Here is a 55,879-nt window from a genome sequence, read left to right as displayed (position 1 = left end):
CCTACTGCCTACTGCCTTGTTTCAGGCCTTCGCCACCTTTGCACCTGCGCCAAGCGCCATGCTGCGCAGCACGTAGTAGACGGCGCCCGCGATCGCTACGCCGAAGAACCAGCCATAGACGCCCCACCAGGACGGCAGCCAATTTGTGAAGTTGGGCAGGATCGAGGAGAAGATGGCGCCGATGCCGGCGGCGATGAAGGCGTTGACATGCCAGCCGCTCTGGAAACGGAACTCGCCGTCCTCGCGGTAGAGTGCCTCGACATCGATCTCGCTTTTGCGGATCAGATAGTAGTCGACCATCATCACGCCGAAGATCGGTCCCATCGTCGCGCCGATGATGTTGACGAAGGAAGCGGCGCTGCCTTCCCAAGGCGCGAAGGGATAAAGCACAAGCGCAATCAAAGCCGCGATGTAGCCGCCCTTCTTGAAGTCGATCTGGCGCGGGAAGACGTTGGAGAAGTCGAAGGCCGGCGAGACGAAATTGGCCACGACGTTGATGCCCAGCGTCGCCACCGCGAAGGTCAGCGCGGCAAGCGCGGCGAGGAACCAGCTGTCGAACTTGGCCGAGATCTGGTCGGGATGCAGAAGCACCTCGTGGTAGACGTCATAGGCCGCGATCGTGGTGACGCCGGCCACCAGCGAGAACAGGATGAGGTTGACCGGCAGTCCCCAGATGTTGCCCTTGCGCAAAGCCGCATTGTCCGGCGCGTAGCGGGCGAAGTCGCAGAAGTTGAGGTAGAGCGCCGAGAAATAGGTGACCCAGATCGCCGCCACCGCGAACAGGGCGGTCCAGGATCCAGGCTCGCCCGGAACGCCGGCGTCCTTGGTCTTGTCCAACAGCACATCCATCGGGATGTCGCTGGTGAAGGCGAAAGTGCCCGACTTCACGCAAAGATAGATGGCCAGGATCAGCATCATGATCCAGACAGCGGGGCCGGCCCAATCCTGGAAGCGGCGCACGGTTTCCATGCCCTTCTGGATGATCAGCAGCTGCAGCGCCCAGATGATGACGAAGCAGATAACCTCCAGGGTCGAATGTCCGAGAAGATGCGAGCTCTTGTTGAACTCGTCGAACCATTGCAGGCGCGTCAGCAGCGCGACGATCGCGCCTGATGCGGCGGCCGTCTGGGCGCCGTACCAGAAGCAGGCTACGACGGCGCGCACCAGAGCCGGGACGTTGGCGCCCCAGATGCCGAAGGAGGCGCGAGCAAGCACGGGGTAGGGCACGCCGGTCTTCACGCCGGCATAGCCGACCAGGTTCATCAGGCCGTAGATGATCAGCGAGCCGATGCCGATGGCGATGATGAAGTTGACAAAGCCGCCGCAGAACAGAAACAGGCTAGCCGCCAGATAGTAGCCCCAGAGGCTATGGACGTCCGAGGTCCAGACATTGAAGATCGAAAACGGTCCCCAGTTCCTGACCGTTGCGGGAGCCAGATCCTCGTTGTAGAGGTCGGGCGATGCGCCTTGAATGGTCATTGCGAGTATTCCCCTTTTTCCAAAACGCGCCCTCACGCGTTTGACCGGGAAGGTCAAGCCTGACCCTGGGGAACCGGCAAGCAACCCATTTGCCGGCTTTCGCCTTAAAGATATTCAACGAGAATCGCCGTTATCGGATGGCTCCCGGCCTGCAGCAAGCCCGAGTCGCCCGCTGTTTTCCGCGGGCCGGTGCGGCCTGATGGTTCCAGATTTTTTCCACCGGCAATCAAATTTGTTTGGAACCGATCAGCGAGACGTGCGTTTAGTGAGGTTCGACCGCTCTGCGGCCGACCGGGAGGATAATCATGGATCGCTTGCATTTCTTTACCCCAGTGCGAATTGCGCGCGGGCAGGGATACCCTGTGGAGGAAGTCGATAGCGTCTCCGAGGCGATGGTGTTCCTGCGGAAATGGCCCACGGGACGGCGCGGCCCGGTTTACCAATGCGCGCTGAATTGCTGCGCGGCGGCTATGTCGGGCAAGATGTCGGCGGAGGAAGCGCGGAAAGCCTTTGTCGGCTTTGCCCGCATCACCCGGCTCCTCGACGACGACATGGCGCTGCCGCTGGGCGGCGCGTCGATGGACAATGTCTACGCCTTGAGGCGGTAAGATCTCCAGCGGCTCCTGACGCCGTGCGAGCGTCGGCCCTATGGCCGACGGAGGCGATGCAATGTTTCGTGCTTGCACGATTGGCTATTTCTCCCGCATGGCCCGCCGGAAATTCTGCGTGATCGGCTCGGCGAGATAGGAAAGCATGGTTCGTGCGCCTGTCCGGATCATCGCCTCGCTCGACATGCCGGGCAAAAGCTTGCGGCCGTCGAGCTTGGCGAGCTCGCTCTTGTCGATCAACACGGTCGCCGCGAAATACGGCGCGCCGCTGTGCTCGTCCACCATGCGGTCCGCAGACACGACCCCGACGACGCCCTCGAGTGGTGGCAGGTTGTAACGGGCGAAGGCCGGGAAGCTCACATGCGCGGCTTGCCCGGGGGCGATCGTTTCGACATCCTCCGGTTTGACCAAGACCTCGACCACAAGCTGTTGCCCGAGTGGCACGACCGTCATCAATGTCTCACCGGGTTTTACGACACCGCCTGCCGTATGGACCTTCAGGTCCATGACGATGCCGTCGACCGGCGCGACGATGTCTGTACGCGTGAGCACATCCCTGGCTGAGCGTGCCTGCTGTCTGAGATCTAAAAGCTCCGCGTCGACCTTGCTAAGCTCGTCGACAGCCTCGTTCAGGCGCGCCGTGTTGAGGTTCAAAATCTGCATGTCGATCTCAGCCACGCTGCTTTTGGCGCGAGCAATCCCCGCGACATGGGTCGCGCGGTCTCCCTCAATCTCGCGCTGCTGCCGTTTGAGCGACAGGTTTCGTTCGCGGGTGGTCAACCCCTTCGCGAGAAGACTATCGAGATCCTTGGTTTCACCCTCGATTGCTTCGATCTGCTTGTCTTCGGTGACGATCAGTTCTTCAAGCCCCGTTATTTCCACCGTGGCCTGGCGGCGGCGCTGACCGAGGATTTCGCGCTCGTCGTCCAAATTTCGACGCTTGGCCGCGAAGACATCGCGTTGGGCGGCCACCGCGTCCCTTGCGGCGTTGGCTGAGTTTGCGAGCAATGCCGCATCGAATTCGATCTCGGCCTTGCCGTCACGCTCGGCCCTGAGGCGCGCGGCAAGCGCCTCACGCATCGCAATCCGGTTTTGGATCAGGTCAAGCTGCGCCGCCGCCTGGGTTTTGTCGAGTCGGATCAGAACCTTGCCCGGCTTGACGATATCGCCGTTGGCGACATTCAACTCCGCGATGATGCCGCCCTCGAGGTGCTGGATGAGCTTGCGGTCGCCGGCGACCTTGACAACGCCCGGCGCCACTGCAGCACTGTCCAGCGGCGCGAGCGCGGCCCATCCCCCGCCAACACCGAAGAACACCAACATGATTGCAAACCCGGTGAGCGTTACGCCCGCCAGACGTAGCGGCACCGGGTCCAGTCGTGAGGCTGGCGGGAGGGGCAGCGGGACGACCTTCATGGCTGTTCCTGCTCTGACGGTTGCGCGACGGCTGCACCGCCGTCGCGGATGGTCTCGGAAACAAGGTTGAACTTAGGCGAAAGTTTTCGTGCAGCGTATCGGCGGGCCGGATTGCGGACGCTACCTTGGTTCGCCACTACGGCAGGGAGCGGGTTCGCATCATGGGCGCTATCTTGGTTCGCCGCTACGGCAGGAAGTGGATTCGCCTCGCGGACCCTCCGGGCGAGTTCGCTGAACACGGCGTCGCGTGGCCCGAACAGATCCTGTGCGCCGTGGTTAAGCACCAGAACCTTGTCGACCTTGTCCAAAATGCTTGGCCGGTGCGAGATCAAGATCAAGGTCGCGCCAGCCGCCTTGAGCCCCCCGATGACCGTAGCCAGTGCTTGCTCGCCCTCGTGGTCGAGATTGGAGTTGGGCTCGTCAAGGATAAGAAACGCCGGGTCGCCATAGAGCGCCCGCGCCAACCCAATGCGCTGGCGTTGCCCGCCAGACAGCGCCGCGCCGCCCTCACCGATCTCGGTGGCGTAGCCTTTCGGCAGTCCCTTGATCAGGTCGTGGACGCCGGCCAATTGCGCGGCCTTGACCACGTTGTTGAAGGCCGCCGGGCTGAGCGGCGCGAAGCGGCAGATGTTCTCGGAAACGGTGCCGGCGAAGAGTTCGATATCCTGCGGCAGGTAGCCGACATGTCGGCCTCGATCCTCGGCCGCCCATTCGGCAACGCTCATGCCATCGAGCAATGCGCGGCCGCTGGTCGGACGCCAAGCCCCGGCCAACACGCGCGCCAGACTCGTCTTGCCGGCTGCGCTCGGGCCGATCAACGCCATGGCTTCACCGGGTTTCAGCCGGAAGCTGATTCCCCGCAGGATCGGTTCGCCACCCTGCCTGGCGAGCATAATGTTCTCGGCCTCAAACTTTCCCTTTGGGCGCGGCAACGGCAGTGCTGGTGTAGCCTCCGCCCGCTGACCGGCCACTGCGACGAGACGCTTGTAAGCGTTCCGTGCCCCGATCGTCGCCTTCCAGGTGCCGATCGCCTGTTCAACTGGGGCCAATGCGCGACCCATCAGGATCGAGGCGGAAATCATGATGCCGGGCGACGCCTCGTTTTTGAGCACCAGATATGCGCCGAGGCCGAGAACGGCCATCTGCAGAGCCAGTCGAAAAGCACGCGCGAGGGCCGAGATGGTGCTGGATCGGTTGCTGGCGAGAGATTGTTCTCTATTTGCCTCGTCTTGCTGGGCCTTCCAGCTCTCGAGCAGGGGGGGCAGCATGCCCATGGCCTGGACGACCTCGGCGTTGCGGATCGTCTGTTCGGCCTGCATGTAGGCCCGCATCTGGGCGATTGCGGCTTCCGCCATTGGCTTGCGGGTCAGATATTCGGTCAGCAACGCCAGCGCAAACAGCACGATCCCGCCGCAGGTTGCCAGCCAGCCCAACAACGGATGCATGAGGAAGATAGCGCCCAAGAAAATTGGTGCCCAAGGTGCATCGAGAATGGGGTAGATGCTCGGGCTGGTGAAGAAATTCCGCACCTGGTCGAGGTCACGCAGCGCACGGGCGTTGATCTGGCCCGGCGCCGAGGCGGCGTATTCAACCGATGCGCTCAGAAGTACCGGAGCTAATCGGGCGTTCAACCATGTCCCGACGGTGGACAAGAGGCGTGCGCGAACCACCTCTAGCCCTGCCATCGTGGTGATCGCCGCCGCCGCCATCAGCGACAGCGTCACCAATGTCTCCAAGCTGTGGCTGCCCAGCACCCGGTGATAGACCTGGAGCATATAGAACGCGCCAGTCAGCATCAGAATGTTGATGCCTGCGCTGAACCAGATGAGCGGTCTTATGGCGCGCCTGGCTTCTTTCATCACCGCCTGCAGGGCAGAGGGGCGTGGGGATTTCATCATGCTCTTATCTGCCCGTGTGCTGGTTGACGCTGCGAATTTTGCCGGTTTCGCGCGGGGCGCGAGATTATCTCGACAGGGAGAAGGGAGGCGGTGTGAACCGCCTCCCTTTGGTCAGGTGTCAGGCGATGACGTCAACCGCCAGGTGCTGGATGCCCGTCGCGTCGCCGTCGGCGTCCTGGATGTTGACCGCGAAGTCGAGGCTGGCGCCGATCTGTCCGGAAGTCGTCTGGATGAAGCCAATGTCCGTGATCTTGAGAACGTCGTTATCCGTGGCTCCCCAAGATTGCGAGCCGGTCACCGGGCTGTTACCCTCCACGGCGACAGTATTGGGGTCGTCGGTCGCCTTCGTCAGGTTGATACCAGATCCCGTCAACCCATTGCTGGACTGCATGATCTGCATACCCTGAATCGAGAAGTTCTCACCGGCAGCGGCGTTGTTGTAATCACCCTTCTCGATGATCACGAGACCGTCATTGTTGTCGAGCGAGAACTCGGTGCTGTAGGGGGACGGCACTGTGTTTCCCTTGAAGAAGTCCTGGTTCTCCACGACGATCGACCGTGTCGTGTGGACGTCGTCGGCGGTAGATGCCGTGCCTTTGGCGTCGATCAGGTCGAGAACCACGATGAGGTTCTCGGTGTTCCCGATGCCGTCGAACTTGATGGCGATGGCGTCCACCTTGTCAGTCGGCACGAGCTTCTCGGTACCGCCACCGGGAGCACCCGGGTTCACATCGCCCAAAATGTTCTGGTTGAAGAACCGGAGCGTGAGCAGTTCGCCCTTCTGGATCGTGTCGCCGGCCACACCGTTGGTCGACTGCGTGGCTGAAACCCAGTCCTCGAAATTGCTGGTGACGAACTGTCCGGCGTTGAAGGTGGTATCGCCGGCAATTGGCGAACCGTCACCAGTCGCGTTAAACCCGAAGGGGCTGCCGCTGGGATTCGAGTTCGCCGTGTACTGCACGTAGAACCCGTCACTATCGGCCGGGTTCGGGCCGGTATCGGCGTGATCCAACTCCGTCACCACGATTTGGGGGTGGCCGGTGTTGCCGAGAGGTGCTTTCGTCAACAGCTCCGAAGAGTGGAAGACGTTGAAGCTGAATCCGTCGATCACGTCATTCAACGCAATGGAGTACGTGCCCGCAACCTTGTCGAAGGTCAACGTGCCACCCGCCGTCGCGTCCTGCACGCCGGCAGTGATCGGGTCCTTGTCGTAATGGAACGAGAAGGAGAACTGTGCGCTGGTGGCGCTCTCCGAAACGAGTGCCGTCTGTACGTTGGTTATGCCCGAGTTTTGCGCATTGTCGACCGTACCGGTCAGCACCAGCTGCTGGACCCCCGCTACGTTGGGGTTAGCATCGCCGAAGTCGGAATGGGTGGCGTCATAAACCGCGCGACCGTCGGCGCCGATGCTGTATTTGAAGTCCCCGGTAGCCGGAGCGGCAGGGGGGCTCAGTACGTTGTTCAGTGTCTCGTGCTGGATACCACCGGTGCCGGGGTCGCCGTCAAACGGCTTCACGATCGTCGGAGCATCGTCCGCGAAGACGAGGTTCTGGCCGATGTTGAGGACGGCCGAGGCGCTATCACCGTCCTTGTCGGTGATGGTCGCCGTCAGCTTGATCAGGTTGTCCGCGTCCAGAGTCTCGGTGTCGTTCGGACCGTTGTTGGGGTCATGGATGACCGACCGGATCTGGTTCAGCGTGACTTGACCGGAGGCATCCACGCTCACCGTGAACACCAGATCGCCACCCGTCGCGGTCTTGCCTTCGACGACACTTCCGTTGAGCGACAGATTGACTGCCTGTCCGCTGAGTGTGTCGATCAGCCCAGACGCACCCGCGGCCACGCTCAGCGCATAGATGATGCCGGCTGAACCATCCTTGCCACCGTCCGAGGTGAACTGGGTTGCGAAGCCCTTGGTTTGGTCGCCGGCCAGGTTTGACTCGTCCACGGTTACGATCACGTTGTCGAGCGGCGCGCTGATGCTTGGCGCGTCGTCCTTGAACAGAAGGTTGTCGCCGATATTCGCGGTGTCCGAGGCGGTATCGCCGTCGCCGTCGACGATCGTCGCCGTCAAGGTCACGAGGTTGGCTGCCGAAAGGCCGGTCGACTGGTCCGGCCCGCTCTCAGGATCATGCCTGACGGCCAGCAGTTGAGTGAGCGTGACGTCACCGGTGGCATTTACTTCAACCGTAAATGCCAGCGCGTTGGTCTTCGCCGTGCGGCCCTCGATGACGCCGCCGTTGTTGAACAGGTCGATAGCCTCGTCCAGTTGGGTGGCGATCAGGCCGGAGGCGCCGCCCGGCGTGCCGAGAGCGTAGGTGATGCCGGCTGCGCCGAGACCATCGGTGCCGGGGTCGGAGGTGAACGCACCTGCGAAGTTTTTGGTTTGGCTGCTGGTGGGGGTGTCGGTATCGTCGGTGGTGAGTGTGGGCTCTGTACCGTTGGCTGTGATTGTCGGGCCGTCATCGTCGACGTTGATGCCGCCACCGACGGACTCATCCGTGTGTGACAACGCGCGGACTTTCAGGATGTCGCTGAAGTCCACCCTGTCATCCGGGTTGAGGTTGTCCGGATGGGCGATTGGCGCGAAGGTGACCATCTGCACCGTGCCCAACGTATTGTCACCGTTGGGGATGATGTAGAAAGCGGCGACGATGTCACCGCTGGTATCAGTCGCCAACACGGATTTTCCGTCCGCCGACGTGGTGAGGAAGATGTCCTCGCCGCCCACGGTGTTCAACCCAGAGTCTGCGTGTGTTAGAGGGGCGAAGATCAGGCTGTCCACGACCTCGTTCGCTCCCACCGTCACCTGCACGAGGTCGGCCTGACTTGCCGCCTCGGCGGAGTCAGCGAACGCCAACTGCCCTGCGGTCAAGCCGAGGCCGTTGAGATAGGTGACAAAGGCGGGGTCGAGGTCAGCGCTGACCAGCAAACCGCCCGAGACGCTTACCGCGACATCATCGCCATCGGGGTCGCCGGTGGCGGTGTTTTGGATACCGGCCGTCTGGTCGTTAACCAACTCGCCTACGATATTAATGGTAGCCATAATGTTCATCCTTTCTTGGATGGTTGACTGGTTCTACACCTCGTGTTCGCGTAGCCGCGGTTATCCGCGGCGTTAGAGTGGCGCGGAGGTCATTGGTCGCGGCGTCGTGGCCCTGAAGCCCGACGTCTGGGCGAGCGTCAGCGTGCCACGGATGTGGGGGGTGATTGTCATTACGCCTCCGTTCAATGCGGCAGGCGCGAAGTCAGCCCCAACGCTGGCAACCGGCCGCACGGGCGCGCATCCGTCGGCCAGAGCCGGCGCTGTGCGCCATCGTTAAAACGAAACTGGAGTTCTGGATTGACTTAGGGGTAGAGGGGGTTGGGAGGAGCCGCCGCAGCCCTCCGCTCCTTGCCCCGTCAGGCAATTCTGGGCGGATGCGTCCTACGCGCATCGGTGACCCACCAACGGCGGGCACCAAGGATCGAAAATGAGGGCATACTCAACCCCGCCCCTCGTCAACAGGCATGACTGCCTGTACGCCTCCCGCTCACAAAAATGAGCACAAAAACTTTACGCTTATTTGTGGAAATTACAAATCGGACTATTGCCTTTTTATTAGAAGTGTGACTTCCGAAAAAGGTCCCTCACGTGAGGGACTTTTGTCCCGGCCTTGCGAACTATTTGAAATCAAAAGAAAATAAGACAAATCGTGCTAAAGGGTTTGACTATGAGATCCGCGGCAGCAATGAAGTAGGCCTATGAGAAAGACAATCGCCGTGGCACCAATGATGGACTGGACGGACCGGCATTGCCGGTTCTTCCACCGCCAGTTGACGCGCCGCGCGCTGCTCTACACCGAGATGGTGGTGGGGGACGCGGTCATCCATGGCGCGCGCGAGCGACTGCTCGGTTTCGACGCTGTAGAACACCCGGTGGCATTGCAGCTTGGCGGATCGGATCCGGCAAAACTTGCCGAGGCGGCGCGGATCGGCGAAGCCTTCGGCTATGACGAGATCAACCTCAATGTCGGCTGCCCGTCAGACCGTGTCCAGTCCGGGACGTTCGGCGCCTGCCTGATGAAGACGCCCGCCTTGGTCGCCGAATGCGTCGCTGCCATGAAAGCGTCGGTGAAAATCCCGGTCACGGTCAAATGCCGTATCGGCGTCGACGACCAGGATCCGGAGCCCGCCCTCGACACGCTCGCCGACAGCGTGCTCGCCGCCGGCGCCGACGCGCTCTGGGTGCACGCCCGCAAGGCCTGGCTGGAGGGGCTGAGCCCCAAGGAGAACCGCGACATCCCGCCACTCGACTATCCGCGGGTCTACCGGTTGAAGGCGAGGAAGCCGGACGAGTTCATCGGCATCAACGGCGGCATTCAATCGCTTGGCGAGGCATCGATGCATCTTTCCCACGTCGACGGCGCGATGCTTGGCCGCGCCGCCTATCATACGCCGGGTATCCTTACCGGCGTCGATGCTGCCTTTTATGGCGAGGCGGCTGCCGCCTTCGACTATCCGGCGCTGATCGACGCCATGGCCGGCTATGCCGCGCGCCACATCGAGCGTGGCGGGCGGCTCGGCCACATCACCCGCCATATGGTCGGGCTGTTCCACGGCTTGCCCGGCGCGCGACGTTTCCGGCAGATCCTTTCCACCGACGCGAACAAAGCCGGCGCCGGCCCGGAGGTGCTGAAAACCGCGTTCGCGGCGATTGATTTCACGGCGGCGGAAGCCGAGGCAGCCTGATTTTCGGTTAAAGCACTTTGCGCTTTAACCTTTTTTCTTATGCATATCGTGGTTCCCAGAACCGCCACGCATTTCTGGGCGACATGCATCAATCCCGCAGGATCATGCGGTCGCCGCGGACGTCGAAACCCGACAACGAGCCGATGAAGTTCATGCCGAGCAGGCTCTGGTCAAGCATGCCGGGCGCGGCGACCATCACCTGCATGTCCTTGCGCACGATGCCGCCGATCGCCACCTCGTCGGTCCTGACCGTCGCAGCATGCGCCATGCCGTTGGCGGTGGAGACGTCGACGCTGTAGCTCAGCGCCGCCGGGTTGAAACCCGCGGCCTGGGCATCTTCCGACGTCAGCACCGTGCTGGTCGCGCCGGTGTCGACCACGGCCCGCACCGGGGTGCCGTTGACCAGGATGCGGGCCTCGAAATGGCCGTTGCCGGCCTTGTCGAGCGTGACGGTCGGACGTCCGCTCTCCACGCCGAGCGCCAGCGGGCTGCCGGGCACGAGGCCGGCCGTCACGCGGCTCGCGACGTCCTGCAGCTCGTAGCGATATTGATAGCCGGCGATCAGCACGAGGATCAGCGCGGCCCAGACGCCGATATTGCGTGCCATGTCGCCCAGCGGCCGGCCCGAGCGGAGCAGGCTCGCGCCGATCACCATGACCAGAACGCCGACCCAGATCAGCCGGCCGAAGTCATTGTTGTTCATGCCGAAAGTGTGGCCGGCCGAATTGTTGAGCATGAGCAGCACGAGCCCGACGCCGATCACCGCCATGACGATCCAGAACAGCCGGCTCATCCGTTTCTTCTCACAAAAGGCCGCGTTCGCGCGCTATGCGGGCACGCCGGGTCTCGCGGCGTGGGCGCCGCTCGACCGTTTCGAGCCGCGCCGGCAGTTCGGCCATCACCGCTCGGCGCGTTTCGGGGGTCATCGTGAGCCAGCCGGAAATCTCGTCGCGCGTGCGGCCGCAGCCGAAGCAGAACCCGGTTTTCATATCGATCGAACAGACCAGGATGCAGGGGGATTCGATGGCGGTCATGCTGTTCTCTTGGCTTTATTCCACATGGTGCAACCGCCGGAGCAATGCAAGCCCTCCGCGATGCGTCGCAAGGCGACGCGTTCGCGGCATCGTCAGGCGGTTGTCCCGGCGGGAGAAGGCGGCTATGCCGCTTGCGATTTTCGCAACGAACCGCGACCGACATAAATGCCTGCTCAGCCTTTCGACGATTTCCGAAGCCTCTTGGCGGCCCTGCCGCCGGCCGATGACGCGGCGGGCGGCCGCGTCCGGGCACTGTTCGCCAAAACGGACAAGCCGAAAGGATCGCTGGGACGAATCGAGGACATCGCGGCCTGGATTGCCACCTGGAGCGGGCGCGCACCGCCGGCGATCAATCGGCCGCTGATGGCGATCTTCGCCGGCAATCACGGTGCCGTCAGGCATGGCATTTCGCCGCGGCGCGTTGCCGCGACCGCCGATGAAGTCGAGCTCTGCGCCGCCGGCGGGGCCGCGATCAACCAGGTCTGCATCGCCAACGATCTCGGCCTGAAAGTCTTCGATCTGGCCTTGGATATCCCCACGGGCGACATCACCGAGGAAGCCGCGCTCGATGAGCGCGGCTGCGCCGCGACCATGGCCTTCGGCATGGAGGCGGTCGCCGGCGGCGCCGATCTTCTGTGCCTTGGCGATCTCGGGGTCGGCAATTCGACCATTGCGGCTGCCCTTTGCGCCGCGCTGTTCGGCGGCAAGGGAACGGATTGGGTTGGGCCGGGGTCCGGCGCCGATGCGGCGACGGTGGCGCGAAAAGTCGAGGTTGTCGATCGGGCGCTGGCGTTTCATGGTTCCGGCCTCAGCGATCCTCTCGAGGCTCTGTGCAGGGTCGGCGGGCGCGAATTCGCGGCGATCTGCGGCGCCATTCTGGCGGCGCGCATGGAAAAGATCCCCGTCCTGCTCGACGGGTTCGTGGCGACCGCGGCGGCCGCGGTGTTACATGCGGCCAATCCAGGCTCGCTCGACCATTGCCTGCTTGCCAGCCTGTCGCCGGAGCCCGGCCACGCCAAGGCGGCCGAGCGGCTCGGACTGCGGCCGCTGCTCGATTTCGGCATCAGCCATGGCGAAGGCGTAGGCGCCGCTCTCGCCGCCGGTATCATCAAGGCCGCGGCGTTGACGAGTTCCGGCATGGCGGCGGCTGTCCGCCGTTAAAGGCTCCAAAAGCGCTCTAGCGGCGTCCACGCGTCGCCGCGACAGCCTTGGTCGGCAGGGCCGGCAGTTCCTCCATAACCCGGCTCAGCGGGAAGATGGCGATCGCCTCGGTGCCTTCACGCAGCTTGGAATGAAGCTCGAACTCGCCGCCATGCATGGCGAGCAACCCCTGCACGATCGGCAGGCCGAGGCCGGTTCCCTGTTCGGCGCTCTTGATGGCGATCGAGCCTTGGCCGAAAGCGGAAAGCACGACCGGGATTTCCTCGTCCGGTATGCCCGGGCCGTTGTCCTTGACCGAAATGTACTGGCCGCCGCCGGCGGTCCAGCCGACGCGCACGCGCACTTCGCCGCCGGACGGCGTGAACTTGATCGAATTGGACAGAAGGTTCAGCGTGATCTGCCGGACAGCGCGCTCGTCGGCGAAGAGGCGCGGCAAGGTCTCCTCGAACTCCTGGATGATGCGGATGTCCTTGTTGCGGGCGCGCAACTCCATCATGTGGCAGCAGTCCTCGACGATGGTCACCAGCACGACCGGCTCCTCGTTGAGCTGATAGCGGCCGGCCTCGATGCGCGACAGGTCGAGGATCTCGTTGATCAGGTCGAGCAGGTGCTGGCCGGACTCATGCACGTCATGGGCATAGTCGCGATAGGTCGGATTGTTCATCGGACCCAGCACTTCATTGGCCATCACTTCGGAGAAACCAAGGATGGCGTTGAGCGGCGTCCTGAGCTCGTGGCTCATGGAGGCGAGAAAACGCGATTTCGCCATGTTGGCGTCCTCGGCGCGGCGCCTTGCCTCGTCCGACATCGATTTTGCCGTCTCCACTTCGGCAATCAGCGCGTCCTTCTCCGAGCGGAAGGACAGCACCATCAACGACGCCTGGTTGAGGTGGCGCGCGACGTAGCCGAAGAAGGGAAGTGCTGCGATGAGCAACGCCGCCATCGTGGCTTCGATCGGCGTCCACAGGTGCATGATGGTGTAGACGTAAACGGCAACGGGAATGGCGAAGGTCGCGAACAGGGCGCCGCCAAGCGAGGAGGCCAAGACCGCCGTCATCGCCATGGCGACCAGGATCACCATGGCCTTGGCGACATGGAACTGGTCGACCTGGCATGTGTTGCAACCGATCCAGGCGAACCACGCCCAGCCAAGGCCGCACAGGAAATGGCCGATCAGGAAGTCGCGGCGCGTCTGCGCCGGGTCGAGCTCGGCCGCCTCGGTCCGCTCCACGCGACGCGCCATGAAGGCGACGATCGTGTAGCAAAGCAGCGTCGACAAGGCCCAGATGGTGATCTGGCTGTCCAGGCCCGCCAGCCGGCCGATGGCCGCTACCGCAAGCACCAGAAGGGGGATAGCGACCGCGCTGACCACCATGGTGCGCGCATGCAGCTTCAGCAGTTCACGGTCGAAGTCGAGGCTGCCAGCCTGCTGCGAAAGGCGGTCGCGCGTCTTGCGCACCGCGCGCGCCACATCGCTGTTGCGGTGCGGTTTACGGCGGTCCACAATAAATTTATCCGCTGTGTTCGAGCGTTGCAAAGGCATACAGACTTCAATTTCTGCGCGCAGCGACTGTAAGTTCGTTAAGCTACGTTCGAATGATTAAGAGACTGTTTGCCATATGAGCCGTTTCGGGGCGCGGGGATCGCGCCGACGCTATGCGGCGAGCCCACCGCGCAGCCTCTGGCGCAAGCTGCTGGACTATGGGTTGGCCTTCCTCTTGCTCGGGTTGCTCATGCTGGTGGCGGCGCGGCTCGATCGCTTCGAGACACGCACGGAGCACGGCACGGCAATCGTCAATGACGGCGATTCGATCACGCTCGGGAGCGAACGCATCCGCATGCGCGGCATCGATGCTCCGGAATACCAGCAGAGCTGCCAGAAGGCCGGCGCCGACTATCCCTGCGGCAAGCTGGCGCGGCAGTCGCTGGTGCGGCTGATCGCCGGCAGGCCGGTTTCCTGCAGCGGCTGGCAGCGCGATCGCTACGGCCGGCTGCTCGGCGATTGCAGGGCGGGCGACACCGATCTAAACCGGTCCCAGGTGCAGGCCGGATGGGCGGTTGCCTTCGGCGACTTCGAAACCGAGGAAGCGGTGGCGAGAGCGGCCAAGGCCGGCATCTGGGCAGGAACTTTCGAGGAGCCGCGGCAATGGCGCGACAGCCATCATGACGCGCCGGTCGAGAGAAGGCACGGCATGCTGGCCTCATTCGGCGATGCGTTGCGCGAATTTGTTCGCTTCTGGTGATGGGTGGACCCGCGCCCTATGATCCGGTGGAGAAGCTGGAGGATGGAATGAAGCTGTTCGACGGTGGCCGCGCGCCCAATCCGCGGCGCGTGCGTGTCTTCCTTGCCGAGAAGGGACTGACGGTGCCGCTGGTGCCCGTCGACATGGGCGCGCTGGAACATCGCGGCGCAGAGGTGGCGCAGCGCAATCCGCTGCGCCGCCTGCCGGTGCTCGAGCTCGACGACGGCACCATCATCACCGAATCGATCGCCATCTGCCGCTATTTCGAGGAGTTGCATCCCGAGCCGGCGTTGTTCGGCACGGGCGCGCTCGGCAAGGCAAAGGTCGAGATGTGGCAAAGGCGCATGGAACTGAACCTGATGGCCAGCGTCGCCGCCGCGTTCCGGCACATCCATCCGGCGATGAAGGAATGGGAAGTGCCGCAAATTCCGGAATGGGGAGAGGCCAACAAGCCGAAGGCGATCGAATTCCTGCATCTCCTCGACCGCGAACTGGCGGAGCGCGAGTTCGCCGCCGGCGATGCCTATTCGGTCGCCGACATCACCGGCATGATCGCCATCGATTTCATGAAGCCGGCCCGCATCAAGGTGCCGGAGGAATGCACGAACGTGCTACGCTGGTACGCGGCGTTGACAAGCCGGCCGAGCGCGACGGCCTGAGCGACGGAAATTGGATCATCCGCCCGATATGAGACGAGCGCTGGAGCGCCTTACCGAAAGGGTGCGGGCCTGCCATATCTGCATTGATGAGCCCCGCGGTCGGCCTTTGCCGCATGAGCCGCGGCCGGTGCTGCAGCCGTCCTCGACGGCGCGAATCCTGCTGGCCGGCCAGGCGCCAGGCACCAAGGTGCATCTGTCGGGCATGCCGTTCACCGACGCTTCGGGAGACAGGCTGAGAAACTGGCTCGGTGTCACCTCGCAGGAATTCTACGACACCGAAAAATTCGCCATCGTGCCCATGGGCTTTTGCTTTCCGGGCCAGGATGCCAAGGGTGGCGACCTGCCGCCGCGCCGCGAATGCGCGCCGGCCTGGCGCTCGCAGCTGATGGCGCTGATGCCCCAGATCGATCTGGTGCTCACAATCGGCGGTTATGCGCAGGCATGGCATATGGGCACGACACGGCTGCCGTCGCTGACCGAGACGGTCAGGAACTGGCGCGCCATATGGGATGGACCGTCCATGCCGAAAGTGCTGCCGCTGCCGCATCCGTCATGGCGAAACACCGGCTGGCTGAAGAAGAATCCCTGGTTTGAAATGGATTTGCTGCCCTTCCTGAGGTCGGAAATCCGCTATCGCATTGATTAGGTATCCTGCAAGATATCACTCGCTTTTCCTGCCTTTGGCAGAATTTCTTTCTTGTTAACGGGGCCGATAAAGGGGATTATGGGGAAACTATTCCCCTGGAGCTTCCCATGGATCGCCTCGACAGAAAAATTCTCCGCCTCCTGCAGGAGGACGCGACGCTCGCGGTCGCCGATGTCGCCAAAAAAGTCGGCCTGTCGACCACGCCGTGCTGGCGGCGCATCCAGAAGCTCGAGGAGGAGGGAGTCATCAAGCGGCGCGTCGCCATCCTCGACCATGAGAAGGTCAATGTGCGCGTCACCGTCTTCGTGTCGATCCGCACCAATTCGCACAGCCATGAATGGCTGCGGCGCTTCTCCGAGGTCATCCAGGAGTTCCCGGAAGTGGTCGAATTCTACCGCATGAGCGGCGACGTCGATTACCTGCTGCGCGTGGTGGTGCCCGACATCGCCGCCTACGATGCCTTCTACAAGCGGCTGATCGCGAAGATCGAGATCCGTGACGTCTCGTCGTCCTTCGCCATGGAGCAGATCAAGTACACGACGGAAATTCCGCTCGATTACATGGTGCTGGACAAGGAATCGGGCGCGAACGCGGCGTGACACTGGTTGCGCCGATCGGCCTTAATTCTTCTTTTTGTTCAGGAAATTCCAGGGCGAGTTGACCGGCAGGGTGACTGCGTCCGGCACGCTGTCGACGCTCGCCACCTCGGCCTTTCGCACAGTGTAGCCGGACTGGACGATCGAGACGCCGTCGAGGATGAAGAGCTGGCTTTTCTCCATGCCGGGCCGCAGCACGCCGGTGACGGCGACCGGTTCATAAGCCTCTTTCATCTTGTAGGGATGCGCCGGCATCACCAGCACGATCTGGTTCGGCGGCGGCGTCGGCATGTGGCTGCAGGCGCCGGTCCACGGCACCAGCAGGAACTGGTAGACGAGGTCGCCATCGCGGTCGACCGGCAATGCATAGCCGGCTAATTGTATCGTCTTGTCCTTGAGATCGAGCGACAAGGTCTCGCCGTGGTCGGGCAGTTTTGCCGCGATCATCGGCAGGTTCGCGTCCTCGGCGACGGCCTGCGTTGCCGGGCGCAGGTCCTTCCAGAAGATATGCGTGGTTTCCGCCGAGGCATCGGCTTCGATGGCTGCGAACAGCAGTATGGAGGCTAGCGCCGCGCATGATTTGAACCGCTTGTTCATGATCCCTCCATCCTCCGCCAGCTGATTTCCGGAATCGAGTAAAAGCGTCGTGACCGGCCAGGGCTCAACGGCTGAGCCGCATCACATGCCGGCGCGTGCCGGCGGTTCCGATCTCGTGGAAGCCCCGCGCGGCGAACATGCCGCGAAAACCCATGAAACGATAGCTGGGTGCCGCCTCGTCGACGGGATAGGCCTCTATGACACGCGCGCCCTTGCCGAAGGCATGATCTATCGCTGCATCGAGCAGGGCGGAGGCCAGCCCGCCGCCGCGCAAAGCCCTTGGCACATAGAAGCAGACGATCGACCATATGCCGGTCTCGCTATCGTCCTGCTGCCTTGACAGTTTCCGGTAGGTCTCGCGCGGCGCGACCGAGCACCAGCCGACCGGCTTGCCATCCAGCTCGGCGACGATGCCCACGGGAGTGCCGGCATCGATGAGCCCCATCATCATGCGCTTCTTCTCGTCGTTCTTGATGTGCTCACGGCTGGAGTGGCGCCAGGCCATGCACCAGCAATATTTCGGCGCGCCGGGCTGCTCGAACAGATTTTCGAAACGGCGGCGCGTTTCTTGCGTCACCTCGGTAAAGCAGATGCCGGCAAGGTCAGGTCTTTGCGGCTGCGAGCCTTGCGAGCTGTTTGGCATCCGTCAGTTCCTTCACCGCATCCTTGCCGATCCAGCGCGCCGCCTTGTCCGACGATGCCGCCAGTTTTTCCGCCAGCGCAAGGGCAGGGGCGTGCAGTTTCATCGACCGTTTGCCGATCTGCCGTAACGCCCAGTTGACCGCCTTGCGGACGAAATTGCGCGGATCCTCGGCATGTTTCTCGATCAGCGGCAGATAGGCAAGGAAGGTCGCGTCCGGCTCTTTCTTCAGATGCACCGCGCTCCAGGCCAGCATGGCAAAGGCGGTGCGGCGGACGAATTCGCGGTCGTCTTCGGCGAATTCGTCGATCAGATCGCGCCAGAACGGCGTTTCGGCAAACAGGTCGGCGACGGTGTCGACGATCTCCCAGCTGTCGAAGTCCGCAGCCCAGCGCCGGCACTGAGCGACGACGAGCTTCTTCGGCTCGCCGGTAAAAGCCGCCATCAGCCGCGCTTCGCGAATGCCGCTGTCCCAGAGCTGCAGCGCTCGCTCGTGGTTCTTCTTCAGCTTGCGCGCCAGCGGCCGCAAGTCGGAATTGCCGATGCCGAGCGCGCTGGCCGTGTTGATGCCGAAGCGCGCCATGCCGTACAAGTTCGCCTCGGTGCCGATCGCGCGCAGGTGCGCGACGATGTCGTCGGCGCTCCAGCTTGGATCGGGGAGACGCATCGCCGCCTATTTTTCCAGGCGGGCAAGAAGCGAGGACGTGTCCCAGCGCTTGCCGCCCATGTCCTGCACATCCTTGTAGAACTGGTCGACAAGCGCCGTCACCGGCAGCTTGGCGCCGTTGCGGTTGGCTTCCGCCAGGCAGATGCCGAGATCCTTGCGCATCCAGTCGACGGCGAAGCCGAAATCATATTTGCCGGCATTCATCGTCTTGTGGCGGTTCTCCATCTGCCAGGAGCCGGCTGCCCCCTTCGAGATCACCTCGACCACCTTTTCGATGTCGAGGCCAGCCTTCTTGCCGAAATGAATGCCTTCGGCCAGGCCCTGGACGAGGCCTGCGATGCAGATCTGGTTGATCATCTTTGTGAGTTGGCCGGCGCCGGCCGGCCCCATCAGCCCGACCATGCGGGCGTAAGCGTCGATGACGGGCCTCGCTCTTTCGAAAGCGGCCTCATCGCCGCCGACCATGACGGTCAGCACGCCGTTCTCGGCGCCGGCCTGGCCCCCGGACACCGGCGCGTCGAGAAAGGAGAAGCCCGCTTTGCGCGCGGCGTCGTCCAGCTCGCGTGCGACCTCGGCCGACGCGGTGGTGTTGTCGATGAAGACGGAACCCTTCTTCATCGCCGCGAAAGCGCCGCTCGGGCCGGTGGTCACCGAACGCAGATCGTCGTCATTGCCGACGCAGGAGAAGACGAAATCCTTGCCCTCGGCAGCCTCTGCCGGCGTCAGCGCCAGTTTGCCGCCATGCTGGGTCACCCATTGCTCGGCCTTTGCCTTGGTGCGGTTATAGACGGTGACGTCGTGGCCGCCCTTGTTCCTGAGGTGCCCCGCCATCGGGTAGCCCATGACGCCAAGACCGAGAAATGCAACCGATGCCATAGACCTGCCTTCCAACAAAACACGGTTTCCAGTGGCCGAAGGTCTAGGCCATGCGAAAAATTCGTCAAGGCGCGCGGCGCCGTATCGACTGGTGCAGGCCTGAACGATCTGATCTAGCGATGCAGGTGGATGGTGATGCGGCGCTCGATCCATTCGACGCCGTGGCGCAGGATCTCGACCATCACCAGGTAGACGATCGCCACCCAGATATAGGCCTGGATGTCGAAGGATTTCGCGTAGGCGAGCTTGGCGTTGCCCATCAGGTCGTAGACGGTGATGATGGCGACGATCGCCGAGGCTTTGATCATCAGGATGAGCTCGTTGCCGTAGGGCCTGAGCGCGACGATGATCGCCTGAGGCAGCACCACCTTGCGCAGGGTCTGCAGTTTGTGCAGGCCGAGCGAGGCGGCGCCTTCCCATTGGCCGCGCGGCACGCTTTCGATGGCGCCGCGCAGGATTTCGGCCTGATAGGCGGCGGTGTTGAGCGAAAAGGCAAAGACGCCGCAGTAGAAGGCTTCGCGGAAGAACCACCACAACCCGACCGTCTCCAGCTCGGGCCGGAACGAGCCGATGCCGTAATAGACCAGATAGGTCTGCACCAGCAGCGGCGTGCCGCGGAAGAAATAGACGTAGCAATAGGCAAGCCCGGACAGGATCGGGTTCGTCGACATGCGGCCATAGGCTACCGGAAGCGACAGGATGGCGCCAAGGACCATCGAGATCGCCACCAGCGACAGGGTGGTTCCCAGGCCTTGAAGATAGGCCGGCGCGTATCTGGCGAAGAACTCGGGATTCCAGGCATAGACCAGGTAGGCCACGATGCCGGCGCCGAACAGAATCCAGATGCCGACCAGCGCGTAGCCGAGGATGCGGGCCCGCGGCCAGCCGCGCGCTTGCGGCGGCGGCTTGTCTATGGCGATCGCCTGGCTGATGCTCATCGCGCTTGCCTCCGCCCGAGATAGCGCAGGATGTAGCTCGTGGCGATCGACGACAGGACGGCCAAGGCCAGGAAGATCAGCGCCGCGACGCTGTAGAACAGGAAGGAATGCTTGGTGACGCGCGCCGCGACACCGGACTGGCGCAAGGTCTCGGCGAGATTGACCACCGAGACCAGCGAGGTGTCCTTGAGCAGGCTCAGCCAGCAATTCTCGAGACCCGGAAAGGCGATGCGTATCAGCTGCGGCAGGATCACCAGCCGCATCGTCTGCCATTTCGACAGGCCGATGGCGTAGCCGCCCTCGTATTGGCCTTTCGGAATGGCGCGGAACGCGGAGAGGAAGACCTCGCTGGCGTAGGAGGAGAAGATCAGCGACAGCACGATCATGCCGGCGACGAAGCTGTTGACGTCGATGGTGGCATTCGGATTGAACAGCCGCACCACATACTGCAACAGAAGCGGCATGCCGAAAAAGAACAGGAACAGCGTCACCAGTTCCGGCAGGCCGCGAAAGACCGTGGTGTAGATGTTGCCGGCGAGCCTGAGCGACGGCTCTTCATGCTGCTTGGCGAAGGCGACGAAAAAGCCGATCACCAGGCCGATCGGCAATGTGGCGAGCGCCAATGCAATGGTGACCAGAACGCCAGACGCAATGTCGTCACTCCAGCCGTCCGGTCCCCAGCTGAGAAGTGTCCAAATGCTTTGGGCCGGCATTGACGGGTCGTGTCTCCGTGGCGATCCCGGGAGAAGAGAAGGGCGGCGAGGGGTGCCTCACCGCCCTGGCTAACGTATCAGGATTCGGCGCCGTAGACGTCGAACTTGAAGTACTTGTCGTTGATTTCCTTGTACTTTCCGTTCTTGCGGATGGCGTCGATCGCGGCGTTCAGCTTGTTGACCAGATCGGTCTCGCCCTTGCGCACGGCGATGCCGGCGCCCGGTCCGAAGATTTCGACCGGCTGCGGCGAGGGCTGGCCGAGGATCTTGCAGCAGGCGCCGTCCGGCGAATCCAGCCATTGCTGCAGCACGACGATGTCGTCCTCGATGGCGTCGAGACGGCCATTGGCGAGGTCTGCCTGTTCCTCGGGGCTGCTCGGATAACCCTTGATCGTGCTGTCCGTGTAGGTCTTCGAGGCATAGTTGTAGTGCGTGGTCGTGGTGGCGACGCCGATGGTCTTGCCGGCGAGGTCTGCCTTGGTCACGCCTTTGAGCGGCGAATCCTTCGGCACGGCGATGGCCGAGGGGGTGTTGTAGTATTTGTGGGTGAAGTCGACTTTTTCCTGGCGCTCGGGCGTGATCGACATCGAGGCGACGATGGCGTCGAACTTGCCGGCCTGGAGCGCCGGGATGATGCCGTCCCAGTCCTGCGCGACGAATGTGCACTTCACCTTCATCTCGTCGCAGAGAGCCTTGGCGATATCGATGTCGAAGCCGACCAGCTGGCCGTCCGATGTCAGGTTGTTGAAGGGCGGGTACGCGCCTTCGGTGCCGATCCTCAGGGTCTTTTCCTGAGCCTGGGCGACGCCAAGTGTCAGCAGCGCGGCCGAAGCGGCAAGCGCGATACGCAGTGCAATACGCATGATAATCCTCTCATATTGTCATGGCCGCTGTCCCGTGCGGCTCTTGTGGGCGTAGCTTCTTTACCGCCCGCTGAGGCGGATACTCCCACTCTTTCCAAGAAAAAAGCAACTGCAAATCAACGGCAAACGACAATCGGGATGTGCCGCTGCGTTACTTGGTTTCAGCAACGAGACCTGTGCTGCGCTCGATAAAGTCGGCTATCGATTTGCTGTCGTCGAGATCGAAAACCGGCAGGTCTTCGCCTTCGACTGTAAAGTCTGCGGCGACCGCGACGATATTGGGGTCATTGGCCGAAAGCGGCGTCCGGTCCTTGGCTTCGAGCCGCCTTGCCTCGATCTTCTTGTGCGCTTCGCGCTTGTAGCCTTCGACCAGCACGATGTCCGAGGGCGACAGCCGCGCCAGGATATCGTCCAGCGTCGGTTCATCCTCGTTCCGCAATTCGTGCATCAGCGCCCAGCGCCGGCCGGAAACGATGGCAACCTCGGTGGCGCCAGCCTGCCGATGGCGGAAGCTGTCGGCGCCCGGCTTGTCGATGTCGAAGTCATGGTGGGCGTGCTTCACGGTCGAAACCGTCCAGCCGCGCGCAACCAGCTCGGTGACGAGCTTTTCCGTCAGGGTCGTCTTGCCGGAGTTCTTCCAGCCGGTGATGCCGAATACGCGTCTCATGGCCTGAGGATTTGCAACAGACGCTCCGCCGCCGCAAGGTCGTCCGGCGTATTGACGTTGAAGAACGGGTCGATCTTTTGGTCGCCGGCCGCGATCATGGGGAACTCGACCTCGACATGGCCCTGGCGCTCCATGAAGGCCGAAACCCGCCGGTTGTCCTCGTCGACCAGGAAACGACGCAAGGCATCGCGCAGGCCGAGCGGCCAGAGCGCGAAGGTCGGATGCCATCTGCCGTCCGAGCTGGCGACGGCGATCGCGCTTGGACGGTCGCGGGTGGCGGCCGCGAGGCGCTCGACGAGGTCGTCGGGGAAGAACGGCGTGTCGCCGGCGGCGCTCATCAGCCAAAGACAGCCTGTTTGCTTTTCCGCCCATTCGAGGGCGGCGAGGATGCCCGCCAGCGGCCCGGCATGGCCCGGCACCGTGTCTTCGATCACCGGCAGGTCCATGCCGGCAAACCGCGCCGGATCGCCGTTCGCGTTGAGCCCCAGGGTCGCGACCTGCGGCCTCAATCGCGCTGCGACATGATCGATCAGCCTGGCTTTGCCCAATGAAAGCAGCGGCTTGTCGCCGCCGCCCATCCGGCGCGCCTGGCCTCCCGCCAGAATGATCCCCGCAACATTTCGGTCCATCGGCCTATATGCCGTCCGGCGCCATGTCGGGTCCAGCGCTTTCGGCGGCAGGTTGCTGCCTGCCGACGACGCGCTCGCGGTAGAGCGCATAGAGGCCTGAGCCGATGATGATGGCGGCGCCGGCGATCATGGGAAGGTCGGGGACGTCGCCGAAAATGACGAGGCCGAGCAGGATCGACCAGAGCAGGGCGGTGTAGCGGAAAGGCGCGATGAAGGAGATGTCACCCGAGCGCATCGCCATGATGATGAACTGATAGCCGATGAGCACCAGCACTGCCGCGAGCGCCAGAAGCGCGGTCGACCGGCCGCTCATCGGCGTCCAACCACCCATCGGCGACAAGAGCAGCGCGCCCAGCGCGGTCATGGCGAGCGCGGTCGCCGTCGACACCAGAAGCGTCGGGATCGATTCCGGAATGCGCTTGGTGGAGAGGTCGCGCACCGCGCAGCAGGCGACACTGGCCAGTGCAACCAGCGAATAGACGCTGAACCCTTCGAACCCCGGCCGTACGATGATCAGCACGCCGACAAAGCCGGCGGCGATCGCGGTCCAGCGCCGCCAGCCGACGCCTTCGCCGAACACCAAGGCCGCGCCCATGGTCACCGCCAGCGGCAGCGCCTGCATGACGGCCGAGACATTGCCGATCGGCAGATGCGCAAGCGCGACCAGGAACGACACCGTGGCGCCGGCCTCGCCGGCGACACGCATGGCCACCATCGGCTGCAGCATCGCGGCCGGATTGGCAAGCGCGCCGCGCCGCCAGGCGAGCAGGCCGACGAAGAGGGTCGCAAAGACGCCGCGCACCAGCATGACCTGCGCCATGTTCATCGACTCGGAGGAGAATTTGGTGATCGCGTCGTTCAAGGTGAAGCCGACCATGGCCACGATCATGAACAGCGCGCCGCGCAGATTTGGCGAGAGGGGCAAAGGCGTTTCCGGATTCTATTTGGATCGAACCTGTAGCAGGCCGGCGGAAACAGCAACGCCTAAAGAAATGGGCCACGAATTTCTGCGCGGCCCGTGAGATCGATTTGCCGAAATCCCGAAGACCTACTTCGGCGTCAGCACTTCGGTGCCGTTGCCGTTCTGACCGGCGATGGTCCATAGTCCATGCAGGGAGCCGTCCTTCTCGATCTTGTAGACGACGAGACCGACTTCCTTGCCCATCGCGTAGCCGGCGGAAAACGCATTGTCGTTACGCATGCAGATGCCGTCCGAGGTCGAGCCGCCGGTTTCCCAGTGGATCGTGCAGGTCGTGTCGCTGGTCAGCGTGATGGTTGCCTCGCCGCCATATTTCGAGCCGTCGAAATTAGTGCCGGCGACCGTGTAGGTACCGCCGATCGACTGAGCCGCGGCCGGCATGGAGGCAACCCCAAGCATTGCAAGTGAAAGCATGAATGTGCGCATGTGCACTCCCCCTAGAGCGAAATCGCGCTTGAAGGCTAGGCCCGAAAAGGCCGGTGGTAAATCGGCCGGAAGGCCGTGTAGATGGTTTATTTCGAGTGTGGCCCGGACGCCTCGTGCAGGCTCGCGGCGATGGCGCCGACCAGCGGGTCGTATTTCGCCTTGAGCGCCGCGGGATACTCGATGAAGACGGTATGGATGACGTCCTCCTGGCCGAACACGGACCGCTGATAGAAGATCTTGTCGCCCTTCGTGCCCGACAGAACCGCCCAGTTCTTGCCGGCCTTGCCGTAGGTGACTTTTTCTCCTGGCTCGGGGCTGGCTTTTTCGTTCTCGACGAGGGTCTTGGGCGTGTCATCGAGTACATTGTAGCCGCCGTAGCAAGCCACGCTGGCGCCGTCGGCGCTTTGCCATTCCAGGCCATCGCCGTTTTCCGGCTCAGGCATGCGCTTGTTGAAAATCTGGTCCGGGAACGTGCACACGGTGCCGAACCGCGCGTTGACATAAGTAAACGGCTTGGCCAGTGCCGTTGTCGTCAAGTTCGTCAACAAGAACAGAAGCGCGCAAAACAAGCTGATGCGACGAAGATGCTGCATGATGCCCCCTGGTCGATGACCAAGGACGATCCTGCACCAAATCGTGAAAAAAATCAGCCGCCGGTGACGCTCATATGCCGCGATACCGAAGGACGGCTGGTGCGGCGGTCGATGATGAAATCATGGCCCTTGGGCTTGCGGCCGATGGCCTCGTCGATGGCCGCCTCGAGCAGCTCATTGCCCTCGGAGGCGCGCAACGGCGCCCTAAGGTCGGCGGCGTCCTCCTGGCCGAGGCACATATACAGGGTGCCCGTGCAGGTCAGCCGCACGCGGTTGCAGCTCTCGCAGAAATTATGCGTCATCGGCGTGATGAAGCCGAGCCGGCCGCCGGTCTCCGAGACATGGACATAGCGGGCAGGGCCGCCGGTCTTGTAAGGAATGTCGGAGAGCGTGAACTGGCGCTCCAGCGAGGCGCGCAGCAGCGACAACGGCAGATACTGGTCGGTTCGGTCGGCCTCGATCTCGCCCATCGGCATGGTCTCGATGAGAGTGAGGTCCATGCCGCGGCCATGCGCCCAGCGCATCAGCTCGGGAATCTCGGCGTCGTTGAAATCGCGTAGCGCGACCGCATTGAGCTTGATCTTCAACCCTGCCTTCTGCGCGGCGTCGATGCCTTCCATGACCTTGCCGAGATTGCCCCAGCGCGTGATCTGGTGGAACTTTTCGGCATCCAGCGTGTCAAGCGAGACGTTAATGCGCTTGACACCGCAATCGGCGAGTTCGGCGGCAAAGCGCGAAAGCTGCGAGCCGTTGGTGGTCAGCGTCAATTCGTCCAGCGCACCGCTGTCCAGATGCCGCGAAAGCTGACGCACCAGATGCATGATGTTCTTGCGCACCAGCGGCTCCCCGCCGGTCAGCCGCAGCTTCTTCACGCCTTTCTCGATGAAAACGGTGCAGAGCCGGTCGAGCTCTTCCAAGGACAGCAGATCCTTCTTCGGCAGGAAGGTCATGTCCTCGGCCATGCAATAGGTGCAGCGGAAATCGCAGCGGTCGGTGACCGATACGCGCAGATAGCTGATCGTGCGACCGAAGGGGTCGATCATGTCCATTGCAAGCGTTTCCCGTGGCCTGAGCGGCGCCGTTATATACGGCTATGTGATACGATCGGGCGCCGCATTCAAGATAGAAGGTCTTGATCTTTGGTAACATTCCCCGACCGACATCGCGTGTCGGCTGGCCTCAAGTGGCTTTCCGGATCGCGCGAAGCGGCGTAGGGAAGGGCGCAAGCAGAGCATGATGCCGAAAGTGTGAAGCGGTTTTTTCGGAAGACATCATGCTCTTCTCTTTGACTTGGAGACGGATTCAGATTTCAGGTCGATTCGACCTGAAATCATCCGTCTTTCGACCTGAAATCATCCGTCTCTAGACAGGACCAGTCATGACCGCGCCAAAGGAACTCAGGGTCTCGAAGGACCGCAAGCTCTTGACTGTGACCTTTCCCGGCCACCACCCCTTCGAATTGCCGGCGGAGTTCCTGCGTGTGGTTTCGCCGTCGGCGGAAGTGCAAGGCCATTCGCCGGAGCAGCGGGTGACGGTCCCCGGCAAGCGCAATGTCGCGATCCTCAAGATCGAGCCGGTCGGCAATTATGCGGTGCGCATCACTTTCGACGATTTCCACGACACCGGCATCTTCACCTGGAACTATCTGCATACGCTCGGCCATGAAAAGGAAGAGCGTTGGAACGCCTATCTTGCCGAGTTGGCCGAGAAGGGGCTGAGCCGGGACCGTTAGCCTGGCGCCTGGCAGTCCGATATCGGCAGCCGGCTGTCGTCAAGGCGTCATGCACATAGGGTAGCGCCGGCAAAAGGTCAGGAGGGGAAGAAGATGTCGCGCATCACATCCGTCGAACAGCTCGAGGCGCTTTACGGGCTGCCGGGCGAGGCTTCGGTCGTCAAGGAACTCGACCATGTGATTCCTGAATATGCCGCCTTCATCGAGGCCTCGCCCTTCGTGGCGCTGGCGACCAGCGGACCCGAGGGACTCGACTGCTCGCCGCGCGGCGATCTCGCCGGCTTCGTGCGCATCGTCGACGACAAGACGCTGATGATGCCCGATAGGCGCGGCAACAACCGCGCTGATTCGCTGAAGAACATCATTCGCGATCCGCGCGTCGGGCTGCTCTTCCTGGTGCCGGGCTCGGGCACCACGCTGCGCGTCAACGGCCGTGCTCATATCACGACCGATACCGGACTTTGCGCGTCCTTCACGGTGGACGGCAAGCCGGCCCGCTCAGTCACCGTCGTCGATGTCGACACGGTCTACTTCCAGTGTGCCCGCGCCATCGTGCGCTCGGACCTCTGGAACCCGGCCAGGCATGTCGACCCGAAGTCTTTGCCAACGCCCGGCCAGATCCTCGAGGTCACCAGCCGCAAGAACATCGACGGCCAGAAGTACGACCAGGAATGGCCGGAAAGAGCAAAGAAGACGATGTGGTGACAGGTGCGCCGATAGTTCGGTGAGGCCGGCCTGCAAATGGCGGGTTCCTGCGCTTCGGGTGCGCACGTAACTTGAGTACGCTCCGCTCCGGTTCTCGGAGCCCACCCAGTTTGGTCGCTTCGCGCCCGTCTCCGACTCGGCCTGACCGAAATCTCAGCGCACCTGAGCCAAGTCTTGGCAAACCTATGCTCAGGCTTCCTTCAGCACGTCGGCGATCTTGCGCATCTGCTCGCCGATCATGTCGCACTGTTCCGGCGTCGACTGGCTCATCGCCTTCTCGATCAGCGCCATATGGACCTTCAGCGCCTCCATCAGCAGGGCCTCGCCCGCCTCGGTGAGGTTCAGCCGCAGGACGCGCTTGTCCTTCTCGTCGCCCTCGCGCCGCACCAGTCCGCGCGTCTCAAGCTGCGGCAACAGCATGGTGACATTGGAGCGCCCGACCAAGAGTTTTCGGGCAAGATCGTGCTGCGACATGCCGGGGTGGCGGTAGAGGTTCATCAGCACGTCGAGCTGCGCCGGCTTGAGGTCGAGCGGGCCGAGCTTCACGGCAAGCGTGCGCTCCAGCACGTGGCAGGCGCGCGCCACCGCAACCCAGTTGCGAAAGCGAGGATTGTCCCAGGGCAGCTCTTGCTTAATGTTCATGTTTGAACTATTATGTTCATGTTTGAACGAATGGATGGACTGCCAATATGGCATCATTTGGAATGAAGGTCATCCGGGGCGTTTTCGGCGCGGCCGAGCATGTTGCGCCGCGTCTCAGCGGCCGCGCCGCGTTCGAATTGTTTTGCCGGACGCCCAGCGTCAAGGCCTTGAGCGACGGCGAGCGCCGGGCCGTCGAACGCGCTTCAGGCTTCATGGCCGAGGCGCGCCATCACCGGCTGAAGACCAGGACCGATTGTGTCGCGGTGCATGAATTCCGGCCGGAGCCGGGCAGGGAACCGCGCGGCACCGTGCTCGTCATCCATGGCTGGCGCTCGCGCACCGAATATATGCGCGCTTTGATCGAAGGGTTTCGCGGCGCCGGCTACAAGGTCGTCTCGCTCGATTTGCCAGGGCATGGCCATTCGCTTGGCCGCCATCTCAACATGGTGAATGCGGTTGAGGCGGTGCGTGTCACAGGCGAGTGGTTCGGTCCTTTCACCGCCGTCGTCGGCCATTCCTTCGGCGGCGCGATTGCCGCCAACGCCGTCGCGGCCTCGGTCAAGGGCATGCCGCCGCTCAAGGCGCAGAAGCTCGTGCTGATTGCCGCGCCGAGCTCGCTCCCTGCGATCTTCGACGATTTCAGCGACATGATGAATGTCGGGCCGCGCTCTCGCATTGCCATGGCGGACAGAGTGAAGCACCTTTCCGGGCGGCCGCTCAGTGAATTCACCGGCGATCGCCAGCTTGCGGAGGCGCCGGTGCCGACGCTGATCATCCACGCGCCCGACGATCGCGAGGTCCATGCCGATCATGCGAAGCGTTACGCGGGCGCCGGCAAACATGTCCACCTGCACTGGGCCGACGGGCTCGGCCACCGGCGGATTCTCGCCGACAGGGATGTCGTTGCGCGCGCGGTGGGTTTCGTGACCGGGCAGCGCGAATCGACTCTGCACTAGGGACGCGCCGCGCCCCGTTCCTTGCTGCTATGGCCAAGGCGCGGCTCCGTTCCGGCCAGCAGCCGCTGGATGTTGGCGCGGTGGCGCAAGATCACGTAGAGGCTGCCCCCGATCACCAGCAAGCGATAGGGCAATGGTTGCTCCAAGCCGCAGACAAGCGCGACTGCCGTCAGCGCCCCCAGCATCGAGCTGAGGGAAACGATCCGGAAAAGCGCCAGCGTGACGGCAAATGCCGTCACGGCACCCAATCCTACGGGCCATGACATGGCCAGCAGCACGCCCAATCCTGTCGCCGCGGATTTTCCGCCCGTGAAATTCAACCAGACCGAGCGGCCGTGCCCAAGCAACACGGCGAGTCCGGCAAGGCATACGGCCCAAGACACCCAGATTTGAAGTTCAAGCGGGGTCGCTGGCGCGATGGACGATATCGTGTAGCACCAGGGATAAAACCAGCGGGCAAAGACGATCGCCGCCACGCCTTTCAGTATATCGACCAGCAGCACCGCCAGCGCGGGCCATTTTCCCAGGGTTCTGAGCACATTGGTCGCGCCGGTCGATTTGGAGCCGTGCTCGCGGATGTCGATGTCCTTGAGCAGTCTGCCGGCCAGGTACCCGGAAGGCGTCGAACCGAGGAGATAGGCGATCGCCAATCCAACCGCGCTCGCTATCCAGAAAATCATCGGGTCGGTCCCGGGTGTTGCTGGGGCTGTGATCAGTCCGCCTTCTTTTTCTGTCCCGGCTCTACCGGCAGGCCGGCCGCCTTCCAGGCGGTGTAGCCGCCGAGGATGTGCTTGACCGGCGTCAGGCCCATGTCCTGCGCCGTCTTGGCGGCTAGGGCCGAGCGCCAGCCGCCGGCGCAGAAGAAGACGAAGGTCTTGCCGCTTGCGAAGAACGGCTTGTGGTAGGGGCTTTCGGGATCGATCCAGAATTCCAGCATGCCGCGCGTCACATTCTTGGCGCCGGGTATCTTGCCGTCGCGCTCGATCTCGCGTGGGTCGCGCAAATCGATGAAGATCGTCCCGTCATCCTCCAGCAGCCCCGCTGCCTCCTCCGGCGACACGACCTCGATCTCGGCATTCGCCTCGTCGAGAAGCTGGCGATACCCTTTCTTCACGGCAAACCCTCCCGGCCACGTTTTCTGCAGCCGCCGGAATTTCGATCACAAAGCCCGGCGTTTGTCACGGGGTCAGGTGCTGGCCTCGGCCATCGTCCGCCATGCCGCCATGGCGCCGGCAACGGTCGCCATGAGGGCGGCATGGGTTGCGCCGTCGCGCGCCTGGATCGACATGCCATGCTGCACGGTGGCGAAGAAGGTGGCCGCGGCCTGGCAATCGAAATCGGCAGGCAGTTCGCCCTCCGCCACCGCCCGGTCCAGGCGCGCTTGAAGCGCCTTCTGATTTTCGGCGCGGCGGCGGCGCAGATCCTCGCAGATCAGCCCTTGTGTCGAATCCTGATGCAAGGCTCCGAGGGCGATGAGGCACCCCTGCGGTCGGTCGGTCTGTGAATAGGCCCGGGCGGTCTGCGTCAGGAACCCCTCGATCGCGAGCCGCGCCGTCGGGGCCTCTTCCAGCGTCGACCAGATATCGGTGCCTTCGCTGCGCGTGTAGAGGTCGGTCGCCTCGAGGAAGAGCGCTTCCTTGCTGCCGAAGGCGGCGTAGAGGCTGGGCGAATTGATGCCCATGGCCGCAGTCAGATCGCTGAGCGACGCGCCCTCGTAGCCCTTGGCCCAGAAAACCTCCATCGCCCGGCGCAAGGCGGCGGCTCGATCAAAGCTTCGCGGGCGACCCCTTTCCGACATGGTGTCCTTTCGTTCGATTTCTGTGTTGATCGATACATAATTTACTTGACGGCACCCGGCAAGCTTTGGCAGCTATTTGTGTATCGATCGTTACATAAAGGAGAATCCGATGTCTTCAAACCCGTTGCGCGGCAAGGCTGCATTCGTCACCGGCGGCAGCCGCGGTATCGGCGCGGCTATCGCGAAAAGACTCGCGCGCGACGGCGCGAGCGTCGCGTTGACCTACGTGAATGGTGAAGCGCAGGCGCGAGCGGTGGTCGATGAAATCGACGCGGCCGGTGGGCGCGCGATCGCCATCAAGGCCGACGGGCGCGATGCCCAGGCGATCGAGAGCGCCGTCGACCACGCGATGGATGCGTTCGGGCGGCTCGACATCCTGGTCAACAGCGCCGGCATCTGGCGTGCCGCGCCGATCGACGCCTTGTCGCTCGCCGATTTCGACGAGAGCATGGAGGTCAATCTCAGAGCGCCTTTCGTCGCCTCCAAGGCCGCCGCGCGGCATATGGCGGATGGCGGCAGGATCATCTCGATCGGCAGCAATCTGGCCGAACGCGTGACGGATGCGGGTCTCAGCGCCTATTCGACCAGCAAGGCGGCGCTGGTCGGACTGACGAAGGCTTTGGCGCGCGACCTCGGCCCGCGCGGCATCACCGCCAACATCGTTCATCCAGGCTCCACCGACACCGACATGAATCCGGCCGACGGGCCCCATGCGGAGCACCAGCGCCGGAAGATGGCGACGCCGCGCTTCGGCGAGGCAGAGGAGATCGCGGGAATGGTGGCCTGGTTGGCGAGCCCTGAAGGACGCTTCGTCACGGGGGCATCGCTGACCATCGATGGCGGCGCCAACGCCTGATTGTTTCGACACCTTTGCGAGTGCGTGGGGCCCGGAGCGATCGCCGCTTCGGGTCTCACGATGATGTGAAACCGTTCTGCAACACGGCTCCGGAAATTTATGGAAGCTTAACGAAATCAGTATGAATCGGTATAGTCACGTCATACATCCGCCATGCGGAGGGCGGGACCGTCCAGCGGCGCGGAACGGGAACCGGTCTCAACCGGTGCGGGTGAAGCATGAAAATCCTCGGGAACAAAAAGGCCGTCCTGCCGATCGCGATTGCGGCGACGCTTGCCCTCGGGCAGCAGCCGGCAAGCGCGCAAGGGCTGTTCGACATGCTGTTCGGCGGCGGCATCCGGCACAACCCGCAAGGCGAATTTCCGCCACCGCCCAAGCCGCGCAAGATTCGGCCGAGCGTCCCAGCCGGAGAGGGTGGTGGCGCCAGGATCAGCAGCCCGACTTACAACACCTACAGGGCCGACAAGCTTGTGCGGGTCGATTTCAAGGCGCTGCTGCCGGCGCCGCAGCCGGCGACCGCGCAGGACGCCGCCTTTGTCCCGTCGGTGACGAGCAACAGCTTCCGCGATGCCGTCGCAGGCTTGAGCGACTACGAGCTGTTCGCCGAGCCCGACATCGCCAAGGCGCTGGTCGCCTATTATTCGGCCAATCCGGATTTCATCTGGGTGAGCGACAACGCCCCCAACAGCAGGGCGCAAGACGCGCTGCGTGTGCTTGGCGAGGCGGCGAGTTTCGGTCTGACGCCGGCCGACTACTCCGTCGATGTTCCGGCTGCCGCCAGTTCCGCCACACCGGAAGAGCGGACCAAGGAACTGGCGCGCTTCGAGATGGCGCTGTCGGCGCGCGTGCTGCGCTATGCGCATGATGCCCAGAGCGGCCGCGTCGACCCCAACCGGATGACCGGTTACTACGATTTCCCAGCCAAGCCCTTCGATCTGGAAGGCGCGCTGAAGACACTGGCGCATACCCAGGAGGTCCGCACTTATCTCGAATCGCGGCACCCGCAGAATGCCGAATACCAGGCGCTGCGCGTCGAACTGGAAACGCTCGAGGCCAGCGAGGAAAACGAGATCGTCGTCGATCCCAAATTGCTGCTCAAGCCCGGCGAGAGCAGTCCCGAACTGCCGAAGTTGCTGACGCTGATTTCGCGCAATCTCGACGATGAGATGGGCGGCAATTACGGCGAGGTGCTCGCCAGGCTTGGCAAGAGCGAGCTCTACGATCCCGAGCTGGTGCCGGTGATCAAGGCCGTGCAGCAGCGCGCCGGCATGAAGGGCGATGGAGTCATCGGCCCTCGCACCGTTGCTTCGCTGGCCGGCACGTCGAAGGCCGACAAGATCGAGAAGGTCAAGGTGGCGCTCGAGGAACTGCGCTGGATGCCGTCGGATCTCGGCAGCCCGCGCGTCTTCATCAACCAGCCGGCCTTCACCGCCAGCTATATCGACAATGGCGAGGAGAAGCTGAAGACCCGCGCGGTCATCGGCCGGGTCACCAACCAGACCGCCTTCTTCTACAACCAGATCAAGCAGGTCGACTTCCATCCCTATTGGGGCGTGCCGCAGTCGATCATCGTCAATGAGATGCTGCCGAGGCTGCGCAGCGATCCGGGCTATCTCGACCGTGCCGGCTACGAGGTGACGGACGCACGCGGCAAGCGCATTCCCTCCTCGGAGGTCGATTGGGGTGCATATGGCGCTAAAATCCCCTTCAGCGTGCGTCAGCAGCCGAGCGAAGCGAATGCCCTGGGTGAATTGAAGATCCTCTTCCCCAACAAGCATGCCATCTACATGCACGACACGCCGCAGAAGTCGTTCTTCGCACGCGACATGCGCGCGCTCAGCCATGGCTGTGTCCGTTTGCAGGACCCGCGCGGCATGGCCGCCGCCGTGCTCGGCACAACGGTCGATGATATCGCCGAGAAGCTGAAGCACGGCCATTCCACCGAGAATGTCACGCGCGTCATCCCGGTCTATGTCGCCTATTTCACCGCATGGCCGGACATGTCGGGCAAAGTCGAGTATTTCGACGACGTCTATGACCGCGATTCCAAGCTGATACAGGCGCTGGACGCGACCGAAGCGGTGCGCACGCCGTCAAGCTGAGCGCTGGATCAACGGCCGGCGAAAACCGGCGTCGCGTCCGGCGATCAACCAGTAGACCAGGCCGGCCACCAGGCCGGCGGCGGCGATAATGCCCATATCGGCCCAGCGTTCCGGGTCATCGGCAGTGTCGGGCCAGATCAGCATGAAACCGGCAGCCGCGGCGGCGGCGCCGAAAACCATGTGCAGCCAAAAGTTTCGTAGCGAGAAGAACTCGGCGATCAGGGCAAGGACCAGCGTCTGCATCCCCGTCAGGATGATCGTCAGGAAATAGACGAACATGCCGAGCGGTGGAACAACCAGCACGGCGACCGGCGTGAACTCCATAAGCCCGAAATAAGCCGGCGCATTGGGCAGCGAACTCAATACCGCGTAGATCACCACCACGGCGATCAATCCGACGAGCACAGCGACCAGATAGCCGACAAGCACCATCAGGATGCGCTTCAGGACGTAGCCGATCATTGCCATGCACCCCCGTGCCCGCAATCATGACGGGCAGTCAGCCACCAAAGTTTTATCGATGCAAGCCTGGTCCGCCGTACCGGGTTTTCGCGCGCGGCGAAGGAGTGTTGAACACCAAGGCACAGAGGCGGGACACCGGAGGGCAGAGGGCTTATATGCTCGCGGGACGCTGAGGCGCAGCCTATTTGGGTTCGCCGCTCACGGGGTCGTAGGTGATTTGGACCTTGGCCTTGTCCGTGGTGTAGTAGGTGATGGTGTAGCCGTCGCTATCCCAATCGACTTCCTTCACATAGCGGAAGTCGGTGCGGTGCTCGACCTTGGCGACGATTTCCGAGAGCTTCTTGGCATTCTGCGGGGGTAGTGCCTTGTCGTCCGCCGCGAAGGCCGGTCCGCCGGCCAGGAAGACCGCGATACCGGTTGCCAAAACAACAGTGCGCATGAGAGCCCTCAAATCTCGTGTTGGCAGATGCGGTCAGAAACTCGCACCTGGGCAGGTTGGTTCCGCAACGTAAGAATAACGCCTCCCGAAGCTCCGCCTCGATGCGGCCAACCCATGTCTGCCGGTAACCAATTCAGGTATCGCCTCGCGCGAAAGGCCTTTTGATTTCAAAAGGTAGAGGCGTTGTCTGGAGGTTTCGCTCGATGTAACGAACGACTAACCATGCGCCGGACGGGGAGTTCGTCATATTAGCTGTTCGTAGTAGAGCTTTCGGCAAGACCCTGATAGAGTTCTGGTCATAACAGGGTGGCAACGGCGCGCCGGACCTGCCGGGGATATCCATCGGCAGACGGCGACGTGTTTCTTTTGAGCGCAGGTCGCCTGTTCTGGATTGAAAGCGGGACTGGGGGCTCGATCATGGCTGAACGGAATTATACCCGTCAGCTTGCGACAATCGTTTCGATCGATGCCGTAGGATTCTCGCGACTGATGGGCATCGACGACGAACTTGCCGTCGCCGCCTTCGAGGAGAGGCGAGACATTATTGCCGATAGTTGCAGCGCCTTTGGCGGGCGCACGTTCGGCGATGCCGGCGACAGCATCATGGCTGAATTCGGCACCCCGATCGAAGCCCTGCGGGCGGCTTTCGATTTCCAGGGCCGGATCGTGGCGCTGAATGCCGCGGTCACCGAGGATATGCGCATGCCGTTTCGCGCCGGGATCAATACCGGCGACGTCATCGTCCGCGAAGGCCGGCTCTACGGCGACGACGTGAACATCGCAGCCCGGCTCCAGGAATTCGCGCCGCATGACGGCGTCGCCATCTCGGCGACGACATGGCACCACGTGAAGGACAAGACGTCGGCCGTCTTCACCGATCTCGGCGAATTCAGCCTGAAGAACATCGCCCTGCCGGTGCAGGTCCTGATCGCCGGCCGTGGCGGCAACGGCCCCGTCGCGGCGGCTTCCTTCGCTTCCATCCCCGCCACACCTGGCCATTATAGGCCGATCGCCAAGGGGCCGCCTGCAATCGCCGTGCTGCCGTTCCAGGGCAACGGGAGCGAACCCGATGTCGGCTACATGGCCGATGGCATCGCCGAGGACATCATATACGGGCTTTCCAACACACGCTGGCTTTCGGTCATCGCCAAGGGGTCCAGCTTCCAATTTCGCGACGACAGCCTGGGCACGAGGCTCATCGGCAATGCGCTCGGCGCGCGCTACATCGTCGGCGGCACGCTGGCGCGCTCCGACAGGCAGATACGCCTCAATGCATCGCTCACCGACACCTCGAACGGGCGCCTGGTCTGGTCGCAACGCTTCGACCGCGATCTCGTCGACATCTTCAGCCTGCGGGACCAGATCGGCAGCGAGATCGTTTCCATCCTCGACAAGGAGGTCGATCGCGCCGAGCAGGTGCGCACGTTCCAAGTGCCGTGGGAAAGCCTCGAAACCTGGCAATTGGTCAGGCGCGGCCGCTGGCACATGAACAGGCGTACCCGCCGCGACACCGACATCGCCCTCGAATTCTTCGACAAGGCCTACCAGGAAGATCCGAATTCCAGCGCCGTGCTCAACGAGCTCGCATGGTGGTATTTCTGGCGGGCATGGCTGCGTTTCGGCGACAGCGACGATCTCGAGAAAGTCGAGACGCTTGCGCGCAAGGCGCTGCTGATGGACAGCCTCGATGCGCGCCCGCATGCCTATCTCGGCGCGGCCGACATCATGCGCGGCCTTCCGGCATTGGCGGCCGAGCACCTTGCCGAGGCGATCCACATCAATCCGAGCTTTGCCTTCGCCCGCTCGGCCATGGGCAGCGCGCACCTTTTGCTTGGCGATGCGACCGGGGCGATACCGTTCTTCCTCGACACCGAGCGGTTGAGTCCGTTCGACCTCTATCGATTCCACAATCTGGGGGAACTGGCCGCGGCCTATTGCTTCGTCGAGGACTGGCCGGCCGCGATCGCCACCGCAGAGCGCTCGCTCAACCTGTCGCCGGGCTACTTCTACGCAAGGTTCCTCAAGATAGGTGCGCTGATGAGAAGCGGCCGGCGCGACGAGGCGGCGCGCGAGCTTGCGATTTTCATGACCAGGCATCCCGATTTTTCCGAGCAAAGGATACGTTGGATACCGTTCGCGGACCCGGCAAAGAACAATTTCCTGATCGCCAATTTCGATCTGGCCAAGTCTGCCGGATGATTGTCGGGGCCGACATTAAATGACTGTGAACGGGTTCACATACGCCGGACCGATGCAAACCTAGGCCAGAACAACGCCGGCATCGCATTGACGTGGACAGCCGGGGGGCTTGAACGCGATGATCACTTTGAAATACTTCGCCGCCGTCCGCGCCGCTCAGAAGAGCCAGCGTCCGGTCGCCGAGATGCCGCCTTTCGACATCAACCGGCTGCGCTCCAAGGACGGTATTGCTTCCCGCATCGCCGGCTTTCTTCTTGGGGATCCGCGCTGGCTACTGGCGCTGCTGCGCCGTTTCTGGCCGAATCTCGGCTTCGGCAATTTCCTGCTCGTCACCAAGGGCGCGGATGTGCGCGACATATTGGAGCGGGGCGACGAGTTCGAGACACCCTATGGGCCGGAAATGGCCGAGCTCGCCCGGGGCTCGAATTTCATTCTCGGCATGCAGGACGGCGCCGCGTACCGGCAGATGAAATCGGCCGTGCTGAGCGCGTTCCCGCCGGCGGAAGTCGAAGCCGCCGTCAGACCGATCGCCGAGCGTCATTCGCGCGACATTGTGACCCGCGCCACCCCCGGCTTCGATGCCATCGCCGGGTTGATGAAGATCGTGCCGGTGCGCATCTGCCGCGATTATTTCGGCCTCGAGATCGACGACGAAACCGAGTTCGCCGACTGGTCGATCGCGCTCAGCGCATTGTTCTTCTCCGACCCGACGGCAAACCCCACCACGCGCCAGCTTGCCGTGGTCGGAGGCGATCGCCTGATCAAGGTCATAGACCGCTCGATCGCCGCGATCAGGGAAAGACCCGGTAAGGACGACCGGCCGCTGGCCCGCCTCGTCGCGCTGATGGACCAGGGGCGGCTGTCGCTGCCCGACATCCATTCGATCATGCTCGGCATGGTCGCCGGCTTCGTGCCGACCAATGTGCTCGCCGGCGGCAACTGCCTGGATGTGATCCTGTCGCGAGCCGATGCGCGACAGGCGGTGGATGCGGCCATCACGGCCGGCGATACCGGCAAGCTCGATCGGGCGATCATGGAGGCCATGCGCTTCAAGCCGATCTGGATCGGGCCGTGGCGCTACACGAGGCGTGACGTGGTCATCGGCAAGGGCACGCGCCGCGAGCGCCTCGTCAAAGCCGGAACGGTGGTGATGCCGGCGACGCTTTCAGCCATGTTCGATCCGGAGATCGTGCAGCGGCCGAACGAGTTCGACACGTCGCGCCCGCATCGCGACTACATGGTGTTCGGCTACGGCATCCATTTGTGCATCGGCGCCGAGATCGCCCGCATCCAGATCGGCGAATGCGTCCGCGCCCTGTTCAGCAAACCGAAGCTGGCCCGCGCGCGGGGCAGGGCCGGCAAGCTGGTCAATGTCGGCGCCTATCCGGCGAGCCTCAAAGTCGATTTCGAGCGCTCGCCGCTTTGCCGCACCGCCGATCAGTCGATGGTGACGGTGGTCTGCCCGATCACCCGACCGATGCCGCTCGATGCGGTGCGCGACAAGGTCGCCGATCTCGGCAATCCGGCGATCGGCGAGGTCCGCGCTGCGCTCGACGAGGTCGGCACCATTCATTTCACCAGCCTGGCCGTCGTTCCGACCGGCAAGGACGAGAAAACGGGGACCGAGACCGGCGCGCTGGTGCTAGAGATATCGGGCGACGGCAGCACCGACGAGGTCATCGCCGCCGTCGCGCAATCGATCGGTCACCGGTTGCGGCCGATCCTCAGGAATGTCTGCGGCCTTCCGGACGGCGGGCCGCTGGAGGACTTCCTGAAGAAGAACCATATCGACATATCGCCCTCCTTCGGCAGCACCGCCGGCCTGGTTTTCTCGGGCACGCCGGGGCATTCCGTGCGGCGGATCCTGGCCGAGGCGAAGCTCGCCGACAGCGTGCGCGAGATCGTCGAGAAGCCCCGCGCGGGCAACGGCAATGCGATGGATGTGCTCGCCGAAGCGCGCCGGCATGTCCGCTGCCTCGGGCAATTCGGCTGGGCGTTCGAGCCCGCTGAAAGCCTGCTCGAACGGCCGCCCGGTCACTGGTCGCAGGCGCTGACGACGACGCTGTTGACACCGAAGATGTTCGCCACCGTGGCGATCGTCGTTCTGGCCTTTTGGCGCATGACCTATGTGCTGGTGTTCGGCAATCCGCATGGTTTCACCTTCGCCAATATCGCGATCGCCGGAGCCGCGCTTCTGCTTTCGGTGCTCGGCCTGCTGGCCATCCTCCTCCTGTTCGTCGGCCTCTGCTTCCTGGCGCTGCGGCGGCTCGAGGACAAGGACCGGCCTGCGAACACTCCGGTCGATATCGGCGCGCTCGAAAAGATCCTGGCCAGGGAGGATCATGCCGCACAGAACAACCTGACGGCGATCTCGACGATGAAGCCTGGGATCTTGCGGCGGCTGGCGCTGAGGCTCTCCTTTTATCTGATCTCGATATCGGCGCAGAAAGTATTCCGACCGGGCTTCCTCGCCACCATCAACACCATTCATTTCGCCCGCTGGGTGCTGTTGCCCGGCACCGACAGGCTGGTGTTCTTCTCCAACTACGGCGGCAGCTGGGAAAGCTATCTCGAGGATTTCATCGCCAAGGCTTCGGCCGGCCTGACCGGCGTGTGGAGCAACACCGAAGGCTATCCGCGCACGCGCTGGCTGTTCCTCGACGGCGCGCGCGACGGCGACCGCTTCAAGCGCTGGGCGCGGCGCCAGCAGGTGCCGACGCTGTTCTGGTACAGCGCCTATCCGCATCTCAACACCACGCGCATACGCATCAACTCCAGGATCAGGCGCGGCATCGCTTCGGCCACCGGCAACGAGGCTCGCGACTGGCTAAGCCTGTTTGGGTCCCTGCCGCGCCCGCAAGCGCGCCCGGCGGACACAACCAGCTTGCCCGAATCGGCGTCCGCACCGCTCGAAGAGCTGGAATCGGGGGAAATCCAGTCGATCTTCTTCGGGCCATTCGGTGCGCTCGGTCACGCGCATATGCTTGCGATCGAGGTGCCGGACGGTTTGCCCGCAGCCAAGCGCAAAGCGTGGCTCGATTTCGTGATCGACAAGACCAGCTTCGGCGACGGCGTGCCGGCCGGCCGCGCCATGACGGTGGCGTTTGGCCCGAACGGCCTGCGCCGGCTCGGGCTGCAGGGCGGCGTCGACGACGAACCGTTGGATACGTTTCCGGTCGCTTTCCGCCAAGGCATGGGAACGCCCGAGCGCAGCCGCATCCTCAACGACACCGGCCCCGACGCTCCCGACAAATGGCAATGGGGCTCGCCCAAGAATCCTGTCGACCTCGTCATCGTCTGCTACGCCGAGACGCCGGCCACGTTGAAAGCCGAGGTCGCGGCCATGAATCGACAAACGACGGGTGCCGGCATGTCCGTGGCAGCCGAGTTGCCGCTGCTGGTGAAGCGCGACGGCAAGCGCGCGGTCGAGCATTTCGGTTTCGTCGACGGCGTCTCGCAGCCGATCGTCCGGGGCACGGCGCGCGCCGCCAAGGGAGCCGCGCCCATGCATCTCGTCGCGCCAGGCGAGTTCCTGTTCGGCTATCGCGACGAGCATGGCTTCTACCCCGCCTCCCCATCGGTCGAGGCGGCGCTGGACCGCACCGGCATCCTTTCGCAGGTGCGGCGCAACCGGCAGATCCCGGGACAACCGCCTCCGCCGCGGGATTTCGGCCGCAACGGCACTTTTCTCGTCATGCGCCAGTTCGAGCAGCATGTCGAATTGTTCGACGATTACTGCAGGCGGGCCGCTATCCAGGCCGCAAATGAGACCGGCGATCCCGCCATCGATCAGCGCTGGGTGGCGGCAAAGATGCTCGGCCGCTGGCAGGACGGCAGCTCGCTGGTGCGCAATCCGAACGGGCGTCCAGGCCGTGGCATCGACAATGATTTCGCGCTCGGCGCGGAAGACCCGCAAGGGCACGCTTGCCCGCTCGGCTCCCACATACGCCGTTCCAATCCGCGCGATTCGCTCGGCGAGGATCGCGACACGCAGATCAGGATCGGCAAGCGCCATCGCATCCTGCGCGTCGGCCGCACCTATGAGAAGAAGGGCAAAGGCGGGAAGACAGAAAAGGGCCTGCTCTTCATGTGCCTCAACGCCGATATCGAACGCCAATACGAGTTCATCCAGCAGACATGGGTCTCGTCGAACTCGTTCCAGGGTCTTGTGGGCGAGACGGACCCGACGATCGGCGCGCGAGGCGGCGGCGGCCGGTTCTCGATCCCTTCCTGGGAAAAGGTCACTGTGCTCAAGAACGTGCCGCAGTTCGTCACCACCAAGGGCGGCGGCTATTTCTTCATGCCGAGCCGCTCGGCGCTGCGCTATATGGTCTCGCGGTTGTGATCTGATGCGGTTGGCCGCTTCGTCGAAACCCGGGTGAGGTCGCTGAATCCGAACGCTCAGTCGTCGTCCTGCGATTCGGCGATCTGATTCAGCGCGGCGAGGTTGGTGATGCGCAACCCGCCGCGCTTGATGGCGATCATCTGCCGGTTGCGCCAATCGTTCAGCGTCTTGTTGACGGATTCGCGCGTCGCGCCGAGGAACTCGCCGAGCTCCGACTGCGAAATCGGAATCCAGCCGGCGGTGTCGGCCATGACGCCGCTCAGGAACACCAGCCGCTTTGCCAGCCTGGCCTCGATGCCGAAAAAGGCCTGGTCGCCCAGTTCGCCGCTGACCCAGCGCAGCCTTGCGCACAGCAACTCGATCATAGCGCGTGCAAGAGGCGGGTTTTTCTCAATCCGATCAAAGAGTTGCGTCCGGCTCAGCGAAACCAGCTCGCAGGCAGTGAGGCAGATGGCGGTCGCGGTGCGCGGACGCCCGTCGAGCGCCCCGATCTCGCCGACCAGGCTGCGCGACAGCTCGATATTGGCCACCAGCTTCTGCCCGCCCGGCGAGTAGATCGAAATCTCGACGGTACCGCTCATCACGCCGTAAATGCGATCGGAAGCATCCTCCTGGACGAACAAATGCTGGCCGGCGGCATAACGCTCCAGCTTGCAGCCGCTGAACAGCAGGTCGAACTGGCGCGGGTCGATGCGCGCCAGGCGCGGCAGGTTCCCGTCGTCCGCGCCGTTTGTAGCCATGATACGATTCCGCCTCTCGTTGAGCGGAAATTGTAGGATAAGTGCGTGCTCGATCAAAGCGTCGTCTCCTTCTGTGGTGGCTGACCGAGTTCGGCGGGCGGCGGACAGGAGGTCCGATGTCACGCCCGACACGCCGAAGTCGAACAAGCCGGCAAACCGTAAGGAGACCGGGCGCACTGGCGGTTGCGGGCCGATCCTTCGAAACGCCGTCCGCGCGCTTGGGTGGGAGGTGCCCAGCGCGCAGACAGCAAATCTGAAAATGGCTAAGTGATCGAAATTTCTTCTCGAGAACCCGGTGCAATATCTGCGCGCAATCCTGTTCGGCGTATGTGAAGGCGCTCACAGATATGCATGTCCGCCGGAGCGACTGTCGTTTCTGAAATATGTGGGTTCATGACTCGGTCGCCTTTGCTTTGAAAGACTGCCCGCATGATTGCCTAGTCGGCAAAGAGCTCGATCGAAGCATGGCAGGAACCTTGGCTTGACTGGAGCGGACGGTCGGCGCCATGGTCGGCTTTGGGGAGGGGCACGCCGTGGCAGCCGCGAAGGGACTCCTTGTAAAGGTTCATGGCGACGCCGCGGGCCTCGCGGTGCGAGGCGGGCCGCCCCGGATCGGCGGGATCGAAGCAGAACCGATCCTTGCTCTCCCGCCCGGTGTCGGCAGCCCAGGCCCGGCCGCGGCCGGGGATCGCGGCGCCACCTGGTTGCGGTTGGCCACGGATGCCGCCGATACGGACAATCCCTGGGACCACGCCCACGATCTTGTTGCCCGGACTCCAGCGCTTGGGGCTGCGGGCGCAGAGGTGCTCGCGGTCGAGCCGGATATTCAGCAGCAATGGGATTACAGGAACGGCGCCGGTGACCGCGGCATGGCGGCAAGCGCCAGTCCCGTCTGCGCGTTCGACGATCAGGACCCGCAGGGCGGACAGGCGGTGGTTGCGGGGCGCGTCGCCTGGAACGCCGCGCCTGACTTCAGCCAGTTCGCGGCGGCGCGCAACAGGGTGGGCGCCAAGCAGGCAAACATCACGATCGCCCATCTCGATACCGGTTTCGACCCGAACCACGAGACTCTGCCGGCCGGGCTTCTTACAGCCCAGCAACGCAACTTCGTCGACGACGGGACCGGTCCGAACAACGCGACCGACCATGCTCCGGCCGGCACGCTCACCAGCAATCGCGGCCATGGCACCGGCACGCTCAGCCTGCTTGCCGGAAACAAGCTCGACGGCACGTCGCCGCATTGGCCGGGTTTCACCGATTTCGTCGGCGGCGCGCCGCTGGCGAAGATCCTGCCGGTGCGCATTGCCGACTGGGTGGTGCGGCTGACCACCGGCACCATGGTGCAAGGCATCGATTATGCGCGCCAGCAAGGCGCACAGGTGCTGTCGATGAGCATGGGCGGCCTCGCCTCGCAAGCCCTGGTCGACGCCGTCAACCTTGCCTATGACCACGGTCTGGTGATGGTCACGGCAGCGGGCAACAATTTCACCTTCACGCCAAGCAGCATCGTCTATCCGGCCCGCTACAACCGCGTGCTTGCGGCCTGCGGCGTGATGGGCGACGGGCGCGCCTATGCCGGCCTTGCGCTTGGCACCATGCAAGGCAATTACGGCCCGCCTTCCAAGATGAACACGGCGCTCGGCGCCTACACGCCGAACGTGCCCTGGGCCGAGATCGATTGCCGCAAGGTGGTCGACATGGACGGCAACGGCACCTCGGCGGCCACTCCGCAGGTCGCCGCCGCGGCTGCTCTGTGGCTGGCCGAGCATTGGGACGTGGTGAAGAATTATCCTCAGCCGTGGATGCGCATCGAGGCTGTACGCAAGGCGTTGTTCGCGAAGGCCTTGAAATCGACTGCCAAGATGGACGTGGCCGAGACGAAGGAAAAGATCGGGCAGGGCGTGTTGCGCGCTCTCGATGCGCTGGACTTCCTGCCACCGGCGGCGGGGGACCTGACGAAGCTCGCCCCCGCCACCTACACATGGAGCTGGCTCGACCTTCTGACCGGCGGGAATTCCTTGGCGGCGCCACCGCCGGCGACATTGCGGCAGCGAATGATGTTCGCGCTGGAGCTGACGCAGATGGCGCAACGCTCGACGGCGATCGAACAGGCGGTCGCCGACCCGGACGGCAATCCGGACCAGGTTTCGGCTGCGGCACGCAACCGCTTCCTCGAAGCCGCGCTCGACCAGGGCAATCCGTCGAAGCCGCTCAAGGCGTTTCTGGAAAGCTTGCTCGGCAGGCTAGGTGCCGGCGCAGCCGTTCCTGCGCCGATTACGGGCCCTGCGCCGGCCATCAAGCGCAAGCCGCGGCCGCTGCCGCCGCCGCAACGGCGCCTGCGCATCTACGCCCTCGATCCGTCGGTGGCCAAGCGACTGGATTCGGTTTCGGTGTACCAGGCGACGCTTTCGGTGCCGTGGGACGACGAGCCGGCGACGGACAAGCCGCTGCTGCCCGGTCCGATCGGCGAATATCTCGAAGTGGTGGATGTCGACCCCGCGTCCGACCGCATCTACGATCCGGTCGACCTCAACGACAAGGTGCTTCTGGCGCAGGACGGCCTGCCGCCTTCGGAAGGCAACCCGAAATTCCACCAGCAGATGGTCTATGCCGTCGCCATGACCACGATCGGCCATTTCGAGCGCGCGCTCGGCCGGCGGGCATTGTGGGCGCCGCATTATGCCGAGGCTCCCGGCCGGACCGGCGACATGACGGTGAAGGCGCACTACGTGCCGCGCCTGCGCATCTACCCACATGCCTTGCGCGCCGAGAATGCCTATTACAGCCCGGAAAAGAAGGCGTTGCTGTTCGGCTATTTCCCGGCGACCAGCAATGAGGGCGACGTTACCACGCCCGGAACAACGGTGTTTTCGTGCTTGTCCAGCGACATCGTTGCGCATGAGATGTCGCATGCGCTGCTCGACGGGCTGCATCGTCGCTTCCAGGAAGCGTCCAACCCGGATGTGCCGGCCTTCCACGAGGCCTTCGCAGACATCGTCGCGCTGTTCCAGCATTTTACGTTGAAGGAGCTCGTCGGCTTCGAGATCGGCAAGGCGAGGGGCGAATTGTCGGCCGCTTCGCTGCTCTCGGGCATCGCCAAGCAGTTCGGCGAAGGCAGCGGCAGGGCCGGGCCATTGCGTGAATATGGCGCCGCCGGGATGGCCGATCTCGACTACGACAAGACCTTCGAGGCGCATGACCGCGGCTCGATCCTGGTCTTCGCCGTCTACCAGGCCTTCCTGGCGATCGCCGACCGGCGGACCGACGACCTGATCCAGCTTGCCACCGGCGGCTCCGGCATCCTGCCGGCCGGAACCTTGCATCCGAGCCTGGTCGAGCGCCTGACTGACGAGGTCGCCAAGACCGCCAGGCAGATGCTGACCATGTGCATCCGCGCGCTCGACTATTGCCCTTCCGTCGACATCACCTTCGGCGAATATCTGCGTGCGCTGATCACCGCCGACCGCGACGCTTACCCGGACGATCCGTTGCACTACCGCCTGGCTTTCCTGGAATCTTTCCGCAAATGGAAGCTTCTGCCGCGCGACGTGCGCACCATCTCGGAAGAGACGCTTGCCTGGAGCGCGCCGGAAGATCCGTCACCTTCCTGGCTGAGGGGTCTGCTCAGCAAGATCGATCTTGGCTGGAACCAGAAATTGAAGCGGGCCGAGATCTTCGCGCTCAACGACAAGAACCGCTACGCGCTGTGGAAGGCGATGCACAAGGCCTTTGCCTCCAATCAGGATCTCTACAAACAGTTCGGCCTGCTGCCCGATCTGCCGCGCTACAACGAGGACGGCACGGTCATGCACGCGCCGAAGAAAGGCGAGACGACCTTCGACATCTACAGCGTGCGCCCGACACGCCGCGTCGAGCCGGACGGCTCGTTCCGCGTCGAGGTGGTGGCCGTCATCCAACAGCGCATTCCGGTCGCGCTCGACGGCACTGCGATGCCGCAAGGCATGGCCAAGGGCGACGGCTTCTTCTGGTTCCGCGGCGGCGCCACGATCATCATCGACCCGCGCGAGGGTTTTGAGGAGATCCGCTATTCGATCATCAAGAACACCGGCAGCACGGACCGGCAGAAGCGTCAGGCCGGGTCGATGGCGGCCAATTATCTGTCGCCATTGAGAGCGCTCTATTTCGGCGGCGAAGTGGCGGAGCCCTTCGCCTTGCTGCATGCCAGCGATGGAGACGACGACCATGTCTAGAAAGCCGGCGACGAGAACAAGGCCGGCAAAAGCGGCTGCGGCCCCGGCAGCGGGCGTTACCGTGCGGCACTATTGCCAGGGCATAGGCGATTGCCACCTGCTCACGTTCAGGAAGGCGGATGGAAAGCCTTTCCGCATGCTCATCGATTGCGGCATCCATGTTTCGATTGCGGGCGGCCCGGCGTTGATCGCCGACATCGTCGCCGACATCAGGAAAGAGACCGGCGGCAAGATCGACATCCTCGTCGTCACGCACGAGCATTGGGATCATGTCTCCGGCTTCCTGACCGCGAAGGACCTTTTCAAGGACTTTGCCGTTGGCGACGTCTGGATGGCCTGGACGGAGAATCCGGCGGACGCCGAGGCCGCGGAGCTCGACAAGTTCAAGGGCCAGGCGATCGCCGCGCTGCAGGGCGTGGGCCAGAAGCTTGACGCGATGCAGGGGCTCAGCTCCTACATGGCCAGCGTGCGCGATGGTCTGCAATCAGTGCTCGGCTTCCAGTTCGGCGCGGCCGGCGAGCGAGTGCGCTCGGCCCGCGACGCTGCCGCCAGGCTCTCGCAAAAACCGTCACCGACCTATTTCGAGCCCGGCGCGCCGCCGGTGACGATCGACGCATTGCCCAATCTGCGCGTCTATGTGCTGGGCCCACCGCGCGACAAGGCGGCGCTGCGACTGGAGGAGAAGGCGAGCGAGATGTTCCCGCTGGCCAGCGGCGGCCCGTTCGCGCGGGCGCTGATGAGCGGCCTCAAGATGAACGAGGCGGCGGATGCCGGTTACGTCGACGAACTCAGCCCGTTCGAACGCAATGTCGGCACGCCGCTGTCCGCGGCGCTGAAAGGCGACAAGGGCAGCGACCCGGCCATCGATATCGGCGCCTATGTGCGCAAGCATTATGCCGGGCCGGTTTCGGCCGCCGCATCCATGGAAGACCGCGACCAGTCCTGGCGGCGCATCGACGCCGACTGGATGGGGATCGCCGCCGACCTTGCCCTGCAGCTCGACCGCGGCGTCAACAACACCAGCCTGGTGCTGGCCTTCGAGTTCATCGACTCGGGCCGGGTGCTGCTGTTCCCCGGCGATGCCCAGATCGGCAGCTGGCTGAGCTGGAAGGACCTGAAATGGCCGGTGGGGCAGGGCACGGTCACCTCAGCCGATCTTCTGGCGCGCACCGTCTACCTCAAGGTCGCCCACCACGGCAGCCAGAACGCCACGCCGCAGAAACAGGGTTTCGACCTGCTGACCAGCACCGACCTCTCGGCCTTCATCCCCACCAACAAGGTCGACGCGGTGAAAGTGCACTGGGGCGAGATGCCCTATGACGGCATCCTGACCGCGCTCGAGGCGAAGACCAAGGGCCGCGTCATTCGCGCCGACGATCCGTGGCTGGCCGACGAGAACGGAAAGCCGGCCTTCGCCGCGCCGTCCGGCTCGATCCAGGCCGTGCGCAGCGCGCCGCGCGATGCGGCACGCGGACCGGGCGGGCTATGGGTGGAAGTGGATCTGGCCTGAGCGTTCGCCGGGGGGCGGATTGCGGAAAATCGAAAACCGCTCTATGGAGCGAGCGGCCGAATTGAGGGCGGCCAGTCAACACATTCTACAAGGTCGCCCCATGCCCGATGCCTTCTCGCGCGCCATCGCCTTCCTTGCCGTGGTCACGGCCCTTTTGTTCGCTGGACTGCATTTCCACCAGGGCCACATCATCGCCACGCTCTATTTCATGACCGGCGCCGTTCTGGTGACGGCCGTGACGCGCATGAATGTGAGGAGGGGGCTGATCTAGGCGGCGGCGCGCTCGACGTTTGGGGGCCTTGAAAGATCATCGGCGGTTCGCCTTGACTTCGAGAGCCTGCCTCCCTTATATCGCGGCTCGCTTGGCCTTCGGGCGACGAGCGGGCGATTAGCTCAGCGGGAGAGCACACCCTTCACACGGGTGGGGTCGTAGGTTCAATCCCTACATCGCCCACCATCCAACCTTCTGAAAAGGTTGGATGATCCCATGAGTTCCAGCAAATTTAGTTGAGTGCTTGCGGGCCTAACGCGACGCCGCGATCAGCCGCTCGGCCAGTTCCGGCGTCAGCGCGTCGAAATGCGAGATCACCAGGGTCGGTTCGAATTCGCGCACGTGGCGGTCGGTATAGCCGAAATCGACCGCGACCACGGGAATGCCGGCCGCCTTGGCGGTGTCGATGTCGGTCTGCGAATCGCCGACCATCAAGGCGCTGTCCGGATCGCCGCCGGCCAGCCTGATCGTCTCGGTCAGATGGCGCGGGTCGGGCTTGCGGAAGGCGAAGGTGTCCTGGCCGCAGATCGCGGCAAAATAGCTCGACATGCCGAGCGCGCCGATCAGCGTCGCGGAATTCGCTTCATATTTGTTGGTGCAGACCGCCATCAGGTAGCCCGCGGCCTGGAAACGATCGAGCGCTGCTATGACGCCGGGGTAGGGACGGGATTTGCCGGGAATGTTCAGCGTGTAGTGGTCGAGGAACAGTTTCAGGAGCCGGTCGTGTTCCTCGGCCGCCAACGCCTTGTTCTGCGCGGCATGGGCGCGTTCGATCATGACGCGCCCGCCATGGCCGACGAAGCGCCTGAAGCCGGCTTCGTCGACAGCGGCGAGATCGCTGGCCGCCAGGCTGTGGTTGAGGCTGTCGAGCAGATCCGGCGCCGTATCGACCAGCGTACCGTCGAGGTCGAAGACAATGATTGGGCGGGTCATGAGCTGTCCTGAAACAATTGCGTTGCCGCAGGCGATACAAGCTGGCCAGTGTTCAAGCAAGGAGCCTCGATCGGTCCACAGAGCCTTTGGCGAGGGAGCCTTTGACGGGGCAGGCAAAAATGCTAGGAGGCCCGCGAAACCGGCAAAATCGGGGTTCTCATGGATGCAAGGCAGTTGAAGGTCGAAGCCGCGCGGGCGGCGCTCGCCCATGTCGGCAGCGGCATGCGGCTCGGCATCGGCACCGGCACCACGGCGGAAGAATTCGTGCGGTTGCTGGCCGAGAAGGTCGCGACCGGCCACAAGGTCATCGGCGTGCCGACTTCCGAGCGCACCGCGGCGCTCTGCCGCGAGCTCGGCGTGCCGCTATCCACGCTCGAGGACACGCCGGAACTTGACCTTACCATCGACGGCGCCGACGAGGTCGATCCGAACCTGACCTTGATCAAGGGCGGCGGCGGTGCGCTGCTGCGCGAGAAGATCGTCGCGGCTGCGTCCGGGCGCATGATCGTGATTGCCGACAAGTCCAAGCTGGTCGAGACCCTCGGCCGGTTCCCGCTGCCGATCGAGGTCAATCAGTTCGGCCTGCGCGCCACCGAGATCGCGGTTGGAGCCGCCGCTGCAAAGCTCGGCCTTTCCGGCCCGGTTACATTGAGGATGACGGGGGGCCAGCCATTTGTTACAGACGGCGGCCACTTTATCCTCGATGCATCTTTTGGCCGCATTCCGGATACAAGAGCGCTTTCGAATGCTCTCTTCGCCATTCCAGGCGTTGTCGAGCACGGTCTATTCATCGGGCTGGCGTCAACGGCCATCATCGCCGGCGGCGACGGTATCGAAACCGTCCATGCAGCCTGAAACCAGGGAGTTCTACCGACCATGATGTTGCCTAAACGAGTTCGCCGCCTTTCGATGTTTCTGGCGGCCTCGGCCGTTCTTGCGCTGTCCTTGCCGGCGTTCGCGCAGGACGTCAGCGAATCGCACCTGAAGGCGGCGCGCGCGGCCGTCGCGGCGATCCATGCGACGGACACGTTCGACAACATCCTGCCGCAGGCGGCCGGTGCGCTCGAAGCGCAGCTGATCCAGAAGAATCCCGACATGCAGGAGCTGATCGGCAAGACCGTGGCCGAGAAGGCGCTCGCCCTCGCCTCGCGGCGCGCCGATCTCGAGAAGGAGGCAGCCCTTGCCTATGCCAAGGTGTTTTCCGAACAGGAGCTCAACGACATCGCCACCTTCTACAGCTCGGAAGCCGGCAAGAAGCTCCTGGACAGCGGCCCCGCGGTGACGCGCGATCTCGTGAAGGCCGCCGACATCTGGCAGAACGGTGTTGCCCGCGACCTCGCGCAGCAGGTCGGCGAGACGCTTGCGGCCGCGGCCAAGGCCAAGGCGCCGGCAGCGCCGGCTCCGGACGCCACGGCGCCCGCAGACGGTTCCGCTCCGGCGGACAATTCAGCTCCCGCGGACAATTCGGCCCCTGCCGACAATTCGGCTCCGGCGGACGATTCGCAGAACTGATGTCTCTTTCCATCGGCCTCTGGCCGCTGGACCACAAAGCCCGGGTTTGCCCGGGCTTTTCTTTTGCCGCTTTGCAGCCTACCTGTGACCCGTCTTTCTCATCCGCAGGAGCCCGTCGCGATGGCCGCTTACGACTATGATCTGTTCGTCATCGGCGGCGGCTCGGGCGGGGTGAGGGCGGCGCGGGTGGCGGCGGCCCTCGGCAAGCGGGTCGCCATCGCGGAGGAGTACCGGTTCGGCGGCACTTGCGTCATCCGCGGCTGCGTGCCGAAGAAACTCTACGTCTATGCTTCGCAGTTTCCCGAACATTTCGCCGACGCCGCCGGCTATGGCTGGACCGTGCCCGAGGCGAGCTTCGACTGGCAGACGCTGGTCGCCAACAAGGACAAGGAGATCGCGCGGCTCGAAGCGATCTACAAAAAGAATGTCGAAGGCGCCGGCGGCGAGACCTTTCATTCGCGCGCGGTGCTCGTCGACCCGCATTCCGTTTATCTGGTCGCGGAAGATCGCACCGTCAGCGCGGACCAAATCCTGATCGCTACCGGCGGCAGGCCCGCCCCGCATCCGGCACTGTCAGGCCACGAGTACTGCATCTTCTCCAATGAGGCCTTCGATCTCAAGGAACTGCCGAAGGCGATCATGATCGAGGGCGGCGGCTACATCGCCGTCGAATTCGCCAACATTTTCCACGGCCTGGGCGTCGACACCACGCTCGTCTATCGCGGCCAGGAGATCCTCAGCCGCTTCGACATGGATCTGCGACGCTCGCTGCATGAGACGATGGAGAAGAAGGGGATCAGGATCCTCTGCCCCGCGGTTTCGGAGGAGGTGCGCAAGACCCCCCACGGCAGGCTGGACGTGCTGTTGTCGTCCGGCCAAACCCTGACGGTCGATCAGGTCATGCTGGCGATCGGGCGTCTTCCCAACACCGAGAACATGGGCCTGGAAGGTGTCGGCATCGAACTCAGCAAGACCGGCGCGATCGTCGTCGACAAATATTCGCGCACCAATGTCGACAACATCTGGGCAATCGGGGACGTCACCCATCGCGTGCAACTGACGCCGGTCGCCATCCACGAGGCGATGTGCTTCATCGAGACCGCCTTCAAGGACAATCCGACCGCTCCGGACCACGACACCATTCCGACGGCGGTGTTCTCGCAGCCGGAGATCGGCACCGTCGGCCTGTCGGAAGACGACGCGATCAAGCGCTTCCCCGACGTCGAGATCTATCGCGCGTCGTTCCGTCCGATGCGGCATACGCTGTCCGGCCGCGACGAGAAGATGCTGATGAAGCTGGTGGTCGACGGCGTGTCCAGGAAGGTGATCGGCGCCCATATTCTAGGCCCCGATGCCGGCGAGATGGCACAGCTTCTCGGAATTCCCCTGAAGGCAGGGCTGACCAAGGACGATTTCGACCGGACCATGGCCGTCCATCCGACCGCGGCCGAGGAACTGGTTACCATGTACAAGCCGACTTACCGCGTGAAGAACGGCGAACGGGTTTGATCGCCGCGTGGGCAGCCACCGGCGAGGCCGGCGGCTGCCACATGCTTTCAAAGCAGCGTGCCGCGCAGGATCACCAGCGCCACCGAGAAATAGATCACCAGCCCGGTGACGTCGACCAGCGTGGCGACGAACGGCGCAGAGGCGCTTGCCGGATCGAAGCCGATGCGCTTCAGCGCGAAGGGCAGCATCGATCCCGACAGCGAGCCGAAGGTGACGATGCCGATCAGCGCCGCGCCCACCGTCGCCGCGATCAGCATCCAGTGCGGACCGTAGTCGTAGAAGCCGAAATACTGCCAGAGCGCTATGCGGCAGATGCCGACGATGCCGAGGATCGAGCCGAGCACGACCCCGGTCGGCAGCTCGCGCAGCGCCACCCGCCACCAGTCGCGCAGCCCGATCTCGCGCAGCGCCAGCGCGCGGATGACGAGCGACGTCGCCTGCGAGCCGGAATTGCCGCCGGAACTCATGATCAGCGGGATGAACAGCGTCAGCACGATCGCCTTTTCCAGTTCGCCCTCGTAGCTCTGCATGGCGTTGGCCGTCAGCATCTCGCTGAGGAACAGCGCGCAGAGCCAGCCGGCGCGCTTCTGGATCATGGCGAGGAAACCCATCTTCATATAGGGCTCGTCCAGCGCCTCCATGCCGCCGAAGCGATGCACGTCCTCGGTCGTTTCCTCGATCATCGTGTCGATGATGTCGTCAACGGTGACGATGCCGAGGATCCTGCCGTGGTCGACGACCGGCAGCGCGAGCAGGTCGTATTTCGAGATGGTCTGCGCCAGGTTCTCGCGATCGGTGAGCGGCGTTACCGTCACCGGCGCGCGGTCGGGCGCCACCGACAGGATCGAATCCTCCGGGTTGCCGGTGATCAGCCGGCGCAATCCGGTCGAACGCAGCAGGAGCTGCGTGTCCGGATCGACGATGTAGATGGCGTAGATGGTCTCGCGCGTGCGTTCGACCTTACGAATGTAGTCGAGCGTGCGGCCGACGGTCCAGTCGGAAGGCACGCTGACGAATTCCGTGGTCATGATCGAGGCGGCGCTGCCTTCCGGATATCCCAGGATGGACAGCAGCGTCGTGCGCAACGGCGGGGCAAGCGCGCCGAGCAGCTCCGAACGGGCCGGTTCGTCCAGCTCGCGCAGGATGTCGGCGGCGCGGTCGACCGACATCGCGGTCAGGAGCTTGCTCGCCTTAGGGCGTGGCAGAGCCTCGGCAAGCTCCGGTGCCGCCTCGAGTTCCGGCTGGTCGAAAATCTCGACCAGCCGCTCGAACGGCACGGCGCAGAGCAGCTCGATGGCTGTCTCACGAGGCTCGTGGTTAAGGGCTTCGACGACGTCGGCGACGTGATCGTTGGCAAGAACACGTGCGACGGCGACGGCTTCGTCGTCCAATACGGGTGCGAATTCGTTCATGGCTCACTCCTTGCCGTCCGGCAGGACGTGAGCCTTCAGGTCACGTCAGGGCGGACGGCGGTTGCGTTCGACTGTGACTGTCGCCAGGCATGGCGGGTTGACCTTTCTGCTCGCGGGGTTCGAGTTGGAAATCAGCGAGCGCGCGCAACATAGGAGCGCATTTTGCCGAGTCAATCGCGGGGGGCGCCGAAAATGGATGCGGGGAGGCCGGATCGCGAGACTGTGATCGACGACGGCCCGAGCCGGGCCGCGGCCGCCGGTCAAAGGCTTGGTATGATTGCTATTTCTGCTTCAGCCGGCGGAAGCGCAGCCACTTGTCCTCAACCGGCCGCGGCTGGGCGAGAATGGTGGTGAGCTCGCGCGGGAGGCTTGGCGCCAGCGGCTTCTTGGTGGCGACGCCGTCGGCGATCGAAACCACGCTGTGGTAGAACTCCTCGCCGGAAAGCGAGCGCGGCGCCACCGCCTCGTGCATGACGCTGATGACGGTGACGTTCGGGCAATTGTCCTTGATCGCCTGGTGGAAGGCGATCTTGCCTTCGGGATCGAGCGCGCCGGTCGCCTCGTCGAGGAACAGAAGTCCGGGCTGCCGCAGGATGATGCGCGCGACCACCAGCTTCTGCTTCTGGCCGCCCGAAAGCACCTGATCCCAAATCTTGCCCTCGCGGCTCTCGTCGGCCAGGTGCCCGATGAAATCGCCGAGACCGGCCTTGTGCAAGGCCGCGGCGACCTGCGTGTCGCTATGGTCGTTTTCTGAACCCGGCAGGCAAACGAGCTGCTTCAGCGAGACTTGCTGCAGCTTCACCTCCTGAGCGGCGTAGAAACTGGTCACGCCCTCGGGGAAGACGATGGTGCCGCGGCCGTAGGGCCACAGGCCGTTGATCGCCTTGATCAGCGAAGTCTTGCCGCAGCCGGACTCGCCCTTGAGGAAGGTCCACTCGCCGCGGCGGAAGCGCAGGTTGGCGGCGCTGAGGAAGGGCGTCGCGTCCTCGCCCTGATGCGCCAGCTCAAGCTTCTGGATGGTCAGGCCGAACACCGGGTTTTGGATGGCGTAGCTGAAGTCGGAGCGGCCGGTCTGCTGATAGAATTCCCGCGGATGCTGGACGTTCTCGATGGCATTGGCGAGTTCGGTCACGCGCTGGCTGTTGGCCCTGAGCGTCGCGATCGCCGGCATCACATGGATGAACCACGAGCACCGGCTGATCAACTGGGCGACCATTTCGGAGCCGGTGATGTAGCCCTTGTAGTCGAGACGGTTGTGGATGAACGACAGGAGGCCCGGGGCGTAGGCAACGATACGGGCGCCGACGAAATTGTAGATCAGCTCGAACGACGTGTAGCTGGTGTTGACAATGTTGAGACGTCCCCAGGTCTTGTCGATATCGACATAGAGCCTGTCATGCATCGACTTCTGCACGCCTTCGCCATGCGAGGCGGCGACATGGAAGCTGCGGCGCAGGAACGTCGTCAGTTCGCTGCGGTAGCTGCCCTCGGCCTGCTGCATGCGCACATTGAGCCGCTCGAGCAGTCGTCCGAGCTTGACGGCGATCCAGGTGTTCAGCGGCACGTAGGTGGCGACGGCGAGGAAAGCCAGGACCGCCGTGCCGTAGCTGCCCAGGAATTCCAGGCCTTTGACCTCGACCGATGACCCGATCAGGTTTTCGCCGATGAAATAAAGGGACGTCGCCACGCCGAGGACGCCCATTGCGAGACCGATGGCGCCGCCGGTCATGTCCTTGATCGATTCCTGGATGCGCTGGTCGATGTTGTCCGGAGCGACGATGCCGCCGGCGACCGAGCCGTGCTGCGCATGGAAATGGGTATGGTTGCCGTCGAGCAGGGCCTGGTTGAACTGGTTGTTCAGCCAGCCTCGCCATTTGCGGTGCAAGGTCGTCGAAACGAGATTGCGCACCCCGGTGAAGCCGGCATCCTTCAGCACCACCAGCAGCACCAGTATGCCGGCATTGGTCAGAATGGTCTGCAGCGGATGGGGGTTGGCGGCGTCGTGAAGGAAGGCGATCGAATTGCCCAGCTCGCCCAACGCCACGGCAAACCAGACGTCGGCCTTGCTCGAGAGAGCGGTCAGCAGCGCGATGACGAGGGTCAGGGTCCAGGCTTCCTTCCACCGGTCGGAGAACCAGTAGGCTCGCATCAGTCCCCAGAATGTACGCATCGACGATACCGGCGTCAGGGGCGAGGTCTTCGCCTCGCTGGATGTTTGCTCCGGTACTGTACGTTGCGGTCTACCGACCCCAGTCACGATCCCGCCCAAACCTTTCTTAGTTTTGTTACACAGGGTAACACCAATTGATCATTTTCCATTAATTTTCTGCCGAAGAATATGAAGAGGGTTACCTGCCGTGGCGCATGGGCAACAGAAAGCCGATGCAGGCGGATGGTCGATCGCGGTGATTTCGCCTTTTGTTCCAGTGCGTTAAAGGGTGCTGAGCCAGCCACCGTCGACCTTCCCTTGGGGAAGCAAAAAACAC

General features: G+C 63.5%; 51 protein-coding genes and 1 tRNA gene. 21 read left to right on the top strand and 31 right to left on the bottom strand.

What is annotated here, in order from left to right; all coding sequences use genetic code 11:
• Positions 1–21 precede the first annotated feature (21 nt).
• Positions 22–1,479: an NCS1 family nucleobase:cation symporter-1 gene (locus MJ8_RS17290; protein WP_201410050.1), complete on the bottom strand. Its 1,458-nt coding sequence runs from the start codon at positions 1,477–1,479 to the stop codon at positions 22–24.
• 305 nt (positions 1,480–1,784) lie between these two features.
• Between MJ8_RS17290 and MJ8_RS17285 the strand changes: the two genes are divergently transcribed.
• Positions 1,785–2,087 carry a DUF982 domain-containing protein gene (locus MJ8_RS17285; RefSeq protein WP_095818716.1) on the top strand — a complete coding sequence of 101 codons (303 nt, stop codon included), beginning with the start codon at positions 1,785–1,787 and terminating at the stop codon, positions 2,085–2,087.
• 84 nt (positions 2,088–2,171) lie between these two features.
• On the opposite strand, the gene MJ8_RS17280 is transcribed toward MJ8_RS17285, so the two are convergent.
• The 3 genes from MJ8_RS17280 to MJ8_RS17270 form a co-directional block, all read right to left on the bottom strand.
• Positions 2,172–3,503, bottom strand: a complete 1,332-nt coding sequence (locus tag MJ8_RS17280) for an HlyD family type I secretion periplasmic adaptor subunit (protein WP_201410049.1) — start codon at positions 3,501–3,503, stop codon at positions 2,172–2,174.
• A complete protein-coding gene (locus MJ8_RS17275; RefSeq protein ID WP_225247952.1) occupies positions 3,500–5,401 on the bottom strand; it encodes a type I secretion system permease/ATPase in 1,902 nt (633 codons plus the stop codon). The genes MJ8_RS17280 and MJ8_RS17275 overlap by 4 nt, the downstream gene beginning before the upstream one ends.
• A gap of 118 nt (positions 5,402–5,519) precedes the next feature.
• Positions 5,520–8,447, bottom strand: coding sequence for a DUF5801 repeats-in-toxin domain-containing protein (locus MJ8_RS17270; RefSeq protein ID WP_201410048.1), 2,928 nt, complete (start codon positions 8,445–8,447; stop codon positions 5,520–5,522).
• A gap of 698 nt (positions 8,448–9,145) precedes the next feature.
• Here MJ8_RS17270 and dusA point away from each other — a divergent pair.
• Complete coding sequence (gene dusA / locus MJ8_RS17265; protein ID WP_201410047.1) at positions 9,146–10,132, top strand: tRNA dihydrouridine(20/20a) synthase DusA; 987 nt, start codon at positions 9,146–9,148, stop codon at positions 10,130–10,132.
• A gap of 88 nt (positions 10,133–10,220) precedes the next feature.
• Here the strand turns inward: dusA and MJ8_RS17260 are convergent, their stop codons facing one another.
• Together MJ8_RS17260 and MJ8_RS17255 are read right to left on the bottom strand one after the other, a co-directional pair.
• Complete coding sequence (locus MJ8_RS17260) at positions 10,221–10,925, bottom strand: TIGR02281 family clan AA aspartic protease (RefSeq protein ID WP_201410046.1); 705 nt, start codon at positions 10,923–10,925, stop codon at positions 10,221–10,223.
• 10 nt (positions 10,926–10,935) lie between these two features.
• Positions 10,936–11,166 carry a DUF1289 domain-containing protein gene (locus tag MJ8_RS17255; RefSeq protein ID WP_201410045.1) on the bottom strand — a complete coding sequence of 77 codons (231 nt, stop codon included), beginning with the start codon at positions 11,164–11,166 and terminating at the stop codon, positions 10,936–10,938.
• Positions 11,167–11,331: 165 nt separating this feature from the next.
• Here MJ8_RS17255 and MJ8_RS17250 point away from each other — a divergent pair, with 165 nt between their 5' ends.
• Positions 11,332–12,327 carry a nicotinate-nucleotide--dimethylbenzimidazole phosphoribosyltransferase gene (locus MJ8_RS17250; protein ID WP_201410044.1) on the top strand — a complete coding sequence of 332 codons (996 nt, stop codon included), beginning with the start codon at positions 11,332–11,334 and terminating at the stop codon, positions 12,325–12,327.
• Between the two features lie 16 nt (positions 12,328–12,343).
• On the opposite strand, the gene MJ8_RS17245 is transcribed toward MJ8_RS17250, so the two are convergent.
• Positions 12,344–13,870, bottom strand: a complete 1,527-nt coding sequence (locus MJ8_RS17245; protein ID WP_201410043.1) for a sensor histidine kinase — start codon at positions 13,868–13,870, stop codon at positions 12,344–12,346.
• Between the two features lie 76 nt (positions 13,871–13,946).
• Here MJ8_RS17245 and MJ8_RS17240 point away from each other — a divergent pair, with 76 nt between their 5' ends.
• From MJ8_RS17240 to MJ8_RS17225, 4 genes are all read left to right on the top strand, one after another.
• Entirely contained in the window at positions 13,947–14,570 is a 624-nt protein-coding gene (locus MJ8_RS17240; protein ID WP_201410042.1) for a thermonuclease family protein, read from the top strand.
• A gap of 47 nt (positions 14,571–14,617) precedes the next feature.
• Positions 14,618–15,229 carry a glutathione S-transferase gene (locus MJ8_RS17235; protein ID WP_201410041.1) on the top strand — a complete coding sequence of 204 codons (612 nt, stop codon included), beginning with the start codon at positions 14,618–14,620 and terminating at the stop codon, positions 15,227–15,229.
• A 28-nt stretch (positions 15,230–15,257) separates the two neighbouring features.
• Positions 15,258–15,875: a uracil-DNA glycosylase family protein gene (locus tag MJ8_RS17230; RefSeq protein ID WP_201410040.1), complete on the top strand. Its 618-nt coding sequence runs from the start codon at positions 15,258–15,260 to the stop codon at positions 15,873–15,875.
• Between the two features lie 107 nt (positions 15,876–15,982).
• Complete coding sequence (locus MJ8_RS17225) at positions 15,983–16,474, top strand: Lrp/AsnC family transcriptional regulator (RefSeq protein WP_006205209.1); 492 nt, start codon at positions 15,983–15,985, stop codon at positions 16,472–16,474.
• Between the two features lie 21 nt (positions 16,475–16,495).
• On the opposite strand, the gene MJ8_RS17220 is transcribed toward MJ8_RS17225, so the two are convergent.
• From MJ8_RS17220 to moaA, 13 genes are all read right to left on the bottom strand, one after another.
• Complete coding sequence (locus MJ8_RS17220) at positions 16,496–17,068, bottom strand: DUF3299 domain-containing protein (protein ID WP_201410039.1); 573 nt, start codon at positions 17,066–17,068, stop codon at positions 16,496–16,498.
• A gap of 64 nt (positions 17,069–17,132) precedes the next feature.
• Entirely contained in the window at positions 17,133–17,711 is a 579-nt protein-coding gene (locus MJ8_RS17215) for a GNAT family N-acetyltransferase (protein ID WP_201410038.1), read from the bottom strand.
• Complete coding sequence (locus MJ8_RS17210) at positions 17,671–18,375, bottom strand: DNA alkylation repair protein (RefSeq protein ID WP_201410037.1); 705 nt, start codon at positions 18,373–18,375, stop codon at positions 17,671–17,673. Before MJ8_RS17210 ends, MJ8_RS17215 begins: the two co-directional genes overlap by 41 nt.
• Before the next feature lie 6 nt (positions 18,376–18,381).
• Entirely contained in the window at positions 18,382–19,251 is an 870-nt protein-coding gene (locus MJ8_RS17205; protein ID WP_201410036.1) for an NAD(P)-dependent oxidoreductase, read from the bottom strand.
• A gap of 113 nt (positions 19,252–19,364) precedes the next feature.
• Positions 19,365–20,189 (bottom strand): ABC transporter permease, encoded by an 825-nt coding sequence (locus MJ8_RS17200; RefSeq protein ID WP_201410035.1) that lies wholly within the window; start codon positions 20,187–20,189, stop codon positions 19,365–19,367.
• The gene (locus MJ8_RS17195; protein WP_201410034.1) at positions 20,186–20,902 is read right to left on the bottom strand and encodes an ABC transporter permease; all 717 of its coding nucleotides are present in this window, start codon (positions 20,900–20,902) and stop codon (positions 20,186–20,188) included. Before MJ8_RS17195 ends, MJ8_RS17200 begins: the two co-directional genes overlap by 4 nt.
• Before the next feature lie 77 nt (positions 20,903–20,979).
• Positions 20,980–21,765: an ABC transporter substrate-binding protein gene (locus MJ8_RS17190; protein WP_140750079.1), complete on the bottom strand. Its 786-nt coding sequence runs from the start codon at positions 21,763–21,765 to the stop codon at positions 20,980–20,982.
• A gap of 151 nt (positions 21,766–21,916) precedes the next feature.
• Positions 21,917–22,432: a molybdopterin-guanine dinucleotide biosynthesis protein B gene (gene mobB / locus MJ8_RS17185; RefSeq protein ID WP_201410033.1), complete on the bottom strand. Its 516-nt coding sequence runs from the start codon at positions 22,430–22,432 to the stop codon at positions 21,917–21,919.
• Complete coding sequence (gene mobA / locus MJ8_RS17180) at positions 22,429–23,061, bottom strand: molybdenum cofactor guanylyltransferase MobA (protein ID WP_201410032.1); 633 nt, start codon at positions 23,059–23,061, stop codon at positions 22,429–22,431. The genes mobB and mobA overlap by 4 nt, the downstream gene beginning before the upstream one ends.
• Before the next feature lie 4 nt (positions 23,062–23,065).
• The gene (locus MJ8_RS17175) at positions 23,066–23,986 is read right to left on the bottom strand and encodes a DMT family transporter (protein WP_201410031.1); all 921 of its coding nucleotides are present in this window, start codon (positions 23,984–23,986) and stop codon (positions 23,066–23,068) included.
• 123 nt (positions 23,987–24,109) lie between these two features.
• Positions 24,110–24,466, bottom strand: coding sequence for a hypothetical protein (locus MJ8_RS17170; RefSeq protein WP_201410030.1), 357 nt, complete (start codon positions 24,464–24,466; stop codon positions 24,110–24,112).
• 86 nt (positions 24,467–24,552) lie between these two features.
• The gene (locus tag MJ8_RS17165; RefSeq protein ID WP_201410029.1) at positions 24,553–25,059 is read right to left on the bottom strand and encodes a hypothetical protein; all 507 of its coding nucleotides are present in this window, start codon (positions 25,057–25,059) and stop codon (positions 24,553–24,555) included.
• 53 nt (positions 25,060–25,112) lie between these two features.
• Entirely contained in the window at positions 25,113–26,108 is a 996-nt protein-coding gene (gene moaA / locus MJ8_RS17160; protein WP_201410028.1) for a GTP 3',8-cyclase MoaA, read from the bottom strand.
• A 329-nt stretch (positions 26,109–26,437) separates the two neighbouring features.
• Here moaA and MJ8_RS17155 point away from each other — a divergent pair, with 329 nt between their 5' ends.
• Together MJ8_RS17155 and MJ8_RS17150 are read left to right on the top strand one after the other, a co-directional pair.
• Positions 26,438–26,791, top strand: coding sequence for a gamma-butyrobetaine hydroxylase-like domain-containing protein (locus MJ8_RS17155; RefSeq protein WP_201410027.1), 354 nt, complete (start codon positions 26,438–26,440; stop codon positions 26,789–26,791).
• A gap of 93 nt (positions 26,792–26,884) precedes the next feature.
• Positions 26,885–27,496: a pyridoxamine 5'-phosphate oxidase family protein gene (locus MJ8_RS17150; protein ID WP_201410026.1), complete on the top strand. Its 612-nt coding sequence runs from the start codon at positions 26,885–26,887 to the stop codon at positions 27,494–27,496.
• 189 nt (positions 27,497–27,685) lie between these two features.
• On the opposite strand, the gene MJ8_RS17145 is transcribed toward MJ8_RS17150, so the two are convergent.
• Positions 27,686–28,138 carry a MarR family winged helix-turn-helix transcriptional regulator gene (locus MJ8_RS17145; RefSeq protein WP_201410025.1) on the bottom strand — a complete coding sequence of 151 codons (453 nt, stop codon included), beginning with the start codon at positions 28,136–28,138 and terminating at the stop codon, positions 27,686–27,688.
• Between the two features lie 47 nt (positions 28,139–28,185).
• Between MJ8_RS17145 and MJ8_RS17140 the strand changes: the two genes are divergently transcribed.
• A complete protein-coding gene (locus tag MJ8_RS17140; protein WP_201410024.1) occupies positions 28,186–29,094 on the top strand; it encodes an alpha/beta hydrolase in 909 nt (302 codons plus the stop codon).
• Here MJ8_RS17140 and plsY read toward each other — a convergent pair.
• The 3 genes from plsY to MJ8_RS17125 all read right to left on the bottom strand — a co-directional run bounded on the left by plsY (position 29,091) and on the right by MJ8_RS17125 (position 30,892).
• Positions 29,091–29,774 (bottom strand): glycerol-3-phosphate 1-O-acyltransferase PlsY, encoded by a 684-nt coding sequence (gene plsY, locus MJ8_RS17135; protein WP_201410023.1) that lies wholly within the window; start codon positions 29,772–29,774, stop codon positions 29,091–29,093. The two genes, MJ8_RS17140 and plsY, sit on opposite strands and share 4 nt — an antisense overlap.
• Positions 29,775–29,806: 32 nt before the next feature.
• Positions 29,807–30,208 (bottom strand): rhodanese-like domain-containing protein, encoded by a 402-nt coding sequence (locus tag MJ8_RS17130; RefSeq protein WP_201410022.1) that lies wholly within the window; start codon positions 30,206–30,208, stop codon positions 29,807–29,809.
• Between the two features lie 72 nt (positions 30,209–30,280).
• Positions 30,281–30,892: a TetR/AcrR family transcriptional regulator gene (locus MJ8_RS17125; RefSeq protein WP_201410021.1), complete on the bottom strand. Its 612-nt coding sequence runs from the start codon at positions 30,890–30,892 to the stop codon at positions 30,281–30,283.
• Between the two features lie 109 nt (positions 30,893–31,001).
• Here MJ8_RS17125 and MJ8_RS17120 point away from each other — a divergent pair, with 109 nt between their 5' ends.
• Both MJ8_RS17120 and MJ8_RS17115 read left to right on the top strand, forming a co-directional pair.
• Complete coding sequence (locus MJ8_RS17120) at positions 31,002–31,748, top strand: 3-oxoacyl-ACP reductase family protein (protein ID WP_201410020.1); 747 nt, start codon at positions 31,002–31,004, stop codon at positions 31,746–31,748.
• 218 nt (positions 31,749–31,966) lie between these two features.
• Positions 31,967–33,850: a L,D-transpeptidase family protein gene (locus MJ8_RS17115; protein WP_201410019.1), complete on the top strand. Its 1,884-nt coding sequence runs from the start codon at positions 31,967–31,969 to the stop codon at positions 33,848–33,850.
• Here MJ8_RS17115 and MJ8_RS17110 read toward each other — a convergent pair.
• Positions 33,842–34,312: a hypothetical protein gene (locus tag MJ8_RS17110; protein WP_412177064.1), complete on the bottom strand. Its 471-nt coding sequence runs from the start codon at positions 34,310–34,312 to the stop codon at positions 33,842–33,844. The genes MJ8_RS17115 and MJ8_RS17110 overlap by 9 nt on opposite strands.
• Before the next feature lie 181 nt (positions 34,313–34,493).
• Positions 34,494–34,751, bottom strand: coding sequence for a PepSY domain-containing protein (locus MJ8_RS17105; protein WP_201410017.1), 258 nt, complete (start codon positions 34,749–34,751; stop codon positions 34,494–34,496).
• Positions 34,752–35,168: 417 nt separating this feature from the next.
• Between MJ8_RS17105 and MJ8_RS17100 the strand changes: the two genes are divergently transcribed.
• A complete protein-coding gene (locus tag MJ8_RS17100) occupies positions 35,169–36,950 on the top strand; it encodes an adenylate/guanylate cyclase domain-containing protein (RefSeq protein WP_201410016.1) in 1,782 nt (593 codons plus the stop codon).
• Between the two features lie 118 nt (positions 36,951–37,068).
• The gene (locus MJ8_RS17095) at positions 37,069–41,295 is read left to right on the top strand and encodes a cytochrome P450 (RefSeq protein ID WP_201410015.1); all 4,227 of its coding nucleotides are present in this window, start codon (positions 37,069–37,071) and stop codon (positions 41,293–41,295) included.
• 56 nt (positions 41,296–41,351) lie between these two features.
• On the opposite strand, the gene MJ8_RS17090 is transcribed toward MJ8_RS17095, so the two are convergent.
• Both MJ8_RS17090 and MJ8_RS32350 read right to left on the bottom strand, forming a co-directional pair.
• Complete coding sequence (locus MJ8_RS17090; protein WP_201415467.1) at positions 41,352–42,035, bottom strand: Crp/Fnr family transcriptional regulator; 684 nt, start codon at positions 42,033–42,035, stop codon at positions 41,352–41,354.
• 437 nt (positions 42,036–42,472) lie between these two features.
• Positions 42,473–42,871 carry a hypothetical protein gene (locus MJ8_RS32350; RefSeq protein ID WP_225247951.1) on the bottom strand — a complete coding sequence of 133 codons (399 nt, stop codon included), beginning with the start codon at positions 42,869–42,871 and terminating at the stop codon, positions 42,473–42,475.
• A gap of 33 nt (positions 42,872–42,904) precedes the next feature.
• Between MJ8_RS32350 and MJ8_RS17085 the strand changes: the two genes are divergently transcribed.
• The 4 genes from MJ8_RS17085 to MJ8_RS17070 all read left to right on the top strand — a co-directional run bounded on the left by MJ8_RS17085 (position 42,905) and on the right by MJ8_RS17070 (position 48,213).
• Positions 42,905–46,246: a S8 family serine peptidase gene (locus tag MJ8_RS17085; protein WP_225247950.1), complete on the top strand. Its 3,342-nt coding sequence runs from the start codon at positions 42,905–42,907 to the stop codon at positions 46,244–46,246.
• The gene (locus tag MJ8_RS17080; protein ID WP_201410013.1) at positions 46,239–47,756 is read left to right on the top strand and encodes an MBL fold metallo-hydrolase; all 1,518 of its coding nucleotides are present in this window, start codon (positions 46,239–46,241) and stop codon (positions 47,754–47,756) included. The genes MJ8_RS17085 and MJ8_RS17080 overlap by 8 nt, the downstream gene beginning before the upstream one ends.
• Before the next feature lie 100 nt (positions 47,757–47,856).
• On the top strand, positions 47,857–48,027 hold the full coding sequence (locus MJ8_RS17075) for a hypothetical protein (RefSeq protein ID WP_201410012.1): 171 nt from the start codon (positions 47,857–47,859) through the stop codon (positions 48,025–48,027).
• 111 nt (positions 48,028–48,138) lie between these two features.
• A tRNA-Val gene (locus MJ8_RS17070) sits at positions 48,139–48,213 on the top strand.
• Between the two features lie 66 nt (positions 48,214–48,279).
• On the opposite strand, the gene MJ8_RS17065 is transcribed toward MJ8_RS17070, so the two are convergent.
• Positions 48,280–48,960: a phosphoglycolate phosphatase gene (locus MJ8_RS17065; RefSeq protein ID WP_201410011.1), complete on the bottom strand. Its 681-nt coding sequence runs from the start codon at positions 48,958–48,960 to the stop codon at positions 48,280–48,282.
• 159 nt (positions 48,961–49,119) lie between these two features.
• Between MJ8_RS17065 and rpiA the strand changes: the two genes are divergently transcribed.
• From rpiA to gor, 3 genes are all read left to right on the top strand, one after another.
• The gene (rpiA, locus tag MJ8_RS17060) at positions 49,120–49,815 is read left to right on the top strand and encodes a ribose-5-phosphate isomerase RpiA (RefSeq protein ID WP_201410010.1); all 696 of its coding nucleotides are present in this window, start codon (positions 49,120–49,122) and stop codon (positions 49,813–49,815) included.
• Positions 49,816–49,836: 21 nt separating this feature from the next.
• The gene (locus tag MJ8_RS17055; RefSeq protein ID WP_201410009.1) at positions 49,837–50,472 is read left to right on the top strand and encodes a DUF2059 domain-containing protein; all 636 of its coding nucleotides are present in this window, start codon (positions 49,837–49,839) and stop codon (positions 50,470–50,472) included.
• A 120-nt stretch (positions 50,473–50,592) separates the two neighbouring features.
• On the top strand, positions 50,593–51,981 hold the full coding sequence (gor, locus tag MJ8_RS17050; protein ID WP_201410008.1) for a glutathione-disulfide reductase: 1,389 nt from the start codon (positions 50,593–50,595) through the stop codon (positions 51,979–51,981).
• 47 nt (positions 51,982–52,028) lie between these two features.
• On the opposite strand, the gene mgtE is transcribed toward gor, so the two are convergent.
• Together mgtE and MJ8_RS17040 are read right to left on the bottom strand one after the other, a co-directional pair.
• Positions 52,029–53,393, bottom strand: a complete 1,365-nt coding sequence (gene mgtE, locus MJ8_RS17045) for a magnesium transporter (RefSeq protein WP_201410007.1) — start codon at positions 53,391–53,393, stop codon at positions 52,029–52,031.
• Between the two features lie 280 nt (positions 53,394–53,673).
• On the bottom strand, positions 53,674–55,563 hold the full coding sequence (locus tag MJ8_RS17040; RefSeq protein WP_201410006.1) for an ABC transporter ATP-binding protein/permease: 1,890 nt from the start codon (positions 55,561–55,563) through the stop codon (positions 53,674–53,676).
• Positions 55,564–55,879 lie beyond the last annotated feature (316 nt).

The organism is Mesorhizobium sp. J8, assembly GCF_016591715.1.
Classification (GTDB): domain Bacteria; phylum Pseudomonadota; class Alphaproteobacteria; order Rhizobiales; family Rhizobiaceae; genus Mesorhizobium.
The sequence above is the reverse complement of the archived record's forward strand: the minus strand, read 5'-3'. Positions and strand labels throughout refer to the sequence as shown.

Excerpts from the sequence above, each read along its gene's own strand:
- MJ8_RS17290 (WP_201410050.1), bottom strand. The coding sequence starts at position 1,479 with ATGACCATTCAAGGCGCATCGCCCGACCTCTACAACGAGGATCTGGCT.
- MJ8_RS17285 (WP_095818716.1), top strand. The coding sequence starts at position 1,785 with ATGGATCGCTTGCATTTCTTTACCCCAGTGCGAATTGCGCGCGGGCAG.
- MJ8_RS17280 (WP_201410049.1), bottom strand. The coding sequence starts at position 3,503 with ATGAAGGTCGTCCCGCTGCCCCTCCCGCCAGCCTCACGACTGGACCCG.
- MJ8_RS17275 (WP_225247952.1), bottom strand. The coding sequence starts at position 5,401 with ATGATGAAATCCCCACGCCCCTCTGCCCTGCAGGCGGTGATGAAAGAA.
- MJ8_RS17270 (WP_201410048.1), bottom strand. The coding sequence starts at position 8,447 with ATGGCTACCATTAATATCGTAGGCGAGTTGGTTAACGACCAGACGGCC.
- dusA (WP_201410047.1), top strand. The coding sequence starts at position 9,146 with ATGAGAAAGACAATCGCCGTGGCACCAATGATGGACTGGACGGACCGG.
- MJ8_RS17260 (WP_201410046.1), bottom strand. The coding sequence starts at position 10,925 with ATGAGCCGGCTGTTCTGGATCGTCATGGCGGTGATCGGCGTCGGGCTC.
- MJ8_RS17255 (WP_201410045.1), bottom strand. The coding sequence starts at position 11,166 with ATGACCGCCATCGAATCCCCCTGCATCCTGGTCTGTTCGATCGATATG.
- MJ8_RS17250 (WP_201410044.1), top strand. The coding sequence starts at position 11,332 with ATGCCTGCTCAGCCTTTCGACGATTTCCGAAGCCTCTTGGCGGCCCTG.
- MJ8_RS17245 (WP_201410043.1), bottom strand. The coding sequence starts at position 13,870 with ATGCCTTTGCAACGCTCGAACACAGCGGATAAATTTATTGTGGACCGC.
- MJ8_RS17240 (WP_201410042.1), top strand. The coding sequence starts at position 13,947 with ATGAGCCGTTTCGGGGCGCGGGGATCGCGCCGACGCTATGCGGCGAGC.
- MJ8_RS17235 (WP_201410041.1), top strand. The coding sequence starts at position 14,618 with ATGAAGCTGTTCGACGGTGGCCGCGCGCCCAATCCGCGGCGCGTGCGT.
- MJ8_RS17230 (WP_201410040.1), top strand. The coding sequence starts at position 15,258 with ATGAGACGAGCGCTGGAGCGCCTTACCGAAAGGGTGCGGGCCTGCCAT.
- MJ8_RS17225 (WP_006205209.1), top strand. The coding sequence starts at position 15,983 with ATGGATCGCCTCGACAGAAAAATTCTCCGCCTCCTGCAGGAGGACGCG.
- MJ8_RS17220 (WP_201410039.1), bottom strand. The coding sequence starts at position 17,068 with ATGAACAAGCGGTTCAAATCATGCGCGGCGCTAGCCTCCATACTGCTG.
- MJ8_RS17215 (WP_201410038.1), bottom strand. The coding sequence starts at position 17,711 with ATGCCAAACAGCTCGCAAGGCTCGCAGCCGCAAAGACCTGACCTTGCC.
- MJ8_RS17210 (WP_201410037.1), bottom strand. The coding sequence starts at position 18,375 with ATGCGTCTCCCCGATCCAAGCTGGAGCGCCGACGACATCGTCGCGCAC.
- MJ8_RS17205 (WP_201410036.1), bottom strand. The coding sequence starts at position 19,251 with ATGGCATCGGTTGCATTTCTCGGTCTTGGCGTCATGGGCTACCCGATG.
- MJ8_RS17200 (WP_201410035.1), bottom strand. The coding sequence starts at position 20,189 with ATGAGCATCAGCCAGGCGATCGCCATAGACAAGCCGCCGCCGCAAGCG.
- MJ8_RS17195 (WP_201410034.1), bottom strand. The coding sequence starts at position 20,902 with ATGCCGGCCCAAAGCATTTGGACACTTCTCAGCTGGGGACCGGACGGC.
- MJ8_RS17190 (WP_140750079.1), bottom strand. The coding sequence starts at position 21,765 with ATGCGTATTGCACTGCGTATCGCGCTTGCCGCTTCGGCCGCGCTGCTG.
- mobB (WP_201410033.1), bottom strand. The coding sequence starts at position 22,432 with ATGAGACGCGTATTCGGCATCACCGGCTGGAAGAACTCCGGCAAGACG.
- mobA (WP_201410032.1), bottom strand. The coding sequence starts at position 23,061 with ATGGACCGAAATGTTGCGGGGATCATTCTGGCGGGAGGCCAGGCGCGC.
- MJ8_RS17170 (WP_201410030.1), bottom strand. The coding sequence starts at position 24,466 with ATGCGCACATTCATGCTTTCACTTGCAATGCTTGGGGTTGCCTCCATG.
- MJ8_RS17165 (WP_201410029.1), bottom strand. The coding sequence starts at position 25,059 with ATGCAGCATCTTCGTCGCATCAGCTTGTTTTGCGCGCTTCTGTTCTTG.
- moaA (WP_201410028.1), bottom strand. The coding sequence starts at position 26,108 with ATGGACATGATCGACCCCTTCGGTCGCACGATCAGCTATCTGCGCGTA.
- MJ8_RS17155 (WP_201410027.1), top strand. The coding sequence starts at position 26,438 with ATGACCGCGCCAAAGGAACTCAGGGTCTCGAAGGACCGCAAGCTCTTG.
- MJ8_RS17150 (WP_201410026.1), top strand. The coding sequence starts at position 26,885 with ATGTCGCGCATCACATCCGTCGAACAGCTCGAGGCGCTTTACGGGCTG.
- MJ8_RS17145 (WP_201410025.1), bottom strand. The coding sequence starts at position 28,138 with ATGAACATTAAGCAAGAGCTGCCCTGGGACAATCCTCGCTTTCGCAAC.
- MJ8_RS17140 (WP_201410024.1), top strand. The coding sequence starts at position 28,186 with ATGGCATCATTTGGAATGAAGGTCATCCGGGGCGTTTTCGGCGCGGCC.
- plsY (WP_201410023.1), bottom strand. The coding sequence starts at position 29,774 with ATGATTTTCTGGATAGCGAGCGCGGTTGGATTGGCGATCGCCTATCTC.
- MJ8_RS17125 (WP_201410021.1), bottom strand. The coding sequence starts at position 30,892 with ATGTCGGAAAGGGGTCGCCCGCGAAGCTTTGATCGAGCCGCCGCCTTG.
- MJ8_RS17120 (WP_201410020.1), top strand. The coding sequence starts at position 31,002 with ATGTCTTCAAACCCGTTGCGCGGCAAGGCTGCATTCGTCACCGGCGGC.
- MJ8_RS17115 (WP_201410019.1), top strand. The coding sequence starts at position 31,967 with ATGAAAATCCTCGGGAACAAAAAGGCCGTCCTGCCGATCGCGATTGCG.
- MJ8_RS17110 (WP_412177064.1), bottom strand. The coding sequence starts at position 34,312 with ATGATCGGCTACGTCCTGAAGCGCATCCTGATGGTGCTTGTCGGCTAT.
- MJ8_RS17105 (WP_201410017.1), bottom strand. The coding sequence starts at position 34,751 with ATGCGCACTGTTGTTTTGGCAACCGGTATCGCGGTCTTCCTGGCCGGC.
- MJ8_RS17100 (WP_201410016.1), top strand. The coding sequence starts at position 35,169 with ATGGCTGAACGGAATTATACCCGTCAGCTTGCGACAATCGTTTCGATC.
- MJ8_RS17095 (WP_201410015.1), top strand. The coding sequence starts at position 37,069 with ATGATCACTTTGAAATACTTCGCCGCCGTCCGCGCCGCTCAGAAGAGC.
- MJ8_RS17090 (WP_201415467.1), bottom strand. The coding sequence starts at position 42,035 with ATGGCTACAAACGGCGCGGACGACGGGAACCTGCCGCGCCTGGCGCGC.
- MJ8_RS17085 (WP_225247950.1), top strand. The coding sequence starts at position 42,905 with ATGGCGGCAAGCGCCAGTCCCGTCTGCGCGTTCGACGATCAGGACCCG.
- MJ8_RS17080 (WP_201410013.1), top strand. The coding sequence starts at position 46,239 with ATGTCTAGAAAGCCGGCGACGAGAACAAGGCCGGCAAAAGCGGCTGCG.
- MJ8_RS17075 (WP_201410012.1), top strand. The coding sequence starts at position 47,857 with ATGCCCGATGCCTTCTCGCGCGCCATCGCCTTCCTTGCCGTGGTCACG.
- MJ8_RS17065 (WP_201410011.1), bottom strand. The coding sequence starts at position 48,960 with ATGACCCGCCCAATCATTGTCTTCGACCTCGACGGTACGCTGGTCGAT.
- rpiA (WP_201410010.1), top strand. The coding sequence starts at position 49,120 with ATGGATGCAAGGCAGTTGAAGGTCGAAGCCGCGCGGGCGGCGCTCGCC.
- MJ8_RS17055 (WP_201410009.1), top strand. The coding sequence starts at position 49,837 with ATGATGTTGCCTAAACGAGTTCGCCGCCTTTCGATGTTTCTGGCGGCC.
- gor (WP_201410008.1), top strand. The coding sequence starts at position 50,593 with ATGGCCGCTTACGACTATGATCTGTTCGTCATCGGCGGCGGCTCGGGC.
- mgtE (WP_201410007.1), bottom strand. The coding sequence starts at position 53,393 with ATGAACGAATTCGCACCCGTATTGGACGACGAAGCCGTCGCCGTCGCA.
- MJ8_RS17040 (WP_201410006.1), bottom strand. The coding sequence starts at position 55,563 with ATGCGTACATTCTGGGGACTGATGCGAGCCTACTGGTTCTCCGACCGG.